This window comes from Mesobacillus sp. S13 (genome assembly GCF_020422885.1).
In the GTDB taxonomy this organism is placed as follows: Bacteria; Bacillota; Bacilli; order Bacillales; family Cytobacillaceae; genus Mesobacillus; species Mesobacillus selenatarsenatis_A.
In genome coordinates this window covers 4,180,801-4,238,471 of the sequence record NZ_CP084622.1, presented here as the reverse complement: position 1 = coordinate 4,238,471, position 57,671 = coordinate 4,180,801, and the positions used below count along the sequence as shown (strand labels likewise).

Sequence of the window (57,671 nt, the reverse complement as noted above, 5' to 3'; positions counted from 1 at the left end):
TTGGATGCAACGCTCGGCTGGGAACCTGCATATGTGCAGTGGGCATTTAATATACCTTTGTTCATCGCAGGGGTTGTTTTACTGGGGCGTCAATATGGGTATAAAACTCTTGCAGGGACCATTTTTCTTCCATTTATAGTCTTCCTGACTAATGATGTGAAGCCATGGACTCTTGATCCTTTGCTCGGATCGTTGTTCGGCGGTATTGGTGTCGGTCTGGGCCTTGGCATTGTTTTCAGAGGAAATGCATCGACTGGTGGAACCGATTTGGCTGCGCAGATCATCCATAAGTATACGGGGCTCTCACTTGGCACCTGTGTGGCGCTCATTGATGGACTGATTGTATTATCTGCAGCGATTGTATTCGATATTGAACGCGGTCTTTACGCTTTGATTGGGCTATATGTCACTAGTAAAACCATCGACCTTGTGCAGGTCGGTATCGGGCGCTCAAAGATGGCAATGGTCATTACGAACCGCCAGGATGAAGTTCGTGAAGCCATTTTGAATAAAATAGACCGCGGAGTGACAAAACTATCAGCATACGGCGGCTATACCGACCAAGAACGGCCAATTATCATGTGTGTTGTGGATCAAACGGAGTTCACAAAATTGAAACAATTGGTCCAATCCATTGACCCTGCTGCATTTGTCATTGTCATGGATGCTTCAGAGGTATTGGGCGAGGGTTTTAAAAGAGCTTGATATTGGTATAAAATAGTCGTGTATGCAAAATTTTCTTAGGGGGAGTTAAGTTGAAGAAGAAATTATTAGCTCTATTAATGGGAACCTCCTTGGCACTGGCAGCTTGCGGTGGCGGCGGCGATGAAGCTGGCGGCGGAGACACAGCTGGTGCGGATCCGGAAAAGCTTTTTAACCAGAAATGTTCAAGTTGCCATGGCGGCAATCTTGAAGGCGGCGTAGGACCGAAATTAAGTGATGTGGGTTCTCGTTTATCTCAAGATGAAATTGAAAGTGTAATTGCGAACGGCCAGGGTTCAATGCCTCCGAAACTGCTTGAAGGCGACGATGCATCAGCAGTAGCTGAATGGCTGGCAAACAAAAAATAATACTTATAAGGAAACGCCCTGAATCTCAGGGCGTTTTTTTGTCCCTTTTTTTCCAATATAACTTCAGTAGAATTGCTGTCTTTATGCATTTCTGTAAAATCGCCAAATTATTTAGCAATTCAGCAAGCTTCACAATTTGTACATACAAGTTATGTCAAACTCTTGTTACACCACAGTAATAAAACTAAAAATTCTACTAAATGAAAAACAAGATAATATCAGGATTTTCCTTGGTAAATAGCTAGCTTGGAATGTTATCACACATTCGAATATCTTGATAGAATACCCTCTTAAGGAAATTAGTGGAATAAAAATTTGCATTTGAAAAGAAACTGTAATATATAAAAGGGTTTTTTTGATAGATTGAGATGCTATAATAGGTTTGTTACAAATTGTCGAAGTTTAGCCATGTGTTTTAAGACAAACTATCTAAGGTGATACAAAAATGATAGATATGCAAGATGTGTATAAGACCTATTCCAATGGCATCGTAGCTGCTAATGGGATTAATGTTCATATAGATGCAGGTGAATTTTTATACGTAGTAGGGCCTAGCGGCGCTGGAAAATCTACTTTTATCAAAATGATGTACCGTGAAGTAAAACCTTCTCAAGGTTCAATCATTATAAATGGTGTTAATCTGGCAAAGCTAAAGGACAGCAAAGTACCATTGCTGCGTCGAAATATTGGCGTAGTGTTCCAGGACTTCAAATTGCTGAACACTCTTTCAGTCTATGAAAATGTTGCTTTTGCAATGGAAGTTATCGAGGAATCGCCTCAATATATCAAAAAGCGAGTCATGGAAACCCTGGAACTGGTAGGGCTGAAACACAAAGCAAGAGCACTTCCTACTGAGCTGTCAGGCGGGGAGCAGCAACGTGTTGCCATCGCTCGTTCAATCGTGAACGCACCAAAAGTGGTGATTGCTGATGAGCCAACTGGTAACCTTGATCCGGATACTTCATGGGAAATCATGAACATATTTGAAGAAATCAATATGAGGGGAACCACAATCGTCATGGCCACCCATAACAAAGAAATCGTCAACACAATCAAGCATCGCGTCATCGCGATCGAGAACGGCAGAATTGCCCGTGACGAAATGAAAGGTGAATACGGATATGAAAGCTAGAACATTCCGCCGCCACGTTCGTGAGAGCTTTAAAAGCTTGGGCCGAAACGGCTGGATGACATTCGCATCCGTAAGCGCCGTTACAGTTACCTTGCTTTTGGTCGGTGTCTTTTTCGTCATTATGATGAATTTAAATAAAGTTGCAACCACAATCGAGGAGGATGTAGAAATCCGAGTCCATGTGGATGTAGCTGCGAACGACAAAGATAAAGAGGTATTGGAGCAGCAAATAAACCAGGTTTCCAGGATCAAAAGTGTGACCTATTCTTCCAAGGAACAGGAGCTTAAGAACTTGATAGAAAGCCTGGGAGATGAAGGGGAAGCCTTTCAATTGTTTGAGCAAGACAATCCTTTGAACGATGTGTTCGTCGTAAAGACGAAAAATCCTACTGACACAATGAGAGTTGCCAAGCAAATTGAGAAATTTAATTTTGTCACTTCTGTAAAGTATGGACAAGGCAAGGTTGAAAAATTATTCAGTTTTATAAAAGTAAGCCGTAATGTCGGGCTCGTCTTGATTGTCGGATTGCTTTTCACCGCCATGTTCTTAATCTCTAATACAATAAAAATCACGATCATGGCACGCAGACGGGAAATTGAGATTATGAGACTTGTAGGTGCTACGAACGGTTTCATCAGATGGCCATTTTTCCTTGAAGGCCTCTGGCTTGGAATCCTTGGGGCAGTGGTGCCGATCGGAGTAGTTTCCGCAGCCTATTATTATGCTTACGACTTTATTAACGATAAGTTGAAAGACCATTTTATCAAACTTCTTGAATTTAATCCGTTTGTTTACCAGTTATCAGCAATCCTGATCATAATGGGAGCAGCAATTGGAATCTGGGGAAGTCTCATGTCCGTCCGTAAATTCTTGAAAGTGTAAGGAAGATTGCAGTTCTTCCTTAACACTACATAGCCAATAGACGATAGATAGAAAGACAAAGTTACGAAACTATCATGAGTAAGAGAGGGGAACAGATCTAGTGAAAAAGCAGATACTCTCACTAGCAGTAGTCAGTACTTTAAGCCTGGGTTCTTTGCTTAGCCCATTATCAATAAACCAAGCAACAGCAGCAAGCATTTCGGAAATGCAAAAACAGAAAAATGAACTGAAAAATCAACGTTCTGGAATTAATGCTGAAATAAATGAGAAAAAGTCTCAAATCGGCGAGCTGCAGAACGAGCAGCAGGCACTGAATGACCAAATCAAGAAGCTTGATTTTGCCGTTAATGATGCCGAAGAGAAAATCGCAGCAAAGAATGCTGAAATTGCGCAGACAACTGAAGAAATTGAGCTACTAAAGGGCGAAATTGCTGAATTGGTAAAGCGTATTGATCAACGTAATGAACTGTTAAAGGACAAGGCACGCTCCCTTCAGGAAAATGGAAGTACAGTAAACTATATTGACGTATTGCTCGGAGCAAATAGCTTCAGTGACTTCATTGACCGGGTGAGCGCTGTCACGACAATTGTACAAGCTGACAAGGGCATTCTTGAACAGCATGCAAGGGATAAAGAAGAACTTGAAACGAAGCAACAAGAAGTAGAAACCAAGCTTAATAACCTTAAAGAAATGAAAAAAGATCTTGAGGCTTTGACGGTTAAGCTGAATGCACAAATCAAGCAAAAGAATGAGCTTATGAGCACTCTTAAGCATGAAGAAGAGCAGATGCATGCGGAAGCAATGGAGATGGAAGAAGAAGCAAAGCTTCTAAAAGAACAGGAAGCTGCAATGGTTCAGGCTATTGAGTTGGAGAAAAAGCGTCAAGCTGAAAAAGCAAGACAAGCAGAACTTGAAAGACAAAGGAAAGCAGCAGCAGCAGCGGCAGCTAAGAGCAGTGGAGGAAGCAGTTCAACTCCAGATCCAGAACCAGTTGTATCAGAACCACCGTCTTCAGGCGGGATGATTATCATGCCGGCAAGCGGTCGCGTCACTTCTGGAATTGGCCAGCGCTGGGGTACTTTCCATGCGGGAGTCGATATTGCCAACCGAGGAGCTAATGTACCTATTTATGCAGCGGCAGACGGAGTTGTCATTCGTTCTTATTACTCTTCCAGCTATGGAAATGCTATATTTGTCGCGCACTCAATCAATGGACAAACATGGACGACTGTATATGCACATATGAGCAATCGTCAAGTAAGCAATGGGCAAGTAGTATCAAGAGGTCAGCGTATAGGAACAATGGGTAACACAGGACAATCATACGGCCAGCACTTGCACTTCGAGCTTCATAAAGGCTCTTGGAATGCGTCTAAATCAAACGCTGTTAATCCAGCTGCATACTGGTAATGCACTAAGGAAGAGACCCACGTCTCTTCCTTTTTCTTTTTCCCGATTAAAACTCTCAGAAACTTGTAAAATATAACCAGAGTGTCCATGCCTCCAAAATTAATCCTTCATACCCTGTCCCTCTTCGTCATATAATGGGAATCATAGAAATTTTTACGGCAGAGGAGCAGTTGATGCGGTAAACGGGGAGGAGTTTGGCAATGGAACGTAAGTGGATTCCCATTTTGATGGCGGGCTCGCTGCTGACTGGAGCGGGGAGTACATACGCCGGCATGCAATGGTATGAAAGCAAGGCGGGGGTTCTGGAACGCCAAATCGTGCCTCTGAAAAATCAGGTGGGTGCACATGCTGGCGATGCTAGCAGTCTCGAAAAAGTCGAGCAGGCATACAGTTTAATTTTTAACAGTTACGTTGAAAAGGTGGAAGAAGATGAGCTGATAGAAGGCGCAATCCAGGGCATGCTTTCAAAGCTGGAGGATCCTTATTCTGTCTATATGGACAAGGAGACGGCCAAACAATTCAACGAGACGCTGGAGTCGTCTTTTGAAGGGATTGGTGCAGAGGTCAGTACGGTCGATGGAAAAATTGTGATCGTTTCTCCTTTTAAAAATTCACCCGCAGAGAAGGCGGGGCTGAAGCCGAATGATCAAATTTTAAAGGTCGATGGCGAGAGTATAGAGGGATTGGATTTATATGAAGCGACGTTGAAGATTCGTGGTAAAAAAGGGACTCCTGTTATGCTGGAAATTGAGCGTAAAGGCTTGAAAGATCCGCTTCAGGTGAAAGTGATTCGCGACGAAATCCCGCAGATTACCGTCCATGCCGACATGAAAAAGGTGAATGGCGAGAAGATTGGCTATATGGAGATTACCTCTTTTTCGGAGGATACATCCAAGGAATTCAATAAGGAACTTAAGGCCTTTGAAAAAGAAGGAATGGATGCGCTGCTGATCGATGTGCGCGGCAATCCTGGGGGGCTGCTCTCCAGTGTCGAAGAAATTCTGCGTGAGCTTATTCCTAAAACGAAACCACTTTACCAAATCGAGGAACGCAGCGGGGATAAGACTCGTTATTTCTCCAATCTGGAAAAAGCGAAACAATATCGTGTTGCGGTGTTAACAGACGATGGCAGTGCATCTGCATCGGAAATTCTGGCTGGGGCATTGAAGGAAGCAGGCGGCTATCCAGTCATTGGCGAAAAGACCTTCGGCAAAGGGACAGTCCAGCAGGCTGTGCCGATGGGGGATGGCAGCAATATCAAGCTGACGCTGTTCAAATGGCTGACGCCGGATGGCAATTGGATCCATAAAAAAGGCATCGAGCCAACTGTCGAGGTCAATCAGCCGGCACTGTATGATACCCATCCCATCCAGGCTGAAAAGCCGCTCAAGCTCGATATGAATAACGAGCAGGTCAAAAACGCCCAGGAAATCCTCGCTGGTCTCGGATTTGAGCCGGGCCGTACTGATGGCTACTACAGCGGCATGACCGAAATGGCCGTCAAAGCATTCCAGCGGAAAAATGACATGACCGTAACAGGTGTCATTGATGCAAAAACAGCCACCTCACTCGAGGATGCAGCGAGAGAAGCGATGAAACAAGAAGAAAACGACTTACAGCTGCAGACCGCATTGAGGCTGCTGGCGAAATGAGCAAAAGAAGCTGTACTCGAGATTATATCGGGTGCAGCTTTTCCTTATTTTGGATGAAGGTGCAATTAATGAAGGTGAAGCCGCAATTACGGTTAGTGAACGCGCAATTATCAGTCGTCTCTGTGCAATTATTAATGATGAGCGTGCAATTATCGGGTTGAACGAACAGAAAAATTTTTCCAGTGCATCTTTAAACCCAAATAACACCCTAATCTGATGAGTTTTCGTGAAATCAATGCACTCAAATAAGCGAATTAGACCGAATCTACACCAACAGAACCTGAATCTACAGCAAAATCACCCGCAATAGATCCACAAGAAAAAAATCCCATCAATATTCCTCAACTATTGATAGGTTTTGCCACCTAGATTTGATAGAATAAGCTTAATATCATGTAATTTTTGAAGGCTGGTGACATAGGGGTGGCACAGGATTGGTTCATTGAACTTTTGAAAGGGACGGGCAGGCTTCTGCTTCACCCTGTGTTCTATTATTCTTTTATTATAGCGGCGGTCCTTGGTGTTTCGCGTGTGAGGCGGGAACGGAAGAACTTCACGGTGCGGGCGCAGGATGCTTATTTTGAACTCAGGCAGCTGGTTTCGTTGGGATTGCTGGTGGGTCTCGTTATCTCCATCATTGTCATAGCGGCGGGAATTGCAATTCCATTTGCGGCCATTGTTTTGGTTGCCACAGCAACACTCCTGTTGAGTCTGCTAACAAAAGTCAGGCTGCTTACACCTGCCTATACGATCGGAGCGGCGTTTTTCGCATTAATCTTCCTATCAGGAAAGGAAATCGACCTTCCATTAGCAGGCGACTTATTCTCAACCCTTGATGAAAAAATCTATCCATCGATTGCAATTTTATTAGCATTATTGACGATTGGCGAAGGGTTCCTTATTTTACGAAATGGGAAAAAGGGGACTTCACCTAAATTGAAGAAGAGCAAGCGCGGCCAAACGGTTGGTGTTCATGAGGTTAAACGCCTGTGGGTGGTTCCGGCATTCATGCTTGTGCCGGGCAGTGTGCTGACGCTGCCATTCGAGTGGTGGCCAGTGTTCGCCCTTGGAGACAATACATATTCATTGATTCTTGTGCCGTTTGCGATCGGTATGCATCAGCAAGTCCAGGGGATGCTGCCTAAAGAAGCGGTCCAACAGCTGGGCAGCCGTGTAACAGGCCTCGGAATCCTGATTACACTGATAGCGGCAGCGGGTTACTGGTATCCAATCGCTTCCGTGGCTGCTGTGTCGCTCGCCATCATCGGGCGAGAAGCCCTGACTTTGACCCAGCGAATGCAAGAAGAGGGCAGGCCGTTCTATTTTTCGAAAAAGAACCATGGTGTGATGATTCTCGGTATCCTGCCAGAATCTCCTGCCGATAAAATGGCTCTTGGTGTAGGCGAGCTTGTCACAAAGGTCAATGGCACGAATGTTCATGATGAACAATCATTTTACGAGGTTTTGTCTCGGAATAGGGCGCATTGCAAGCTGGAAGTCCTCGATACGAACGGGCAGATTCGCTTCGTGCAAAGAGCGTTGTATGAAGGCGACCATCACGAATTAGGCATCCTTTTTGTACAGGATGAAAAGAAGTGGGACAGTGAAGTCGTGTAAAGCGGGAGACCTATTAAAGGCCTCCCGCTTTTGCTTTGCCTGAATATTCTACTCCACTACCCCGGTCCTAACAATCTCCAAATCAATCTTCACATTGACTTTGCTTTCGGGATACATCTCGTGCCATTTCTCGGCCGTCATGTTTGAATCTCTGACGCTTTTACGATAAATTTCTCCAAAGCCGAAGGGGTCTGTACCGAGTTCTCTTGTTTTTGCGATGAATTTTCCTAAATCATCTTCCATTTTTTTGCTCAGTTCTTTATCGATTTGCTTCAGATTGGCTGGATTCTTGAGGTCCACCGCCTGGTTGATTTCCATTAGCCTTGTGTTCAGCTTTATTTTTAAATCAAATTCAAGCTTTTCTTTGTTAATGAGATTGATATGGCTGTTGCTTCTTATCGTGTCTAAAACAACGACTAACTTATCAGTTCCTTCCGGTTGCTGAAGATATTTTATTCCCTCATTGCTGATTGACATTTCAATCGAACCAGCAGTATAGCGGTCGTTGATCAATTTTAAATAAAATGAATCTTCGATGCCGATTTTACCGACCATCTTGTCTCTTTTAATCAAGGCCATGCCGGTGATTTGAATTTCCCCATTGCTCACTTTTAAGATCGGCATAGATGGATCGATACCATCAGAATAGTAATCATGCATGACTTCCTGCAGTGTTGCTGAAGGAATGGTTTCGCCTTTGATGTTTTGGTCCAATTCTTTATAAATCAGCTGGCTTATATCTGAAAACTTCTTATTTTCCATATTTAGCATTTTATTCACATTTCCTTCAACAACAGCTAAATAAGTAAGATCACTGATGGCAGGATCCCTTGCAAGGGTGTCAGCCAGAGTGACAAGTCCTTTCTTGACGATTTCATCACTGAAAAGGGCAACCCGCAGCTGGCCGGATTGCAACTTTTTTGGGCTCTTCAGGTCAGCCTTGATTCTTGCCCCTTTGGTGGTATCCGCTTTCGTGGTAAGGACAGCAAAATTTTGTGGAGCTTCGGGATCGATCTGGAGCAACACCATTGTAGTTAGGATTTTCCCATCCTCCGTAAGGTCATAACCAATGGTTGTAATCAATCCCATTCGCTCAAGTGTCTTTGGATCAGCACAACCGATGAGCAAAATGGGCACTAGCAGCAAAATTGTAAGTCTAGTGATGGTTTTCTGCATTGGCTCCACCCTTTTTTCTTAAAAATTTCTTCTTGATTAAAACAGCAGCATAAAGGAGAAATGGATAACCAAAGATGAGATAAAATGCTCCTTTGGCAAAATAATCATTCATCATGTTGATTTGGGTCCTGTTCAATGGATATACCAGGGTTAAATAGATAATGGCCAGCAGTATCCAGCCGACCTTCTTCTCCTTTTTATTCAGCATTCTTGACACTCCGCGTGTTGCTGCCCACAAATACAGCATGAGGTTAGGGAGAACCAGCAAGATCCAGAAGGTGATCGCAACATACTCGAATCGTTCAATAAAAGGAAATCGGACGATTTTAAAAAGTGAAAGTGTGCCCCATATCGTCCTTTCCAGCTGGCCTCCGCTGAAATAAGCCAGGGAGACGACCATCAGCGCAAGATATAAAACGGTGGTGAATAGTAAGCCCAGCTGCATATGTTTATGGACCTTCTCCTTTTCTTTTAAAAAAGGAAAAATCACCAGGATAATCTCAAAACCGATTGCCGTAAAGGTCATTTGTTTTGCTCCCATTGCGATTTCTGTCAGGCTGGATTCCAGTATCGGAAATAAATAATTCCAATTGGCAAACTGAAATGGATAGGCGAGCATGAGGATCAGCCATAAAGATAAAACCACGCTGAAGAAACTGACGCCAACAATTGTCCGCAGCCCGCCGTTCAGGCCGTAGTACACAAGGTAGACAAGTGTAAGGGCCAGAAGCCAGTTAGGTACCTCTGGAAAAATCCATGCCTGTATCACTTCGATATAGTTGCGGACGATAATATGGAAGGCGCCAAGAAAGTACAGGACGAAAAGGAAATTCAGGAAATTGCCAATCCATCTCCCCATTACATCGTATTGAATCCCAAAAAGGTCTGAGGATTCATAGGCATCCATCGTTTTCACCATGACAAAGCCGACTATGGCAGTGGCGATTCCGCCGAGGATAACGGAGATCCAGGCGTCATGCTTTGCTTCCAGATAGATGATTCGCTGGTAGCCTTGAATGCCTACACCTATCTGCATGGAATGGACAATAAAAAACAGCAGGAAAGTATTGACCATTGTATGAGGTTTTGGCTCGATTAACACCTTCATCTGTAACACCACAACTTTACTTTTTCTCAGATTTGCGAGCATTGTATTTCAGTTTGTCCTGTGGCCTCGATTGTGCTGGTCTTGTATTTGTCCATCCTATTGGCATGCGGATGATGCTATCCCGCCAATCGGCAAGCCGGGGCGGATAAAATGGTGCGAGAAATGGACTGCCTAAGCTTGATTGCCTGATTAAGTGGATCAGAAGGAAGCAGAAGCCGACCATAAGGCCATAAAAGCCCCAAAATCCTGCAAGGATAATCAATGGGAATCGTAATACCCTGATGACATTGCCCATCATATAACTTGGAGTCGTAAAGGATGCAAGCGCACTAACGGCTATGATGATAATCAGAATATTACTCGTGAATCCAGCGTCCACGGCAGCTGTACCAACAACGATACCACCTACGATACCCATTGTCTGGCCGACTTTTGTCGGCAAGCGGGCTCCAGCTTCCCTCAAGAGCTCAATCATCGTTTCCAGCAGTAATGCCTCGATTATAGGCGGGAAAGGAACCTTGGACCTTGATTCACCCAGAGGGATGAGCAGGGTCTGAGGGATGATTTCGTAATGGAACGTCAATGAAGCTACATAAATTGGCGTGAAGAAAATGGACACAACCATCGAAAAAATCCTTAATCCTCGAAGGAAAGTAGCGATTTGCCACCGTACACTTTGATCTTCCATGCTTTGGAAAAATTCAATGAAAGTATGCGGCGCACCGATTACCTGTACGCTTCCGTCTACAAGGACAACCAATTTTCCGTTAAGCAGCCATGCACAGGCACGGTCAGGCCTTTCTGTCATCAGCATTTGCGGAAAAATGGCCAATGAATTATCCTCTATCAATTGAACCAGGATCGAACTATCAAGAATGCTGTCAATTTGAATGTTTTTGATTCTTTCTCGCATCCTGTCAACCATCTCTTCATCAGCAATTCCTTTCATATAAAGGAGCGAAACTCCTGACCTCGTTTGCTTTCCTATAGTAAAGCTTTCATTGCAAATATTGGGGTTGGTGAGATACCTGCGGATAAGGGAAATATTCGTTGCCATGCTCTCATTAAAGGCTATTTGAGATCCCAATACCTGTGACTCATTCTCCGGTCGGGTCAATGAACGGTTTTCCTGTGTGCCCACCATTGCGGTGATGATGACGGGGTGTCCTGGCGAATGGACGGCTACTGCTCCGTGTAAAATCGAATCAATCACATCTTCGATATATTTCAGTTTAGAAGTGCTGGAAACGGTAATATGCTTGATCGCATCGTTTGGTGAAGCTTGTGCATTCTCGAGACGAGCGAGTACATCTTCATTCATCATCTTCTTATCTGTTAAAGTATCGAAAAAAATTAAAGTAAATCCATTTGGGAGTTCCTTAACATTTAAATCCGCACTATCATGAAAGTGCTCCTTCATCTTTTGGGTGAATTCAGCCCCATTTACAGGGATTAATTCCTTGTCTTCGAGGTTTTTTTGATTCATGCTGGTGCTGGCTTCGGCTTTCTTTTTCTTGAAGAACATCAAAAATCCCTCCGGTGCAGTCATCTACTCAAAAGCTTTTGCCTTAATGGGAAAAATTATACTTCTGCTAGTTTGAATGGCTGCTTGAAGAAAACGTGAACAACACAAGGTGTTCAGATGGAGGTAGACCCAAATCCAAAATGAAAAAAGAAGCTGACGTTTTGTCAGCTTCCTATTTTAATACTCCTAATGAATCAAGGAATACGATGATGATCACCACAGGCACGATGAATCTCATCACATTGTACCAAAGGTTGAAAAGCAGACTGCCTCCTTTTGAATCTTTTAGCAGCTCCTGCCGCAATACTTCTTTTTTGATTTTCAGCGGTACGAAAATCGAAATCAACAAGACTCCTAGTGGCATCAGGATGTTGCTTACAAGGAAGTCGGCCGTGTCAAAGATGTTTTTCTCGAAAATGGTTGCTTCCGCCAAGGTCCCGAATGACAGGGCTGAAGGAATGCCAAGCAGGAAAATCAAGCCGCCGGCAATCCAGGCAAATCTGGTGCGCTGCTTCGGGTCGCCTTTCGCAAGGGTGGCGACGACAATTTCCAGCATCGAAAATGCCGAAGTGAGGGTCGCGAACAGGAATAAGGCCAAGAACAGCAGCAGGAAAAGTTCACCTAGGAACATTTTTTCAAAAACAGCTGGAAGGACGACGAATAGCAATCCAGGTCCTTCTGCTGGTTCAAATCCGAGTGAGAAAACCGCAGGGAAGATTGCCAGCCCGGCAAGCAGTGCAATAAACAGGTTCATCCCGACAACTGACAGTGCAGGCTGTACAATGCTGCCTTTCTTAGGCAGGTATGAGCTATAGGTGACCATGACCGATACGCCGACACTCAGGGAGAAAAATGATTGTCCCATCGCGAACAGGATGCTTTCCGACGTGATGCTTGAAAAATCTGGCGCAAGGAAAAATTTCACGCCTTGAAGCGCGTTTTCCAGCGTCAGTGAGCGGATGATCAAGATGATGAAAAGCAGGAACAACGCCGGCATCAGGATTTTGCTTGCTTTTTCAATTCCGGATTGAATTCCTTTGGCGACGACAATAATCGTAATCAATAAGAAGGCAGCCTGGGCAGCGAGCACGCTCCATGGACTGCTGATCGTCTGTCCGAACAAGTCCCCATAATTTGTTCCATCTTCAACCACTTTGCCAGCCAGTCCTTTTATGAAATAAAGGCTGATCCAGCCGCCGACTACGCTATAGAAGCTAAGCAGCACGAAGCTGGTGACGACACCGAGTATCCCAATCAAATACCATTGGCTTTTCGGCGCGATTTCCAGGTAGGCACGGATCGCTTCCTTCCCAGTGCTGCGGCCGATGACAAACTCCGCAAGCAATAATGGCAACCCGATGAATAATGAAAATAAGATAAACATCAGGAAAAACGCTCCGCCGCCGCTTACTCCCGTTACATAGGGCAGCTTCCAGATCGCTCCGATGCCAATTGCTGACCCTGCTGCGGCCAGAATGAACCCGATTTTCGATGACCATTGTTCTTTCTCCATGTGTATTCTCCCTTTTTCTCTCTATTTCAGCTGATGATGATAGAGGATCAGGCAAAATAAAAAGCCACGCCTCTATCCATCAATCTGGATAGGGACGTGGCTGAACACGCGGTACCACCCTATTTGGAAGCATGCTGCTTCCCGCTCAAGTTACTGGATAACGGCCAAAACCGTTCCTTTTTTAATGCTCTTTTCACCGATGCGAAAACAGCTATTTTTAAAAGGAAAAGCTCCAAGAACGAAATTCACCAGGACTTTGTATCAGTTTCCACCAACCACTGATTCTCTATTAACAGGGAGACCGGCTTAATAGACTCTCTTCAACGCTTCAACTTATTAAAATATATTACTAGAAATTATAGTGTGATAATGAAGGGGTGTCAAGAATAGTTTTTTTTCTTTATGCTATCCAACAAAAAGAATGCCTGGTCCTATAGGAAGTAACTGAAAAATGCCCAGGCCATGGCCGTGAATAAACCTATGAATCCGGACGTGTAACCAAGCATCTTCAGGGACGTTTGTTTTTTTTCAAGAAGGTACTGTCTGTAACTCAGGTCTCCATTAGCAAATTGAAGGCCCAATTCATCGGGCTCCACAGTGAATTGTTGTCCAGCTTTTGTTTGTAAAATAACCTCCTTGATCAATGGGATATTCTCAACTTCTTGAATCTTGGTTCTTAAGGAGGTCTTCAGGTCACTTTCAATAAAAGTGCCGCCGACAAAATCGACGCGCACAACTTTGTATGTGGGGCAATCCAGGATCTTTTTGAAAAAATGGTAGGCCTGAAGTTCAATTGCATTATTTGATACACACATAATATCCGTCTCCTCACCTTCGCCTTGCTGTTCATTATATGCTAAAAGTGTTGTGATGCTGCTGTTCCAATTCCTCCATTCCTTTCTGGGTGATCATGGTTCCGCTTCTGCCTCGGCGGACGGTGACCAAGCCTTGTTGTTCGAGTTCTTTTAAGCGCAGCCGAATTTGCTGTTGAGTAAGCGGGCTGCTCGTGTTCGACATCATAAGGCTCAGCTGCGGCCTCCCAGCGCTTTTTCCAGCCGAGTTCAATTCTTTTATGAACTGAAGAAGTGTTTTGTATTCTTCGTCTTTCTTATAACCGGTGAGTCCTGTCTCGCCAGTCGTGTTCTTTTTCTGCTGATCGACAGGGAGGTCTTCTATAGAGATGATGTCGCCTTCGGACACAGCGAGCATGTAGAGCAAAGTATTTTTCAGTTCGCGGATATTGCCCTTCCATTCCAATCCTGTCAATCTTAAAATGGCATCTCTTTCGATTTGCGCCTTAGGCTTATGGCTTTCATAGATGAAATGCTGAACCAATAATGGAATGTCTTCCTTTCGTTCCCGGAGAGGAGGCAGGCTGAGTGACAAAACCTTCAAGCGGTGATAGAGGTCCTCACGGAATTCACCTTTCTCGATCATTTCCTTGAGGTTCTTGTTCGTGGCTGCGATGATCCGTACATCGACAGGGATGTTCCTGGTGCCGCCTATCCGCCGAATCTCTTGTTCTTGCAGAACACGCAAAAGCCTCGCTTGAAGCTTCATGCTGATATCCCCAATTTCATCAAGAAACAGGGTGCCGCCATCCGCCTGTTCGAATACGCCTTTTTTGCCTCCTTTTCTTGCGCCTGTAAAAGAGCCTTCTTCGTACCCGAACAGTTCGCTTTCCAGCAGGTCTTCCGGCAGTGCATTGCAGTTGATCGCCAGGTATGGTGCGTCCCTGCGGCTCGATACCATATGGATGGCGCTTGCGAAAAGCTCTTTCCCTGTCCCGCTTTCTCCCTGGATGAGGATTGGCAGGTGGGTCCTGGCCAGCTTGCGGGCAATCTTCTTCGTCTCTTTGATGGTTTTGCTTTTACCAAGGATATTTTCAAAAGTATGCTTCGCTACATATCCCTTCTTCTGTAACTCTAACCTGACCGCTTTCTCCATTTCGATTGTTTCATCCATATTCTTGAATGTGGCCACAACCGTCTTTTCCTGATGAATAGGCATCCGGTGGACCATGACATTCGTTTTTCGTACGAGGAATGGATAGGGTACCTCTTCACCTGCTTCTTTTAGGAGGAAATGCAGCAGTTCAGGATTATGGAAAACTTCATTCACCTTCCTGTTCAGGGCCCTTTCCTTTGGGATGCCCGTGATTTTTTCCAGAACATCATTGAAGACCGTAATGCTGCCTGTGGAATCCAGGGCCATAATGCCATCATTGACACCATCGACAACATGTTTCAAGTATTGATTCAACTTAACGGCTTCCTCTTTAAGGAAAGACAGTTTTTGGCTTAGTTCAATGATCCTCCTCGTATACCTGTCAGCAACCTGAATCCCGAGGGCCTCAGGCAAGTCGAGGCGGTCAACGATTTTCATGATCGTATGGATATCGATCAGCCGGACGCCGAGATTGATTTTAGTTGTGATTGAATCGGGAATCAGCTCCATTTCTCCGGGAGTGACGGCAATATCGATGGTTTGGGGGTATTTTATTCCTGGAAAAAAGGGATGGTAATGTAAGTGATCGATACCTAGTGCTTTTAAGGTGTGAATGGAGTCATTCACGCTCTCAGGAAAGTCATTCACATAGAGGACATTTGTACCGGCGGGGAGGCTGAACAGCCTGTCGATATATTGATGGTTAATGGTCCTGTTCGCGATAATCACCTCACAGCCTTCACCAATGACATGCTTGACTTCTTCCTCAATCAGATAGGATGAATAGATGACAATTTTCTCAGAAATCCTTTCCGGCAATGCTTCCTCTGAAGAATGACTCATGATTGATACATAATTTCCTAGTATGCTTTCTAGTTGGTCATGTAGCGCCAATCTTGTTTCTCTTGTTCCGGCTAAAAGAATAACTTGTTTTTTCATTTAATTGGTTCCTTTTGGTTGTGTCTTGGATTCATTATATCATTTAAACAACCATATAGAACCAATTTAAGTTGAGTTGTCAGCAAGGATATGTGATTTTTCAAAGGTGTAGGGGATTTTTAAACATTGGCATGAAAATTGCAAAAACTTATAATGAGCATTTTTTTATTATTTCAAGGGGGTTTTAAGTTTGGATAATAAAGTATGGAAGGTACCGCACACATTTGTCATAGTGTTTTTCGTCGTGCTTCTGGCAGCAATCGTGACGTATTTCGTGCCGGTTGGCCAGTTCGAAACGAAAGAAATCACTTATAGCGACAATGGAGAAGAAAAAACAAAGACAGTATTGGATCCTGAGAGTTTTCAGATTGTAAAAGATGAACAGGGAAATCCTGTCCACAAAGGAACTGACTTGTTTGAAGCAGGCGGAGAAGCAGGCTTCCTGAACTTTGTGTTTGAAGGGTTGGTTTCTGGAGATAAATGGGGCTCTGCTGTCGGAGTTGTCGCCTTTATTTTAATCATTGGCGGGGCTTTTGGCATCATCATGAGAACGAGGGCAATCGAGGAAGGCATCCTGAATGTCATAGATAAGACAAAGGGCAGGGAAATCCTCATCATCCCGATCATGTTCTTCTTATTCTCGCTTGGCGGAGCTGTTTTTGGAATGGGGGAGGAAGCGATCGCCTTCGCGATGATCCTGGTACCTCTCATGGTAGCACTTGGATATGATGCCATTACAGGAGTGATGATCACGTATGTGGCAACGCAGATAGGATTCGCGACATCTTGGATGAATCCTTTCGGTGTCGCAATCGCACAGGGGATTTCTGGTGTGCCTGTTTTGTCACAGTCTCCATTCCGCATGGCGATGTGGGCGGTGTTAACACTGCTGGGAATCGTCTACACATGGCGTTATGCAGCAAGCATCAAGAAGGACCCGGTGAAATCCCTGTCATACGGCAGCGACGACCATTTCCGCAAGGATATGAGTAATCATGATTTGAATGTGAAGTTCACTCTCGGGCACAGCCTCGTGATATTGACAATTGCTGCTGGCATCGCCTGGATTGTCTGGGGAGTCATTGAGCATGCATACTATATTCCGGAGATTGCTTCACAGTTCTTCACCATCGGGCTTGTTGCCGGAATCATTGGGGTCGTTTTCAAACTGAACAATATGAAAGTGAATGATATTGCAGATGGGTTCATTGACGGAGCGAAGGACTTATTGCCAGCTGCCTTAGTCGTCGGCATGGCGAAAGGGATTGTCATCATCCTTGGCGGCGACAGCCCTGATGCACCGTCCGTGCTTAACACGATGCTCTATGGTGCAGGCCAGGCGATTGGTGACCTGCCGGCATCGGTTTCGGCGGTGTTTATGTACTTATTCCAGTCTATTTTCAACTTTTTCGTCGTTTCGGGATCGGGCCAGGCAGCATTGACGATGCCATTAATGGCTCCGCTCGCCGATATCGCCGGAGTTTCACGCCAGGTTGCTGTCCTTGCCTTCCAGCTTGGTGATGGTCTGACAAACATCATCGTTCCGACTTCAGCTGCACTAATCGGTACGCTGGGGGCAGCTCGAATTGACTGGGGAGTATGGGCAAAATTCATCGGCAAGTTCATGCTTCTGTTAATAGCAGTATCCATCATATTTATTATCATTGCTGTATCCATTGGTTTATAATGGGAAAAAGAATTGCAGGAGGGGACCCTAGTGCTGACGTTAATCAAAAATGGAGACATTTACGCACCAGATTACCTGGGAAAGAAAGATATATTGCTTGTGGATCGAAAAATCGGCTTTATCGAGGATGAAATTGAAGTCCCGGAAAACTTCGTTGATATGAAGGTGATCGACGCAACTGGCAAAAAGATTGTTCCGGGATTCATCGATTCCCATGTTCACCTGATTGGCGGGGGCGGTGAAGGCGGGTTCCGGACGAGGACGCCGGAGATCCAGCTGACACAGGCAACAACTGCCGGAATCACGACGCTCGTCGGTGTGCTAGGCACCGACGGGACGACACGGACGATGTCAAACCTGATTGCCAAAGCCCGTGGTCTTGAGGAAGAAGGGATTACCACCTATGTTCAAACAGGTTCCTACCAGGTCCCGGTGAAGACACTTACCGGAAAAATCGAGGACGATATCATTTTAATCGATAAAATAATCGGAGCAGGGGAGATTGCGATTGCTGACCATCGCTCATCACAGCCGACAGCCGAAGAATTGGCGAAGATCGCATCGGCAGCTCGCATTGGCGGGATGCTTTCAGGCAAGAGCGGCATTGTCAATGTCCATGTTGGTGACAGCTATGACCATTTACAGCTGATTGAGGAGGTTGTGGAAAATACCGATATCCCAATCAGGCAGTTTTATCCTACCCATATCAACCGCAACCCGCATCTGTTCGAGGCAGGTATAGAGTATGCAAAAAAAGGCGGCTGGGTTGATTTTACAACAAGTTCGATTCCGAAGTTTTTAGAGGAGGGCGAGGTAAAATGCAGCATTGCGCTGAAACGCATGCTGGATGCCGGAGTAGGAATCAGCCAAATCACCTTCACATCTGACGGCCAGGCCAGCCTGCCGGATTTTGATGAAAATGGTGAATTGGTCGGCCTGCAGATTGGACAGGTTTCTTCTTTGTATGAAGCAGTAAAGGATGCTGTCTTATCAGAGGGAATTCCGCTTGAAGTGGCTATCCGCGTCATTACCACGAACCCGGCGACGGTTCTAAAGCTTTCGCAAAAAGGCAGGATTGAGGCTGGACGAGATGCAGACCTCGTATTGCTGGATGAGAAGCTTGAAATTGACACTGTCATTGCGATGGGGAAGGTCATGGTGGAAAACGCTGTACCAGTTGTAAAGGGAACATTTGAATAAATTAGAAGAACCTTGACCGCGGTCAAGGTTCTTTTTTACTCTATGCAAGTGTTGTTTGATTCTCTTGGTCGATATATTCGGAAATGTGGTCGATATATTTGAGTATCCGCTGATATATTTAAAAATGTGGTCGATATATTCGAAAATCCGCTGATATTTTTAAATATATGGTCGAAAAAACCTTATTCGCTCAGTAAACCGAAGATTTTAAGCGGTAATGATCATGCTAATCCAATAAAACTATGTCATTCAACCAAAACTGTCCGCATTTTTTAAAAAATCATATACAGAATCCACCCGCCAACAGCCCCGGTCACAACGACAATCCACGGTGCAAGCTTCCAGTAGACGAGCATGCTGAACAGCACTGCCGCGAACACAAAATCAATTGGCTCGAGGATGGAACTTGTCCAGATTGGGTGGTAAAACGCCGCAATCAGGATGCCGACGACCGCTGCGTTGACGCCCATCAATGCACGGCTAATCTTGCTGTTTCGTCTTAATGTGTCCCAGAATGGCAGAGTTCCTAGAATCAGCAGGAAGGCAGGCAAAAAGATTGCCACAGTAGCGAGCAATCCGCCCTGCCAGCCGTCAATGATCGCCCCGATATAGGCAGCGAATGTGAATAATGGACCAGGAACTGCCTGGGCAGCACCATAACCTGCAAGGAAGGCTTCCTCGCTCAGCCAGCCTGTCGGCACGAATTCACGTTCAAGCAATGGCAGGACAACGTGGCCGCCGCCAAACACGAGCGAGCCTGAACGGTAAAAGCTGTCAAACATTGCAATCCAGTTCAATGAAGTCGCTTCACGTAATATCGGCAGGAGGATCAATAAGCCGAAAAACAATACTAGGCTGACATAGCCGACAGTTTTGGAAATTGAAAAAGTCATTCTTTTATCATCTGTTGCAGTGTGAGATTTGAATAATACATATCCTAAAACACCAGCGACGATAATGACACCGATTTGCGTGAACGCGGTCTGCCATAACAGCGTTGCAGCAAGCGCAAATAAAGCAATCGTTTTCCGTGGCAAATCGGGAGTCAGTTTCTGCGCCATTCCCAAGATCGCATGGGCAACGACGGCGACGGCGACAATTTTCAGTCCGTGAATCCAGCCGGCATCCCCAACATCAAATCCCTGCAAAATGATGGCGAAAATGATCAGCGCCAAAACCGAAGGCAGTGTGAATCCCAGAAAGGCGAACAGCCCCCCGAGCAATCCGCCGCGCATCAAACCAACACCAATTCCAACCTGGCTGCTAGCTGGACCAGGCAGGAATTGGCATAATGCCACCAAGTCTGCATAAGTTTTTTCGTCCATCCACTTTCTGCGACGGACATATTCTTCATGGAAGTAGCCGAGGTGGGCAACAGGCCCCCCGAACGACGTCAGCCCAAGCCTGGTCGAAACCATTAAAATTTCCAGCAGAGACTGGAGAGATACACTTTTTTTCTCTGTCATTTCTTTTTCTCCTTCATAACTAATTGTAATCGTTCATTGAAAAAGGATTTATAGGCCAGCTGCAAATAGAGAATCACCGTCAGTGATACGCTCCCCACAATCCCTAGCATGATCGCGATCTGGTATTCCACCGCCAGGATTGGTGACGTTCCGGACAGTATTTGCCCTGTCATCATCCCGGGCAGGAAAATGATCCCCATACCGACCATCGAGTTGATTGTAGGCAGCATAGCGGCATCAAAGGCCTGGTTGACCACTTTCTTTGCTGCCTGCTTGGGAGTAGCCCCGAGCATAAGAGCACCCTCGATTTGAGCTTTGTTCGCTGCGAAGCCTGAAATCAGATTGTTCACGCCTAGGGACACGCCTGTCATCGAGTTCCCGATGATCATTCCGGCAATCGGGATGAAATAACGCGGCTCGTACCACGGAGTAACGTTAAGGACGACGAGAATGAAGAAGAACAGACTCGTCAAGATACCGATTGCCATTGCAAAGGCAATATGCTTTTTCATCGCCGAGCCGAGCGGGTGCTTTGTCCTTTTGTAGACATTATAAATCGCAAAAATCTGCATGATGGCAATGATCAACAGGGTATAAAACGGACTCGGGTTATCAAACAGGTAGACAAGTAAATAACCGACTAGTATAAGCTGCAAAGACATCCGGGCAGTCGCCAGCAGGATTTCTTTTTCACGGGGAATCCCACGGACCCTGACAATAACGATCAAAATCAGGATGAAAATATACGCAGCGGAGAGCTGCCAAAACGCCAGGTCCATTACGTTTTCCATCAGCATTGCCTCCCTTCAGAGTAGGAATACTTCCTTGCAATCAGAAGACGGTCAATCCGCACTGCCCCCCACTGAATAGCGCGACATATCTATCATATTCTCGGCAGCCAGCTCAGCAAGCTCTTGCGAATGGGTGATCATGATGACTGTCTTGGATTTCTCCCTGACATAGTCGCGGAACCTCAATAACACGGTTCTTGCGGTCTCCTCATCAAGCGCAGAGGTCGGCTCGTCCAGCAAAAAGACTTCAGGATCAAGCAGCATCGCCCTTGCCCAGGAAAGCCGCTGCTTTTCTCCGCCAGAAAGGTGCTCAGCTTCTTCGTCCAGCAACTTACCAAGCGAGAACAGCTCAAGCAAATAGTTCATGTCCTCTTCGCTGGCCGGCTCCTTCTCTGAAAAAGTACGACCAATCTGCAGGTTGTCTTCAATGGTCCCGTCAAAAATGACCGGTGCCTGCGAAACCATCACGACGGATCTTCTTAGTTGAAGGGGATCCATGCTGCTAATGGACTTGTTTTTAAAAAGGATCTCTCCATGGTCCGGGCTCGACAAGCTATTCAATAATCTCAATAAAGTTGATTTCCCACTGCCGCTCGGGCCAACAATGCAGGTGATCTGATTGGCTGGAATGCTCAACTCATCGATATGAAGTATCCCGTCCACTTTGACATTCATAAGTTGGAACAAGCTGATTTCCTCCCCTCAATCCTGACTTAATCCTTGATTTCCCTGAACAATTCGAAGGCCTTTTTCCGGGCTTCCTCAAGCACATTATTGCCTTTATCTGTTGTCCGATAGTATTTCCGGATTTTCCCTTCAACATTTCTTTCTTCTTTTAAAAGAAGACCGTCCGATTCCATACTGTGGAGAATCGGGTATAGTGTGCCTGCACTAATGTAATAGCCATGCTCCTTAAGCTCCTCTAGCATCCACAGCCCAAAAATAGGTTCTTCCTTTGCATGATGCAAAATATGAATCTGGATGAAGCCGAGAAATAGTTTCCTGAGGACTTTATCCTCCATAAAAAATTCCTTCTTTCATTGATATCGAAATTCAATAACGAAACTCGATATCATTCTAACGTATCTGAGAGATTAGTCAACTATTTAACTTTATCCTTGCTCTCTGCAAAAAAAAAAATAAATTCTACTTCAGAAATTTGCAGATTTTATCGATTTCATAAAGTTGTTAAACCTTCCATCGAAAAACTATAGTTTGTGATGAAGTTAACATTTTTAGTGGGATTTAGCGAATTATCATAACGGTAGATTTCGATAAAGGAGGGCTCATGATGAGTCGTTTAAATGTAAAAATGATTAGTATCCTTGCATCTGTTGGAATAGTTCTGGCAGGGTGTGGATCGGATACTGCTACTAGGGTTGAGGAGAAACCGGCAGTAAAAGCGGCCAAACAGGAACAAATCCTCGATAGATATTTTTTTACCGCAAATGAGGGCGGGACCATCAGTAAGGTCAGTGTAAAAGACAATAAAGTGGCTGAAACCATCCAGGCTGACGGTGTCGTTCACAATATCCAGCTGTCGCCTGACGGCAAAGTGGTTGCGGCCACTCTGGTTCCGCCCACGGAGGGTGGTCATGGCGGGCATAGCGATCATGGAGAAGGTACACCTGGAAAGGTTTTATTCTATGATGCCTATACAAATGACCTTTTAAAAGAAGTGGAAGTAGGGAATCACCCTGCACATGTCGTCTATTCAGGGGATGGGAAATACGTTTTAGTAACAAACAATGAAGATAACACAGTTTCGGTCATTGACCCTGAAACATATGAAGTTGTCAGAACCATTCTAACAGGCAATGGTCCCCACGGATTCAGGATTTCAGCGGACAGCAAATTTGCCTATATCGCCAATATGGGTGAGGATACCATAAGTGTAATCAATCTGGAGACATTTGAAGAGGAAAGAATGAAAGCAGGCAATACACCTGTTACCACAGGAGTGACCAAGGACGGAGAGACACTGGCGGTTACACTTTTCTCTGAAAACGCACTGGCGATTGTTGATCTGAAAACGAAGCAAGTGGTCAAGGTAGAAGTTGGAATAGGTCCAGCACAGCTCTATATAGGGCCTGAGGGCAAATTTGCGTATGTCGCCAATCAGGGAACCGAGGAATCACCGTCCAATTCAATGACAATAGTAGATCTTGAGACGAAGACGGTTGTCGATGAAATCAAAACAGGGAATGGGGCGCACGGTGTAACTGTGAGCAAAGACGGAAAGTTCGCCTATGTAACCAATATGTTTGACAACACCGTCAGCATTATTGACCTTGAAAGCAAGAAGATAGAAACGATTGACGTTGGTGAAATTCCTAATGGAATCACGATAATGGACTGACGAAATCGATTTTCTCTCAAAAAATCCATACATTCTCCACTTTTTCACGGTATGATAGAATTAATTTTCAGAAAATGAGGTGGAAGGGGGAGAATATAATTGGAAGCAACTGAAAAAAACATCAAGCTGGCTGTTAACGGCGGGATAGATTTCGGCTCCAAACTGAATGCCAAACAACTAATCATCCTGGCAAAATATCTGGAAGAAGATCAGGAGCTGGAGCTGACAACGTTTCAACAGCTGTATATCGAAATTCCGGAAAGCAGGAAAGAGGAGGCGATAGCAGAGTTTGCCCAGGCGGGACTTAGCTGCTATCCAGTTGGTAGTTTCGTGAAAAGCCTCCGTACATGCAATTTCTGCAAAGGAGCAGAGGAGGAAGGGATGCCCGTTGCAATTGAACTGAACAAAAGGATTGCCGGCAAGCCTGTTCCTTTTACCCTGAAACCAGCCTATACCGGTTGCCCGGTCGGCTGCGGTGAACCGCTCATCAACGATATTGGCATCATGAAAGTGAAAGACGGGTATAGCCTGTATGCTGGGGGAAAATCAAAGGGGCAGGATGCTAGACCGGGAACACTGTTATATGAACAGCTTACTCAGGATGAGCTTTATCAAAAAGTTGACATTCTCATAGACATATATAATGAGAATGGGAAAAAGCGCGAGCCGGTTCATAAATTCATTGCCCGATTTGGCAAAAGTGAACTGTTGGAGATGATAAATGCAGTATTTCAGAGCAAAAACAAGATAATCTCTGATTCCGCTATCCGCGAATGAAGAATGGGACATTATTAGTATATGGATAAATCCAGTTTTCTGGAGGCTGGGTTTAAAAATAAGCATAAGGATCAAACAAGTGGGTTTGGTCCTTATGCTTATTCATTTTTCTAATAAAGAATGGGTTTTGGGGTATAGGATAAAATAGGATGACAAGGAGTGAAGCCGTGTGTCCAAAAATGCTTTGTCAAAATGGATCAAATTTGGTGGCTACATCGTAATTGCAATCTTTGCAGGATTATTTATCCTAGGCTTTATGACCGGTGAAACAGACTTGATGAGCGAGATTTTTGAAAAGGGCGGAACGATAGCTGAAATAGGGGCAATCACTGCGTTTGCCTTATGGATTGTAAGATTGTTGTTCTTGCAGCTGAAAAAACGGAACTTTGTTTTTGTGAATTGGATTCAGCTAGCTTTCAAGCTGTTAAGGGAGCACCATACACTGATAGGCTGGGCTGCATTTTCTGCCGCACTCGCCCATGGGTCTTACTTTTTTCTGCAGACAAATGAAGAATGGGAAAGCATCTACAGCGGATTAGCAACATTGATAGGGTTTGCTTTCCTCGTAATCTTTGGCTTGACCCTGGACAAGTGGGCTAAGGGGAAGAAGTATCTCACCTATAAAAAAATCCACCAGGCAATCGCGATCGTATTTGGGCTTGCCTTAGGGGTTCATCTCCTGTTCGGCTAAGGGTGCTTTAAAAAAAGACTCCAGGAATGGCCGGAGTCTTACTCTTCTACCGTAAACTGTCCCATCATCCCGGCATCTTCATGCTCAAGGATATGGCAGTGGTACATGAATAAACCTTTATGGTCGAACGTTGCGATTGCTCTCACTTTTTCACCCGGCTCGACTAATATTGTATCCTTCCATCCGCGCTCATTCGGCGGCGGCGGATTGCCGTCTCGGTCGAGAATCAGGAATTGGGTGCCGTGTCCGTGGAAGGGGTGGGCCATGCCCATGTTATTGCCCATCATTCCCATTCCCTCATTTGAAATCTCCCAGATCTCTGTGTCATGGAGTTTCAGCTGCTCGTCAATCCTGTCCATGTCCATCTGTTTGCCGTTGATCGTAACGTTCCGGCCCATCCCTGACATGACAAACTCCCTTGTTCTTACAGCCATCGATTCATTTACTACTGGTATGTCTACTAGTTGGGAAGGGATTTCTTTCGGTCCTAGCTCCTCGCCGCTGACGACAAATTTCATGAATGCCATTCCCTGGTCGGTCAGTTCAACGGTTTCTCCCTCTTCATAGCCAGAAAAATCGACGATCAATTCGGCCCGCTCCGCCGAACTCAACATCAGGCTATTCATCTTTACGGGTTCTTCTAACAGCCCGCCGTCTGTCCCAATCTGGTGAAATTCCTGTCCATTGCTTAAAGCGAATTGATAGATCCGCGCATTTGACCCATTCAGCAGCCGGAAGCGAACCTTGCCTTTTGGAACCTCAACATAGGGGTTGATAGCTCCATTGACCATGATCGTGTCACCTTGGAGGCCCATCATCACATCATGCATACTCAAATCATATTCAAACTGTCCGTTTTCATCGAGCTGCTTATCCTGGACTATGAGCGGAATATCATTCACACCATATTCGTCAGGCAGATCAAGCTTCTCACTTTCCTCATCATCAATTAAAAATAAACCAGCAAGTCCTTTATAAACATGTTCGCCGGTTTCATGGAGAAGATGGGGATGGTACCATAATGTTGCCGCGTGTTGTTCGATCGTAAACTCCGGATTCCAAGTGGTACCCGGCTGGATTCCGGAATGCGGACCGCCATCATCCTCGCCATCTACTTCGAGCCCATGCCAGTGAAGTGTCGTAGCTTCGTCCAACTCATTTTTCACCTTGACGGAGACATTGTCACCCTTCTTTACGCGGATGACTGGTCCTAAATAGTTCCCATTGTAACCAAACGTATCGGTTGCTTTACCTTCTAAAAATTCCATAGATCCTTGTTTGGCAACAAGGGTGTATTCTGCTTTTCCAGGGTCGGGGTTCTCATCTTCAAGGATTGGCGGGATCGGCAGAGGTTTATCTGCCTCTCCCAAAGAGTCATTGCGCATATCCTCCCCAGAACCCGAACCGCCGCCCATCATGCCTCCATCACCCATGCCCATGCCGCCGTTCATCATGCCGCCGCCCTGGCCCGGCATATTGCCGCCTGCGCCACCCATGCTTCTCATGAAAAACCAGCCGCCGGCTATGACTAATACAAGAATGATCATTGCTGCTATGAGTACCTTTTTCACTTTTACGCCTCCTTAGTAGTCCTCGTGTCCTTGTGATGTTTCATAATTTATATACCTCATGAAGTATTTTATAAGCGCTGAATTTCTATTGCAAACATAATAGACCCTATCAGCTAAATATGCATTTTCTGTGGAGTTTAGGCTTCCCTGAAAGTGGTAGTTGTTATTTGAGACAACCAAAATAAGGAGGAAATTCTTATGTTACTTCCAGCATCAGATTTAGGTTTGATTACAACTCACTTACCCGCCCATGACGGCATGATCATGAAGGTGAAGCTTTTGGCAAAAGAAGCAAAGGATGAAAAATTACTTGAGTTACTTAATAAGAAAGTAGGAATTATGAGAAGTCATGTGCGCATCATGTTGGACATGCTTGATCCAGATAAGAGCGATTTCGAGGAGTTGCCGAACTTTGATGAGATCCCAGAGGACCAATTAGAAACAACAACGAGAGGAACGCAGAAGATGGACAGGCATATCGCAATGGAAATTAAAGCTTCAACAGAGGCGATGGCCAAAGACAATTTTGTTTCAGCTTTGAAAATGAAGGATCCAAAAGTAAAGCAAACGCATATTGAAATGGCACTACAGCAAGTGCAGCTCCTCAATATGGTTACAGAGTACCTTAAAGAAAACGAAGCGGATGTAACGCCTCTTGGTACATCGGATGAACAAAAGAAAGTGGTGAATCATTTCAGCCATATGATGGAAGAATAAATTTTAAAATGGAGGCAGAGAAAATGAAACGTGAAGAGGAACACGAAAGTGGCATACACCACGGCTCCTTACATCAGGACGGTTTAACGGGAGAAAGCAGACCGGCTGATGGCACCTCACAAGACAGCCATGCCTCCCACCAGGATCGTAACCTGCATGATGCCCATGCCCCCGAACAGGAGGATCATGACATGCAAGGTAACCATGCCCCCGAACAGGAGGATCATGACATGCAAGGTAACCATGCCCCCAAACAGGAGGATCATGACATGCAAGGTAACCATGCAGCCAAGCAGGATCATGGCATGCATGATTCTCATGCCGGGCATCACGGACATGGTCAGCTTTCAGGCGAGCAGAATGCAGCAAAAGTCCAGGTGGAGTGGAAGTCAAATCCTGAACCAATTGAAAGTAATCGGGAAACGGAGATATTCCTTGATATCAAGGATGCATCGGGAAAGGCTTTCGAAGCGTTTACCACTGTCCATGAGAAAGAGATGCATCTCCTGGCTATTAAAAAAGATTTATCTGTATTCCAGCATCTTCACCCTGATTACCTGGGAAAAGGAAGATTCCAGATTAAAACGACATTCCCACAGGCTGGCAGGTATAAACTGTATGCTGATTTCCTGCCGGAAGGTGCGAATCAACAGCTGGCCACACACGAGCTTGTGGTCACTGGACAGGAAGCCAATGTTGATATCGAAGCAGATCAGGTCCTGAGGAAAACAGTCGACGACCTTGAATTCGAGCTGACCCTTCCTGTAGCCAAGGTGGATGAACCGGTAAAGCTGGTTTTCGAACTTAGCGATCAGGCGGGAGACCCTGTCACTGATTTGGAGCCCTATCTTGGTTCTGCCGGGCATGTCGTGATTGTCAGCGAGGACATGAATGAATTCCTCCATGTCCATCCAGCCGACGAAAAAACGAAAGGTCCAAAAGTTGAGTATATGACGAGCTTCCCAAAAGAAGGATTTTTCAAGATATGGGGACAGTTTAAACATAAAAGCAAACTCTATACCGTTTCATTTGTGATTGCAGTAGAGTAGGCTGTACAAATCATTAGCACACTATGATGGTGTGCTAATCGTTTGAATTTCTCTGTAAAGGAGGCAGGATATTTGAAGGATGAAGTCATTGAAGGGAAAGTCAGCATGCCGCAAACGAATAAAGGGCGGCTGAAAATCATTACTGTGCTCGCCGTTCCGGCGGTCATTGAAAATTTTTTCCAGACAATCCTCGGCTTTGTTGATACGTACTTTGTCTCGAAAATTGGCCTGGCCGAAGTTTCAGCCGTAGGGGTGACCAATGCTGTCCTGGCTATTTATTTTGCTTTGTTCATGGCAATCGGTGTAGCAGCCAATGTGCGGATTGCGAACTTCCTTGGTGCAAATCTCCCTGAAAAAGCAAGGCATATTTCCCAGCAATCCATCGTTCTCGCAGCCATCTTTGGAATCTTAACGGGCGTCATAACCTTGATTTTTGCAGAACCGCTCCTGAAGCTGATGGGCATAGAAGCGGAAGTACTCGAGGCAGGAGCCCTCTATTTCAGGATTGTTGGAATTCCGTCCATTGTAATGAGCTTTATGTTTGTTTTAAGCGCAATCCTGCGCGGGGCAGGCGACACAAAATCTCCGATGAAGGTAAGTATTGTCATCAATATTATCAATGCTGTTCTGGATTACGTTCTCATCTTCGGGTTCTTGTTCATACCGGAAATGGGAATTGTCGGAGCTGGGTTGGCAACGGTGTTCTCACGGCTGATTGGCAGCATTGCATTATTTTACTATGTGAATCGCACCGAAACCCTTACCTTTCGCAAGGATTATTGGAGCATTGACAAGACACATTTAAAGGAGCTTACGACGCTTGGTGCTCCTGCAGCAGGCGAGAGACTGGTCATGCGCGCGGGCCAAATCGTTTACTTTGGTTTCGTCGTTGCTCTCGGAACCAATGCATTTGCGGCACATCAGATTGCCGGGAATGTGGAGGTATTTTCTTATATGATTGGCTACGGCTTCGCCACTGCGGCAACCATCCTCGTCGGACAGCAAATTGGCGCGGGGAATCTAGAAGAGGCCAAGCATTATGCCAGATTATCGACCTATCTCACAGTTGGTTCAATGACCGTGCTCGGAGCCTTGCTTTTCTTCCTCGGCGACTGGGCAGGAAGCTTTTTTACAGAAGATCAACAGGTTGTTGACAACATCGGCACAGCATTGAAAATCTCGGGAGTTTTCCAGCCATTCCTTGCAGTATTGATGGTGCTGACTGGCGCATTTCAGGGCGCGAACAACACCAAGTTCCCAATGTACCTTACCGGTTTCGGAATGTGGGCTGTTCGGACGGTGCTGGTCTATCTCCTCGGAATCAAGCTTGGCTGGGGCCTTGCCGGTGTTTGGATCGCGATTGGCGCTGATATTGCTTTCCGTGCAATTGTCTTGGCGATCCAGTTCAAGCGCGGAAAATGGATGGCACTCGAAAAAGCCCCGGACCCGGAATCGCACTGCCACCCGCAAACGACAAAGGAAAACATGTCCGCCTGCGCGAACAATTATTGACCACAAGCGTACAGTTCCTGCTGTATGCTTTCTTAAATTTAAATGGTTAGGAAGCATGAAGATGGACAAAGTAAGGATTAAGAAATGAATTTTTCTATAAGGATGTTACTATGGCTCTCTCGATTTATTTCACTATAACCATATTGCTGCTCCATTTCGCTTATCATGTGCAAAAACCGCTGAACTTCTTGCAGAATGCGCTGATCTTCATGATGATTGCCATCATAACGCGCCAATGTGTGACGCTTTTGGCGCTGGAATGGCACTATTTAAAAATGACCGAGAATCATTGGCTGTTCATTTGTTTGCTTCTATGCAGGGATATCCTGACACCGATGGTCACCGTGCTTTTTGCGAATTATTATGTGCGAGCCAATACGCCTTTTTATAAAATGGCAGCTTTTTTGATTGCATTGGGAGTCCTGCTTGCCGCACATAAGCTGGCAGTGCATTTTCATATCCTGACCTATCTCAAGTGGAATTTTTTCTATACGACTTTATTAAATGCTGGTTTCCTGCTTGCCACGCTAGGTGTCTTAAAGCTGGCAACATTTTTACAAACATTGGAGAGTCGCCAAAATGAAAGTTTATGATACTGCGTTCAATGCAAATGAATGGTTCGTGATCATCAGTATGATCGTCATGAATCTGGCAATATGGTTTGCACCGAAATTGTTCAGCAAGCTGGAGAGCGTTGGTTATTATATTTTCGGCATTTATATCGGCTTATTTTATGATCATACCCTCTCAATCAAGCCCTGGGACTATTATGACGTCAACGATAACTCGTCTTATCAGTTCATCGATTTCATGAGCTATATCATGTATGGCCCATACGGCTACTTCTTTCTTTATTTTTACGTAAAATGGAACATCAGAAAGCTCAGGATCATTCCCTACATCCTGTTATGGTCTGCGTTCTCGATGCTGCTGGAGTGGATCGGCCTGAAGGTAGGCCTGTTCCATTTCGACAAAGGCTATAAAATGTACTGGTCGTTCCCAATCTATTTGCTTTCCCAGACGATGACAATTTTCTTCTACCACTTAAGCACCAGATATGAAAAAACTGGAAATAAAAAGAGAAGTGAATTATAATTTGAGGGACTAATGATAGAGGGGATTTTTCATGGTTAAAAGCAGTACGATGCGTTTCATAAGACTTGTTTTGCAATACATAGCAGGGGTATTTTTGTTTATTGTCATTGGAAGCCTGCCCGTCCTCTTACGGAATTTGACATTTGATATGGAGGGCTATTTTAACAGTGTGAAAGATTTGACCGTTAAAGTTTTCACATTAAGCAATTTGACATACGATGGACAACACGAAATGCTGCCGGCGGTGCTGGGCCGTTTTTTCTATTCGATGAAGACATTGGGCATGGGTCTGTTTGCAGCGACAGTGATGGCATTCCTGCTATCCTATGTAATTGTCCTCTTTTTTGAAAAGAAGAAAGACTATATTCTAAGCTTCATAGAAATCATCCGATCCATTCCAGATGTACTGTGGATGTTCCTGCTGCAGGCCGGGGTGGTTTGGATTTTTAAGACCTTTGGAGTGAAATTTATCCAGACGACCTCGCTCGGCAGTGATCACCAGGCCGTTCTGCTGCCGCTCATCAGCCTGAGCCTGCCGATTTTTCTGTTTTTGACGCAGATTATCGTCCTTAAAATCTTTGAAGAGCTGGATAAGCCATATATTTTATTGGCGAAAGCTAAAGGACTTTCCTATTTTTACATGCTGAATATCCACGTGGTCCGCAATATCAGCCAGGATTTAAAGGAACACTTCAAGACGATTGTCTGGATGATGCTTTCGACGCTGGTCATGGTGGAATACATCTTTAACTTGAATGGGTTGATGCTGTTCAATATCAGATATGTTTCAGTCGAACTGTTCGTGTTCAGCTGCATCCTGTTCTTTACGCCATTTTTCCTGATTTACAGACTACTAGATTTTAGAAGGTTATCGCTATGATTAGATTGCTGAAAACAAAAAAATTCCTATTTGGGATGGGATTCCTGATCATCCTGCTGACACTGAGCATTTTGAACACCGTGGTGAACGATGGGAAAATCAGGCAGGTTCCATTCATCTACAATGAAGATGGGACTTTGGAAAAAGCGCCGCCATATCCGCCTTTTGATGTTTTTCTGTTTGGCTCCGATATGTACGGGTATGATATGCTCCATACCATAATCGAGGGGGCGAAATACTCCATTGGCATCGTGCTGATTGTCGCCTTGCTAAGGATGCTCTTATCGATTGTATTCAGTTATTTTCTATTCCGGGTCCATGATCGCATCTTCAAAGGGATAAAAGCGATCTCTGAACCGTTATCCTTTTTTCCACAGACGCTGATTGCCTACTTCCTGCTGGTCACAGTCGTCATGTATACGATCCACGGCTTCCATCACTCGCTATGGGTAAGAGCTTTGTATGAATTCATCATTTTGGTAGTAATCGCACTTCCGTCTCTAACGGTCCAGCTGATTGAGCAGAAGCGCCGTGTTTGGAAGGAAGAATTCATTGAATCGGCGGTTACGCTCGGCGGAAGCAAGCGCCATATCTACTTTAAGCATGTCCTGCCGCAGCTGTACGAAGAATGGGTGTTGATGTTCGGCCAGCAGTTTTTGCAGGTCCTGACGCTGCTAGTGCATCTTGGCGTCATGCTCATCCTGTTTGGAGGGACGATTACCGGGGAGGGTCCACCTTCATCGGTAACACATGAATGGTCAGGACTGATTGGCCTCAACAAACGTTTTATGCTTGCTTATGAATGGATTGTCTATGTGCCGATCCTGTTTTTCGCCATGACTGCCCTGAGCGTGGCGATGATCAACAAAGCTTTGAGCGACTTTTTCAAGCATAAGGACATGGTGAGGAAGAATCGGGAGGTATAACACTTTCGTACTATAAAAATACCCCGTTTGATGAATAGTCTGAGCGCAAAAATTTTGCCATAATAGTTTTCAACAAAACTCTTTATGAGTTTGGCCCATTCATTGGCTAGTGGTATCCCCATTTGGCCAGTGAGTGGGTTTTATTTGTCTTTTATGGGCATGAGCGATAAAATTAATTAACTGAAAATTCTAAACTCAAGGGAGGTGCTGTGCTTGGACATGAAGCTTTCACAAAGAAGGGAAAGATACGCAAAGCTTTTAATGAACTCAGTTTCCCTAACTGGATGGATGCTCATCCTTTTTTCCTTTGTAAAAATAGAAGCGCCTGCTGAACCGGTTGTTTTGGCGCTATTATTCTTATTCCTGCTTATAAGCGAGTACTATCCCATGCCGGTTTGGAGAGGTCAGACGGCCATCACATTCCCGGTAGTCTACGTGTTATTTTTACTCTATGGATTTTCGTACACTGCGATTGCCTATGCAGGCGCCGTCCTGATTGTTAACCTCATCCATAGAAGGCCGCTGCGGACGGTATTGTTCAACCCTGCTCAGCTGGTGCTTAGCTTTTACGCTGCCGCCATGCTGCTCCCTTTAATGGAACCTCTTCTGGAGAAGCTTGCACTCACACCGATGATTCAGGGCATATTAGGTTATCTTTTCCTGCTGGCTGTCTATGTTCTGGTCAATAACTTGATTGTCGACCTCGTACTTTATATCAGGCCACAACACTATTCTTTTAAAATGTGGAAGCAAAAGACGCTTACAGAATTGAACAGTGCGGCAATTTCCTTGATTTATGGAATTACCCTGTATGTCGTTGGCAGCCAAAATCGCGGTGAAATCGACGTATTTGCTTACTTCTTCTTTTTCTCGCCGCTTGTCGGGATATCCCTGCTGAGTGCGACGATTGCCAGGTTGAAAAGAGAGAAGAATCGTCTGAAGCTGCTTTTCTCGATCACTACAGAATTGAACCAGATGCTTCCTTCACAGGACTGGCTTTCAGCTTTAAGAGGAAGCTTCAATGAATTGATCGGTGCAGAGGCAAGTTTATTATGGATCAAAAGAGATGGCGAGTGGGAGCTTAGCTTCAAGGATGGCAGTACAAAATCGGACTTTAAGCTGCCAGACGAGGCATTTGCTGAATTTGATGGCATGCGCAGTCCTGTGGTCTTTAATGACCGCAAAAAGGATGGCGGTGTCGCAACTGCATGCTTTGAAGAAGACGTAAAGGCATTCGTCTACTCGCCGCTTGTCATCGAGAACGAAACCATCGGGATGTTCATCATTGCCAGGAGCCGGACGAAAAGCTTCGAGGACCACGATGTCCAATCCATTGCGACGCTTGCCAACCAGCTCGCGGTCATCATCAAGACAAGGATGCTTTTTACTGAGAAAGAAAAGGTAATTGTCCTTGAGGAAAGAAACCGGATTGCCCGCGATATTCATGATGGTGTCGCCCAAACACTTGCAGGGGCTGTCATGAAGCTGGATACGGCAGGAAAGAAGTTCAATAAAAATCCTGAAGAAACACGGAAGCTTCTGGATGAAAGCGTCAGTGGCCTCAGGGAAAGCCTGAAGGAAGTGCGCGAGTCGATCTATGCGCTGCGTCCATACCCAACTCAAAAAGCAACACTCGCGGAAGCGATTCTTAGAAAAATTGAAGCTGTCCAGAAGGAATACCAGCAGGATATCGAATTCGAAATCCGGGGGCAGGAGCAGGAGCTTAGCCCGATGGTCGAAAAGGTTCTTTTTGACACTTTCCAGGAAAGTCTGCACAATGCCATCAAGCATTCGCAGGCTATGAAGATAGAAGTTCTTTTAAGCTACCAAACTGAGCATATTCTTTTAAAGGTCAAGGATGAAGGGAAAGGATTCTCGCTGTTCCAGGCGATGCTCAAGGCGAGAAACCAGCCGCATTTCGGCATTTTGCAAATGAATGATGCAGCCGAAAAAATCAACGCCTCCCTGCAGATTGACAGCAAGGAGGGTTCAGGAACGGAAGTCAGCATCACCGTTCCTAGAATGGGAATCGAGGGGGAAACCACGAATGATCAGGCTCATGCTAGTGGATGACCATGCCGTGCTCCGCGACGGGCTGCGGAATATCATATCTGTTGAAGAAGATATCGAAGTCGTCGGTGAAGCCGTTTCTGGCGACGATGCCCTGCTGCAAGTGGAAAAATGCAAGCCGGATATGATTCTGATGGATATCAATATGCCGATGAAAAATGGCGTCGAAGTCACAGGCATTCTAAAAAAGAAATACCCGCATATCAAAGTCCTTGTGCTGACGATGCACAGCCATGAGGAGTATTTCATGTCGGCGATCCGCGAAGGAGCGGACGGCTATTTATTGAAGGACGCACCATCCGACCAGGTCGTCGAGGCCATCCGTACCGTCGCACGCGGAGAATCGGTCATCCATCCATCGATGACGAGAAAGCTGCTCGCCTTCCACCAGCAAAAACAAACACAGCAGGAGGACACAACACTGACCGAGCGGGAAAAAGAGGTGCTGCTTTGCCTGGTCGAAGGGCTAAGCAACAAGGAAATTGCCGACCGCCTGTTCATCAGCGACAAAACCGTCAAAATCCACGTCAGCAAGATTTTCAAAAAGCTGAACGTCAAAAGCCGCTCGCAGGTCGTCATCCATGCCGTCCAGCACCAGCTAGTACCAATTCCGCCGACATCGAGCGGGGTATAGATTTATAGTTGAGAGTCCCTGGGTGTAGGGGACTCTTTTTGTTTTCTGGTTTCTGCTAAAACTGAACATAGTTCGAAAAATAAACGGAAGAATTCCGCTTATATTGGAAACTACCCTTATTTCCTTAAAAATAGGGGTGGTTTTTCCGTTTATTTAATACAAATCGGTGGATTTTCTCTTGGTTAGGGCACTTAACCGGAAAACCTCCGCTTAATTTTGCTTCATAGGTGTCCTATAGAGACAATAGCCGGAAAATTTCCGCTTATGAATTCTCATACCTACATCAACTATGAATGAAAACAGAGTCAATTTTTAAAAAGAATGGAGCATCCGCGCAAACCGGAAAAAGTTACGGATTCATAAAGAATACTACTTTAGTAGTAACCAAGTTTAGTACAGAGGTTATTATTTTTTAATTCCAATGCAGAATAGTTTCAATGTAAAAACTGTGGGAATATTAAGAAAAATAATGAAGGAGCTGAAAAATTGAATGAAGTTTAAAGCTGCATTTTTATCTTTTATCCTGATGGCCGCAACGGTCTTTGCCTCGCTCGTTCCCGGGACGATGACAAAGGCAGTGGAGCCTGTCAAAGCGGTGGTTGACGCCGAGTTGACGAAAAAGCTTTTAACAGCCATCGCCCCGGTCGAAGCAATCGTTACTTTTAAAAGTGACGAGGGAGTCTTGCCGGAGCATGTAAACCTTCTAAAGACACTTGGCATCTCGAAAGGGCTGACGCTGAATGAACTGCCGATCGCAGGGGTATTGGCGACAAAATCACAGATTGATCAGCTTGCACAAAGTGATCAGGTCGTTTCCATCTATTTGAACAAGAAGCTGGAATATGAGAATGCGGAAGCAACGGACATCACCGGAGTGGATCAGGTCCGGACGGATGACACAATGAGAAAATTGAATGGCGGCTTGCCAGTGAGCGGAAAGGGAATTGGCGTCGTCATCAATGACAGCGGGGTTGACGGTACGCACCGCGACCTTGATTTTGGCAGCCATCTTGTCCAAAATGTGTTGGGTTCGACAAACCTTAATGCACTCAGCACCCTATTACCTGTGTCTTATGTTGAAAATGTCCCGAACACCGATTCCAGCTCAGGGCATGGCACGCACGTAGCAGGTATTGTTGGTGCAACTGGCGAAATGTCAGGCGGAAAGTATGAGGGAGTGGCCCCTGGCGCAAACCTGATTGGCTATGGATCGGGTGCGGCGGTCGCCATGCTTGATACTATTGGCGGTTTTGATTATGCGCTGACCCATCAGCAGGAATACAACATTCGCGTAATTACGAATTCATGGGGAGATACAGGTGATGCAGGTACAGACTTCGATCCATACAACCCTATTAATATCGCAACTAAGAAACTCTATGACCGCGGAATCGTGACGGTTTTCTCGGCAGGGAATTCAGGTCCTGATGCAAAAACGATCTCTGGTAATTATAAAAAAGCTCCGTGGGTAGTAACCGTTGCTGCTGGGGATAAAACTGGAAAGCTCGCCGACTTTTCATCACGCGGCGAAGAGGGACGTGGCGGAACGGTAACAGTCGATGGGCAAACATGGAAATGGACTGACCAGCCAACAGTGACATCACCTGGTGTCGACATCATTTCAACAAGAGTCATCAGCCCGCTCGTGGCGCTTGGTGCAACGGCTGATGCTGAATATATTGAGCCGGCATATTTGCCTTACTACACGACAATGAGCGGAACATCCATGGCCGCGCCGCATGTCGCCGGCATCATCGCCCTGATGCTTGAAGCGAATCCATTGCTTTCTCCTGCAGAGGTAAAATCAATCCTTGAAAACACCGCGACTTCCATGCAGGATTACACGGAATGGGAAGTCGGCGCTGGCTATGTGAATGCATATCATGCCGTAGAAGCAGCTTTTAAAAAGAAAAAATAACAATTAGTTGATCTCCCTTGCTTCGGCAAGGGAGATTTTTACTCCGCCGCGCAGGATTTTTGCCATGCTGAAGTGAAAAACGAGCGAATTAAGCGGGAAGCAGGTCTTTTTATGGGAAATTGACTCTGTATAAGATAGAAATGGACCTAGAATACTGCTCCTTACCTGACTGGAAAATTTATTCTCTTGCTCAGTGGAGCTAATTGCACGGAACTTTATTGGAATCGCGCGATTAAGGACGCTAATTGCAGCATCTTTGTCATTAATTGCACGAAGAAACCTGATAATTGCACCGTCATCCAAATTATGGAAAAACAAATCAAAAAAACGGAAATTCTAAATCCAAAAAAACATCAGCACTACCCATCTATAACTTTTGTACGATGCCAGAATAGATATTCCGGAATCCGATTTTATAACCTTTGAAGAATAGTTTTCCAGCGATGAATTCCAGATAATTAAGATAGGAATATTTAAAATTTTTATAGAATGAGAGGAGAATAACATGAAACGTTTTATGTATTTGCTGTTTGCTTTATTGCTCATTTTTCCGGTATTTGCTGCACCACAGGGAAAGGCGAGCAGCCTGGCTGTTATCGACCCGCTTGTCAGCAAGGCGCTTGATACGGCAAGTTCGCTGGAAGTCATCGTTACGTTTAAAGGAAACAGCGCTCCAACCAGTTCGCAATTATCACTGTTAAAAACGCTCGGCATCGAAACAGGGATCAGCATGAAATCATTGCCGATTGCCGGAGTGATCGCGACAAAGGCGCAAATCGAAAAGCTTGCGGCCAATCCGGAAGTCCAATCGATCTACATGAACAGAAAACTTACTTACTTCAATGCGGATGCCACCGCCATCACTGGCGTCGATAAAGCAAGGACAGATGACAGTTTCCGTAAAGCGAACGGCGGCCTGCCTGTTTCAGGAAAAGGAGTCGGTGTCGTCGTCAATGATAGTGGCGTTGACGGTACACATAAGGACCATGAACTTGGCAAAAACCTTGTCCAGAATGTCATGGGTTCCACCAACCTGAATGCACTTGCACCAGGCTTGCTGCCAATCACTTACCAGGAAAACGTACCGAACACAGATACAAATTCAGGCCATGGCACGCATGTAGCCGGCACAGTCGGCGGGACTGGCGCAATGTCAGGCGGCAAATATGAAGGAGCTGCCCCGGGTGCAGATTTGATTGGCTACGGTTCAGGAGCGGCATTGTTCGTCCTTGATGGCATCGGCGGTTTTGACTATGCGATTACACATCAGTCACAGTACAATATCCGCGTCATCACGAACTCATGGGGTTCTTCAGGAGACTTTGACCCGAACGACCCAATCAATATTGCCAGCAAAAAAGCGCACGACCGCGGAATTACCGTTCTTTTTGCAGCAGGGAATGAAGGTCCTGGGGAAAACACGCATAACCCTTACGCAAAAGCTCCATGGGTCATTTCAGTCGCTGCTGGAGTCAAGGATGGAACGCTGGCAGATTTCTCATCAAGAGGCACGAAGGGTGTAGGCGGTACTTTTACAATGGATGGAAAAGAATGGACGTGGAAGGATGAACCGACCGTTACGGCTCCAGGTGTAGATATCGTTTCAACTCGGGTACTTGCACCAGTATCAAGCCTGTCTGCCGACCAGGATGCGCAAACAATCGAAACGGCGTACCTGCCATACTATACAACGATGAGCGGTACATCGATGGCAACTCCGCATGTGGCAGGAATCGTAGCGTTAATGCTTGAGGCAAACCCGCTGTTGTCGCCGGCTGAAATCAAGTCGATTCTTGAACAGACAGCTACGAATATGCCAGGCTATGAAACATGGGAAGTGGGCGCTGGCTATGTGAATGCCTATGCTGCTATTGATAAAGTATTCAATGACACGGCTTATGAATCTACGCTGAATTCGACCCAGACATTCTACAGCAATGTTGAATCATCAACAGAACGCAAGGAATTTTCGGTTGACTACAACCCGCTGACATTCATTTCTGATAATCAATACACATTCACAGTCGAAGAAGGGATGTCCAGCCTTGTGGCAAAAGTGGACGGCGCGGGGCTAATCGAACAGACCGGAAATCCAATAAGCCTTGTGCTGATCGCTCCGGATGGCACAGAGTACAGCTCTGGCGTCAGCCTGCTGTTCCCGCTTTATTATGATCGCACCGTATCGGTGACCTCTCCGGCACCGGGAGCATGGAAGGCTGAAATCCGCGGGCTTCGCGGCGCTGATACCAATCCGCTGGGCGTGGCTTTGCCGGAAACAGTAAAAGGGGAAATGGCCTTCACCAAGGTAAGTGGTTTCTCCGGGTTGAACGACATTGCCGGCCACCCGGCAGCAGATGCGATTAAAATGGGTGTGAGTGAACGATTATTTGACGGCTTCTCCAACGGAGCCTTCAAGCCGGATGCACTTTTAACAAGAGCAGAGCTAGCAAAATACCTGGTGATGGGCGCTGAAATCAAGCAATCATTGCCTGCATCGCAAAGTTTCTCAGATGTTTCAAGCTCTGACCTTCCATTCGTTGAGGCAGCAACTGCAAAAGGAGCTTCCTTCCGCGACCAACAGCATATTCAGAAGGGTGTCATCCTGCCAAGAGCTAACGGTAAATTCTCTCCGAAGGATGGCGTGACCCGCGCAGAATTGGCCTATTCATTGGTTCAATCACTAGGTCTGCAAAAAGAGGCAGAGGAATTCGAAGGTCAGCTGACGGTCCAGTATAATGGCGAAAGAATCGCGATTTCAGATGCACCAGAAGTTCCTGAACATCTGAAAGGCTATGTCCAGGTGGCTCTCGACCTGAATATCCTCAATACAAAATTCGCTGTCACGCAGGGTCCATATGATTTGAAACCAAAGGTAACAGCGAGCTTCAACCCATCTGTAAAAAATACACGTGGTGACTTCGCGGTTGCCATGACGCGGTACTATAACGCTTTTCTAAAATAAGGTAAAATGAGAACAGGCTGAGCTGGCCTGTTCTTTTTCCATAAAGGGGGAGTTTGTATGAGGAAAATAAATGCAATATTTTTCGACCTTGATGGTACCTTGCTGGACCGCGATGCCTCTCTCAAAAATTTTATTAATGATCAGTACGACCGTTTTAAAAGCGAACTACACTTGATAGATAAACGTCATTACATGAATAGATTCATAGAACTGGACGCCCGTGGTTATGTATGGAAGGACAAAGTATACAGCCAGCTTTTACAAGAGTTGAACATAACTGCCCTGACATGGGAAGAGCTGCTAGAAGACTATATAACGAATTTCAAGCATTCATGCACAGGCTTTCAAAACCTGCATGAAGTTCTCGGGAAACTAAAGCAATCAGATATCAAACTGGGCATCATTTCGAATGGCAAAACCCACTTCCAGATGGACAATATAAAAGCTTTGGGAATCGAGGATTACTTTGATACCATCCTGGTCTCGGAGGAAGTGGAATTGAGGAAGCCTGATTCCCGCATCTTCCAGATGGGGATGAAGAATCTTGCTGTATCAGCTCCTCACAGTATATTTGTAGGCGACCATCCTGAAAATGATGTAGCAGCGTCCAAAATGGCCGGAATGATTGGGATATGGAAGCGAGATGACTATTGGCACAGTGCGGCAGCAGATTTTATCATCGAGGAACTGGAAGAATTGTTCGCTATTATTGAAATAGGAGCTGAAGAGCATGAATGATTTTAATATCTCCTTTAATCCCCCAAGACCTTCAGAATATATCGATCTACGTCTTGAAGCAGGTATGAGCGGGAAATCGCAGGAGGCAGCACGAATCGGACTGAAGAATTCATTGTTTGCTGTCACGGTTTATGATGAATCGACCATCGTGGCAATGGGCCGGATCATAGGGGATGGCGGATCCTTTTTTCAAGTAGTAGACATCGCCGTTAAGCCTTCCTATCAAGGGAAGGGACTTGGGAAACTGGTGATGGGGGAGCTTATGGAATACCTTGATAAACATACATATGACGGTTCTTTTGTCAGCCTGATTGCGGATGCCCCGGCAAACAAGCTGTATGAACAATTTGGTTTTGACTATACTTATCCGAACTCTCATGGTATGTATCGAAAGTATTAAACAGCCAATTAAGGTTGCTTTTTTATAAGTGAGTTTTTACAGTGCCTGAACAAGAAGACGTATGTTCTATATTAAGAAGTGAAACTCCTAAGAAATTATACCTAGGAAAATGCATTGCATTATATTTATATCTAAATGCCTATTTAAATTATCATGATATTTGAGAAAGGGAGCAGCAGATCAGTATTCTCTGCTCCCCTTTTTTATTGCAAAAAGCGTTTGGGTAATAATGTGTTATTTGTAACTTTATTGGAATAAAATCAAATTTACACACCAGGGTATTATTATCAGAGCTAAAATATGCTTTAATTAGCTAAAGAAAAATGTAAAGCAATTCTAGATTGAAGGGTTGAGATCCAGATGAAATACTCACCTAAAGATATACAACTGATCAAAGACCAGGTTGGCAGCCAATCATTAACTTCCATTGCCCGAAAGCTGAATCGAAGTATTACGGCCCTTGAAGTGAAAATCACCAGAATGGGGCTTTCCCACACGAAATCCTGCACAGGAATGCTGACCGCCGGCGAACTCGCTAAAACCCTCAAGGTTGACCGAAACACCGTTATGCAGTGGATTCATAACCATGAATTGGGCTATCATCAGCGAATTACCCGGAATAAAAAGAGATTTACGTTTATCAACATAGATGAATTTTGGATATGGGCAGAAAAAAACAGGCATAAAATCAACTTTTCCAAGCTCGAGCCTGATGAACTGCCGCCTGAACCAGGATGGGTTACAAAAGAACGCACCATTGCACGGCAAACCACGAATTATAAAGCATGGACCACGCACGAAGAAAAGCAGGTCCTCGAATGGTACTGCTGCGGAAAAACACTTTCCGAAATCTCTGAGATGGTTGGACGGACACGAGAGTCCATCCGCAAGAAAATTAAACGCCTCACAGAATAAACTTCTATGTAAAAAAGCCTGCAATTTATGGTAATTACTATTTGCTATTGTAATACTTGTAAAATAATAGTATATTTTTCCTACAATAGTATTGTTTAATATTTACAGATTGTTCTATGTCCCCAGGAGGATTGTATATGGATATTTATGTTGCCAGGCAGCCTATATTCGATATGAACGAGAAGACTGTTGCTTATGAATTATTATATAGGAACAGCTCGGTCAATAATTATCAGCATACTGATGGGGATCAGGCCACAACAGATGTGATTGTGAATAGTTTCTTGAATATTGGTGTCAAAGACTTATCAAACGGCAAGCCTTGTTTTATTAATTTTACTGAAAAATTATTGAAACTGGGTGTTCCATCCTATTTCAATCCATTATCCATCGTGGTGGAGATTCTCGAGACAGTAGAACTGAATGAAGATATCCTCGGGATCTGCAAAGAGTTGAAGGCACATGGATATACCATAGCGCTTGACGATTTTTTTGTTTCGCAGTGGAACGAATTGACGGTCCAGCTATTGGATTATATTGATATCATCAAGATCGATTTCCGTTCGACGAAACGAGTCGACAGGCAGGAAATGATTCGGTTTATCAATGGCAGGGACATTAAGTTCCTGGCCGAAAAAGTCGAAACGATTGAAGAATATATAGAGGCGAAAGAAGACGGCTTCGTCTACTTCCAGGGATTTTATTTCAGTAAACCTGTCATCCTGAACAGTTATGATATTCCATCATATTATCATTCGTATTTTCAGATTCTAAAAGAAATCGAGAATCCTGAGCCTGATCTTGAGAAGATTAAGGATGTAATCGAAAAGGATATATCCCTATCTTATAAACTGCTGAGACTCATCAATAATCCGGTTTTCAGGCCAAGGAATGAGGTTTCTTCCATCAAGCAAGCCATCATATTGCTAGGTTTGAATGAAATCAAAAAATGGATTTATGTTCTGGCGATCCGGGGAGCAGACAAAGGCTCAGGCGGTTCTAAGGAACGGGAAATCATTGAACTGTCACTTAAGCGCGGGAAGCTGGGCGAATTGATTGGCAGGAAGGTCGGCAGAGAAGTGCTGGCCTCAAAATACTTCCTTCTCGGAATGTTTTCTTTGATGGATTCCTTATTGCATCATCCGATGGAGGAACTTCTTGAAGATCTGCCATTAAGCAATGAGCTGAAGGCGGCCTTATCAGGTGAAAAGAACGACGAATACATGATGCTAGAATTTTTAAAAGAAATCGAACTCGCTTTCCATGAAGATCTCGAGCTGACGTTCAACCCTACCAAAATGACAATGGAGGAACTGTTCAGGCTCTATAGTGAAGCGAGCGACTGGGCTACAAAGGTCTTAAGTGAAGTGAATCCTTAACATGGAGCATGCCGGCGCATGCTTTTTCTTTTTGGAGCTATAAGGGTTGGATAAAACAGAAGGGCAGCTGCTGATATAATATAAGTGCGATAAGCTTTATATGAGGAAGATTCTTGTAACCAGCCGCCAAACAAGTTATATTTTTAATAGGTTATTTAAAATTTCGTTATTTCTCTGAATGAGGTGTTTAATCCATTGGTGCTGAAATATTTGTCCGCACTGTTGCTGCCTGGTTTCATGGTTGTTTTTTTTACCAGGGTTGCCTATAATCACATCCTTGCGCTTGTGTTAACGGTCACTTTGATTGCGGCTTCTGTTTATAAAGGGTACACAGATTCTTTTCTGCTGATTGTCGTCGATGCTTTTTCTTTGACGTTAGGCTTTTTTCTGGCGAACCAGATGATGAAGCGCAACAAAAAGCAGTCATAAATTTAAAGTAAGCCTGTCGAATTCTGTTCGGCAGGTTTTTCTTGTTTTACTAGGGGTGAACCCGATTCAATCAAACGTTTGATTAGCAACCATTCGACTTCCTATTACAATCATATTAAAAACAAAGATATAAATTCGAATGTTTGTTCGCTTTTTGTTGGTTTGTTTTACCCTCTTTGTGGTAGAATGAGGATATGACTTTTGACAGCTATGTAAGGCTTTTATAGATGAAGCTCTTTTCGATATAGTTACTGATTCAATGAATCTGAATTGTTTACGAAAAGAGCCTAGAAATTTCAAATTACAGGAGGCTTTTCTGTGAAGGACCAATTTGAATTAGTCTCGAAGTATTCTCCGCAGGGAGACCAGCCTGCCGCCATTAAAGAACTGGTGCAGGGAATCCGCGATAACAAGAAGCACCAGACGTTGCTTGGCGCGACAGGAACGGGCAAGACATTCACGATTTCCAATGTGATCAAGGAAGTGAACAAGCCGACGCTTGTCATTGCCCACAACAAGACATTGGCCGGGCAGCTATACAGCGAGTTCAAGGAATTTTTCCCGAACAATGCGGTTGAGTATTTCGTCAGTTACTATGATTATTATCAGCCAGAGGCATATGTGCCCCAGACGGATACATTCATTGAGAAGGATGCGAGCATCAATGATGAGATTGACAAGCTGCGTCACTCTGCTACATCTTCTTTATTTGAGCGTAAAGATGTCATCATCATTGCCAGTGTATCCTGTATATACGGCCTCGGTAATCCAGATGAATACCGTGACATGGTCGTGTCACTCCGGACAGGGATGGAAATTGAGCGGAACAAGCTGCTCCACAAGCTGGTCGATATCCAGTATGAACGCAATGACATTGACTTCAAGCGCGGGACGTTCCGAGTCCGTGGCGATGTTGTCGAGATCTTTCCGGCATCCCGTGATGAACACTGCATGAGGGTCGAGTTTTTTGGGGATGAGATTGACCGGATTCGCGAGGTCGATGCGCTGACTGGCGAGATCATTGGTGAACGTGATCATGTAGCGATTTTCCCGGCGTCCCACTTCGTTACACGTGAAGAAAAAATGCGGGTTGCGATTGAGAATATCGAAAAGGAATTGGAAGAACGCCTGGAGGTACTTCGTGCCGAGGAAAAACTTCTTGAGGCGCAAAGGCTCGAGCAGCGGACAAGATATGATCTTGAGATGATGCGTGAGATGGGCTTCTGCTCCGGCATCGAAAACTATTCACGCCACCTGACGTTGAGACCGGCCGGTGCGACTCCATATACTTTACTAGATTACTTCCCGGACGATTTTATGATCGTTGTTGATGAGTCACATGTTACATTGCCGCAAATACGGGGAATGTTTAATGGTGACCAGGCACGTAAACAGGTGCTGGTTGACCACGGTTTCCGCCTGCCGTCAGCGATGGATAACCGCCCGCTGACATTTGCAGAATTCGAGAAACATGTCAAACAGGCCGTGTTCGTATCGGCGACTCCAGGTCCGTATGAACTGGAGCATACTCCAGAGATGGTCCAGCAGATCATCCGCCCGACAGGATTGCTTGACCCGACAATCGATGTAAGGCCGATTGAGGGCCAAATAGATGACCTGATCGGCGAAATCCAGGAGCGGACGAAACGGAATGAGCGTGTCCTCGTAACGACGTTGACGAAAAAGATGTCCGAAGACCTGACGGATTACCTGAAGGAAATCGGTATCAAGGTCCAGTACCTGCACTCTGAGGTCAAGACGCTCGAGCGGATCGAGATCATCCGTGAGCTCCGTCTTGGGAAATATGATGTGCTTATCGGGATTAACCTTTTAAGGGAAGGGCTGGATATTCCGGAGGTATCCCTTGTTACCATTCTCGATGCTGATAAGGAAGGGTTCCTACGTTCCGAAAGGTCGCTGATCCAGACGATTGGCCGTGCGGCGAGGAATTCAAATGGTCATGTCATCATGTATGCAGACAAAATGACCGATTCGATGGAAAAGGCGATCAGCGAGACGAAGCGCCGCCGTGCCATCCAGGAAGAATATAATGAAAAGCATGGCATTACGCCGCAGACGATCCAAAAGGCTATCCGCGATGTGATCCGCGCGACGATTGCTGCTGAGGAGCAGGAAGAGTACAGCCCGGCAGAAGGCCTGAAGAAATTGACGAAGAAAGATCGCGAACAAGTGATTTTAAATATGGAAAAAGAAATGAAGGAAGCGGCAAAGGCTCTCAATTTCGAGCGGGCAGCCGAGCTGCGTGACCTCATTCTTGAGTTAAAAGCGGAAGGATGACGATAATATGGCTATGGATAAACTGATTGTCAAAGGCGCCAGGGCCCATAATTTGAAAAATATAGATGTCACCATTCCGAGAGACAAGCTTGTTGTACTGACAGGACTTTCCGGTTCAGGAAAGTCCTCGCTTGCATTCGATACCATCTATGCTGAAGGACAGCGCCGCTATGTGGAATCTTTGTCTGCCTACGCGCGCCAGTTCCTGGGCCAAATGGACAAGCCGGATGTTGACTCGATCGAAGGATTATCCCCCGCGATTTCCATCGACCAGAAAACAACAAGCCGTAATCCGCGTTCGACAGTTGGAACGGTCACAGAGATATATGATTATTTACGATTGTTATTTGCAAGGGTGGGAAGACCAACCTGTCCTGTGCATAATATAGAAATCTCTTCCCAAACTATCGAGCAGATGGTCGACCGTGTGCTTGAATATCCGGAGAGAACGAAGCTGCAAATCCTGGCTCCGCTTGTTTCCGGGAGGAAGGGCACACACGCCAAAGTTCTTGAGGATGTGAAAAAACAAGGCTATGTCCGTGTCAGGATTGACGGAGAGATGCATGATTTGGGCGATGAAATCGAACTGGAGAAAAACAAGAAACATTCGATTGAAGTCGTCATCGACCGGATTGTCGTCAAGGAAGGCATTGCTGCACGTCTGGCGGACTCTATGGAAGCTGCGCTTAAGCTAGGCGAAGGAAATGTTCTCATCGACGTAATCGGAGAAGAAGAGCTGATGTTCAGCGAGAACCATGCCTGTCCGATCTGCGGATTTTCAATCGGCGAGCTGGAGCCACGCATGTTCTCATTCAACAGTCCGTTTGGCGCCTGTCCTGAATGTGACGGTCTTGGTGCAAAACTCGAAGTCGACGTTGATTTGGTCGTCCCAAACAAGGAGCTAACATTGAAGCAGCATGCGATCGCTCCGTGGGAACCAACAAGTTCTCAGTATTATCCGCAGCTGCTTGAAGCAGTCTGCAATCATTATGGCATTGATATGGATGTACCAGTGAAAGACCTGCCTGACCATGAGATGGACAAGATTCTTTATGGCTCAGATAAGGATCGTATCTATTTCCGCTATGAAAATGACTGGGGCCAGGTCCGTGAGAACTATATTGTTTTTGAAGGCGTGTTGAAAAATATCGAGCGCCGCTATAAGGAAACAGGCTCTGATTATATCCGTGAACAGATGGAAAAGTATATGGGCGAGCATGCCTGCCCGACTTGTAAAGGGTACAGGCTGAAGCGTGAAACGCTGGCTGTTCTTGTGGACGGCCGCCATATCGGTGAAGTAACCGCGTTATCGGTTGAAGATGCCCATCAATTTTTCCAGAACCTTGAGCTTTCAGAAAAAGAAATGAAGATTGCTAATATGATTTTTCGCGAGATTACGGAACGTCTTGGCTTCCTGATCAATGTCGGATTGGATTACCTCACAATGAGCCGTTCTGCTGGGACTCTTTCAGGAGGGGAAGCCCAGCGTATCAGACTTGCAACCCAGATTGGCTCTCGTCTCACAGGTGTCCTGTATATTCTTGATGAGCCTTCCATCGGTTTGCATCAGCGCGACAATGACAGACTGATCGATACGCTGAAAAACATGCGCGATATCGGCAATACGCTGATTGTCGTCGAGCACGATGAAGACACGATGCTCGCAGCGGACCATCTGATCGATATCGGTCCTGGAGCGGGTGTCCATGGCGGTGAAATCATTTCGCAGGGAACGCCTGCAGAAGTCATGGATGATCCAAGTTCACTGACAGGGAAGTACCTTTCTGGTAAAAAGTTCATCCCGCTGCCGATTGAGCGCCGTAAACCAGATGGCCGCTATATCGAAATCAAGGGTGCAAAGGAAAACAACCTGAAAAACGTCAGCGTGAAGTTCCCGCTTGGAACCTTCATGGCCGTGACAGGCGTTTCCGGTTCCGGTAAAAGTACGCTAATCAATGAAATCCTGCACAAATCGCTGGCAATGCAGCTGCACCGAGCAAAAAGCAAACCAGGCGAATTCAGGGAAATCAAAGGTGTTGAGCATCTCGATAAGGTCATCGATATTGACCAATCGCCAATCGGCCGGACACCAAGGTCGAACCCGGCTACCTACACCGGCGTGTTCGATGATATCCGTGATGTGTTTGCAACAACGAATGAAGCGAAGGTCCGCGGCTATAAAAAAGGCCGTTTCAGCTTCAATGTAAAAGGCGGACGCTGTGAAGCCTGCCGAGGCGATGGCATCATCAAGATCGAAATGCACTTCCTTCCAGACGTTTACGTGCCATGTGAAGTCTGCCACGGCAAACGATACAACCGCGAGACATTGGAAGTGAAGTATAAAGGGAAGAATATTTCCGATATCCTTGATATGACCGTTGAAGCAGCGGTTGAATTCTTCGCGAACATTCCGAAGATCGCCCGCAAACTGCAGACGATATATGATGTCGGACTAGGCTATATCACTCTCGGCCAGCCGGCGACGACTCTTTCCGGAGGGGAAGCGCAGCGCGTCAAGTTGGCTTCTGAGCTTCATCGCCGTTCCACCGGCCGTTCGCTGTATATCCTGGATGAGCCAACAACAGGCTTGCATGTCGATGACATTTCCCGCCTGCTTGTTGTCCTCCAGCGTCTTGTCGAAAATGGCGACACGGTGCTTGTGATCGAGCACAACCTCGATGTCATTAAAGCTGCGGACTATATTGTCGACCTCGGACCTGAAGGAGGAGACCGCGGCGGTACAATCCTTGCCACCGGAACACCAGAAAAGATTGCCGAAGTGGAAGAATCCTATACCGGCAGATACCTCAAACCTATTCTGGAACGCGACAGGCTGAGGATGAAAGAGCAAATTGAGGAAAAAGAAAAAAGCACAAGCAATGCATAATAGAATTTTTCGCCCTTCTCTTAGAGGAAGGGTTTTTTCTTTTATAAAAAGACTTAAATTTTCCAAAATTAGGATGATGGTGCAATTATGCATGATTTCCGTGCAATTATGGCCTGTAAGCGCGCAATTATCACCGATCACCGTGCAATTACGATGAGTATCCGCGCAATTAAGCATGTCGAGTAAGAGAATAATTTTTCCAGTTAAAGAAATCAGCGAAATATCCTGTAAAAAACTACTCAAGTAGCACGAAATCTACAAGGAAATCCCCTATAAAAGGCATTCACACAACTTTCACGAGTCGATATGCATCTAAAACAAGGGATAAATCACAATTTGTCGAACTATTTTCATAAAGATATGAAACTTCCAGGATTCCAGAGCGTATTAATTTCTAAGGAGATGAAGAGGATGGATACGAAAAGGATTCTGTCTGCTTTGTGCTATTTCAGTGTTATGTTTGCCGGGATATTGTTTCCGCTCGTTGCTTATTTGGCATCCGAGGATGAGGATGTAAAGTTTCATGCGAAGAAGGCATTGCTATCGCATCTCATTCCATTGATCCCGCTGCCGCTTATTGTGGTAGCAGCCTTAATCGATTTTACAGGAGGGACAGGGGAATTCCCTGTGTTCATGTTCAGCAGCGCTATTTTAATGGTCATACTGGGTCTGATCGTGTTGATCTGGAATCTGGTCAAAGGGATAAAAGTGCTTAATATAAATTGAGGAGGATGGAAATGATGAAGGAAGAACGTAAACGGATTCTCAAGTTAGTTGAGGAAGGGAAAATGACAGTTGAGGAAGCTTTATTCCTGATTGAGCAAATGGAACAGGGGAACGCACAAAGCCAATCAACGGCACTATCTACCAATGTAAAGGTTGATGAAAGCAAGAAGGATGAGTTCAAGAAGGAAGACTACACTACTTATAAATTCAATACGGTGAAAGACAAAGTGCTCGACTTTGTCGATTCAGCATTCAAAAAAATAAAAGACTTCGATTTGGATCTTAATTTCGGCCAGTCTATCGATATCACGCATATTTTTCAGCAGGGCGATGCCTATCTGAATCAGGTGGATATTGATATGGCAAATGGATCTGTAAAGGTTGTGCCATGGGAGCAAAAAGATGTGCGCATCGAGTGCAGCGCAAAAGTGTACCGAGTGGAAAACCAGGATGAGGCGCGCAGGAAGTTTTTAGAGGACGCGATTTTCACGATTGAAAACCAGAAGCTCCGTTTCTCGGTCCAGCAGAAGTGGATGAAGGTTGATGCAGTCGTCCATATCCCAAAAGAAGAGTATGAAACTGTTCGAATTCGTTTGTTTAATGGATCCATCGAAGGTGAAAACTTAGCAATAAAGGATTTTCGCGCAAAAACTGCGAACGGAAAAGTTTTGCTTGGCAATCTTGAGTGCGGCAAGCTCGAGACAGAGACAGCAAATGGACAAATCAACGTATCCAGAAGCGCAATTAAAGAGCTTGAAGCTGAAACGATCAATGGCGCGATCAAGGCAGATGGCTTTTTTGACCAAGTTGATCTTCAATCTTTCAATGGCAATGTCACATGTACGGTGAAAAACCAGGATTGCGAAAGCGTGGAAGTGAAGGCGACTACCGGAAGCATCGATGTATTCTTGCCAGAGAAAACGCCAGCCAGCGGGGAGTTGAAATCAAATCTTGGCGGTTTTACAATTGAACTCGACGGCATTCAAGTCGTTGAGGAGAAAAGCGATATGGTCCAGAAGAACCTGCGTTTCAAGCCTGCCGACAGTGGACAGAAAGCTGTCAGGCTCTATGCGGATACAAAAACCGGCTCCATCGCAGTGAAGAAATTAATTCAATAGTTTTTTGTGAACAGGAAGGGTGAACGAAATGAAATTAACCCGCTCACGGAAAAATCGAATGCTGGCAGGGGTGCTCGGAGGCATGGCTGAGTCCTTTGGGATGAGTGCGGCACTCATACGGATATTATTTGTAATCTTGACATTCAGTACTGCGTTTTTTCCAATGGCTATGATCTATCTTGTGCTAGTGTTCGTATTGCCAAACAAGGAAGGTTATTAAAAGATGAGATGGCTGTTAGGAATTGTCATTAACGCTGTTCTCTTTATGGCTCTTGCTGGCTACTTCGAGGATGCCATTTATCTTTCAGGATTTGGTGCCGCTTTGGGAGCAAGCTTCATTCTATCGATCCTGAATGTACTTGTTAAGCCAATCTTGATTCTGCTGACGCTCCCTGTGACAGTGCTCAGCCTAGGGCTTTTCTTGTTTGTCATCAATGCCATCACGCTGATGCTGACGGATAGTTTGATGGGAAGCTCCTTCGAAATTTCCAGCTTTGGCATGGCGCTGCTCACGGCCATAATTATGTCGATTGCAAACCTGATTATCCAGAATACGTTCTTAAGTAAATCAAAAGAGTAGAGAAAAGGCCGGCACCAATGTGTCGGCCTTTTAGTTATTCTTTGTCGATATAGACATCAAAGCCCGCTTTTCTTAATCGCTCAGCAAGCTCTTTGGCATTTTGTTCATTATCGAATGCGCCTGCCTGTACTTTGAACAGCCCGTCTTTCTTGGCAGGGGCATTGGCTTTTGTGGGAGGCGAAGCTGGCACTGGTGTAGGAGCATTGGCTTTGCGCTGCAGCTTGAACTGCTCAGCCAATGCCTTCACGATGCCTTCTGCAATCGTTCTGCGGTATGTTTCCGAACGCAGTAATTGTATTTCATTGCGGTTTGTCATGAAGCCGCACTCCACTAGCACGGCGTCCATTTCTGTTTCCCTCAGGACATGGAAGTCGGCTGTTTTTACACCGCGGTTTTCGAGACCCGTCGAGACCACAAGGATACGTTGAATTTTTTGGGCCAGTTGATAAGCCACAGGCGGCCTTGTTGGATAGATAAATGTTTCGATTCCGCCAACATTGCTCCAGCCGCCGGTGCCAAAAGCATTGGCATGTATTGAAACAAAAATATCTACATTCAAGTTGTTTGCCTTATCTGTCCTAGCCTTCAATGATACATCCTGCTGATCAGAATGAGAAAAATACACGGTGACATTCTTATAGTCTGCCAGCAGCTGTCTGGCGTAATTCGCCACAGCTCTGTTGAACTCGTATTCTCTCATGCCATCAGGACTTCGCTTACCCGGGGTGTTGTAGCCATGCCCAGCATCAAGCATGATTTTCAAAATGATCACACCTTCCGATAAAAGATTTCCTCATCAGTATATATATGACCAAAGGATGAAAAAGGACATAGTGACACAGGATAAAACTGGACTCAAAGTGAATGTGGCTCTTTTAGTCTCGTCCGGAGGCTTGCAACTTCCTCATAACAGTCACTATTTATTCAATTCAAAAATGTCCTCAACCCTCTGTGAGATAAATTCATGGGCGTCCTGGATTCCGATGTTATAAAAGTGGGGGGCAAGCTTATCGGCAACGAACTCTAGGATCAGCAAGGCAGCCAAATCGCCTAGTTCCTCTCCGCGTTCTTCTAGGAAATATCTCTTGATTTCGTCCGTCATCTGGGTCTTCGCGTGATCATCGACCTTGAAATTCTTCAACATATTATCTACTCCTTGTTTTATGTATTACCCTAATTGTAAGCGAGTCAGACAAATATTTCGACAGAAGGGTTCGATTATTTCCGTGGAAATAAGCATTCTTTTTTCGACATTCTATAAAAATAAGCTTTCGTTAAAATATAAGGCTGTTTTCGTAAACTCTGCTGTCCTGGATGAAAAGCAGGTTTAATTTCCAAAAAGACTTATAGAGGGCAGCCTTTTGAAAGAGTAAAAAATATAAGGGGAAGTTTTCCGGTTATTTTTAAAATAGAGCTATTTTAAGCTGAAATAAGCGGAGTTTTCCGTCTATTCAATTAAAAGTCCTCAATTTCTGTTGTTTAAAATCCAATAGGCGGAATTTCTCCGTCTATTCCCGCTAATTTTTAACTAGTTTCCTAAATAGGCGGAATTCCTCCGGCTATTTGTTCAGAACAAATCTTTAAAAGGTAGAAATAAATAACAGTGCCTCAGGAAAGAGTCAAATAAAAAGAGACCCAAATTGGATCTCTGAATATCACCCACGCTGCATGGTGTGGACGAATTTATATCGGTCGGCACGATAGGCAGACTTAACGAATTCGAATGGTGTGCCATCTTTCAAATGTGAAGTCCTGAGGATCAGCAGGACAGGGGAGCCTTTTTCGATTTCGAGGAGGCGCAGTTCCTGTTCCTTCGCGATCGAGGCTTCTATCTGCTGTGTGGCTTCGTGGATGGTCAGTGATAGTTTTTCTTCGATATGCTGGTAAAGCGACTGGTTGATAATGTCCTCTGTCAATCCTTTGACCAGATTGGCCGGCAGATAGGTGGTCTCAAGGGCCATTGGTACATTGTCTGCTAGCCTGACACGTTTGATTTCATATACAGGAGTGTTTTCACTTACCTTGAGGCGCTCAGCAATTTCCCGTCCGGATGGAATGATTTCAAACGAAACGAGTTTGCTTCCCGGAGTGAAGCCTCGTTCTTTCATGTCTTCCGTGAAACTTGTCAATCCCTGCAGGCGTTGTTCGACCTTCTTTTTATTCACGAATGTGCCTTTGCCTTTTTGTCGGTATAAATATCCGTCATTTACAAGATTCGTCAACGCCTGCCTGATGGTCATCCTGCTGATTTGGAACATATCTGCATAAACCCGTTCAGAAGGAATCGTTTCATCTGGCTGGAGTTCGCCGCTGTCAATCTGGGCTTTGATATATTCCTCTAACTGGTGGTAAATAGGTATGGGTGAACTTTTATCAATCATAAGTCATTCTCCTGACTGCTTGCATTTTTCCGGCTTCTTTTTCCGGAATAATCGCCTATCTTCAGAGGCTATTTCTGCTTTGATTGCATTTTTTAGACGCTGTTCCTGTTTGTCTTTTTTTAACATACTTCTATAAGCGACGCTGCTCATTTCGAACGAAGGGTCACGGCTATGAAAAGTGCTTTCTTTTAAAAAAGCTTTAAAGCAATGCTGTCGCTTCTTTATCGGCGAATATCGTGACATTAGGATGATTTTGAAGCACCGAAGCAGGGAATTGCTCGCTAACATCGCCATTCATCAAACGGGCGAGCGCTTTTGCCTTGGAGGAACCCGACACAAGCAGGAAGATTTCTTTGCTATCCATGATCGAATCAATTCCCATCGTGATCGCTTGCTTAGGGACGTCCTCCAATGATTCAAAGAATCTTGAGTTTGCTTTGCGCGTGCTTTCTGATAGATCAATGATATGCGTCCTGCTATCAAAGGGAGTTCCAGGTTCGTTAAAACCAATATGGCCGTTCTGCCCGATTCCAAGGATCTGCAGGTCAATGCCGCCATGCTCTTCAATGAACTGTTCATAGCGCCTGCATTCCTCATTGAGATCCATCGCTGTACCATCCGGGATATGAGTTTGATCCAGCGGGATATCGATGTGCTCAAATAAATGTTCACACATAAAGTAGTGATAGCTGTTACGATCTTTCTTCGGAATGCCCATGTACTCGTCCAGATTGAATGTATTGATTTCCTTGTAGGAAGTCTGGTTCTGCTTATGATCTTTGATGAGCTCCTGATAAAGACCAGTTGGCGTACTCCCGGTAGCAAGTCCAAGGTTCAGCGATGGGTTTCTCTGGATTCGTGAGATGATTTCCCCTGCAGCTTTCTGGCTAAGCTCCTCGTAATTTGAAGTTGTAATCAGTTTCAATGTCATCACCTCTTTCATAGCTGTTTTAACGAGTGTAGCTGGCGACTCCACGACAAAATGTCATGGCGACCTCATGGTTATTGTCCAGGACGACAAGATCGGCGTCCTTGCCTGGAGCAATGCTGCCTTTCCGGTCAAAAATATTCAGCTGCCTGGCAGGGTTTTCGCTTGCAAGCTTGACGGCTTCTTCGAGGCTGATCCCGGTGAATTGCATCATGTTTTGCAATGAATCTTTCATTTTTAAAATACTGCCAGCAAGTGTGCCATCCGCTAGTAGTGCTTTTCCGTCGGCGACGTTAACTTCCTGTCCGCCAAGGTCATAACTGCCGTTTTTGAGGCATTTCGCTCTCATTGAATCGGTGATTAGGATGACTCCATCCGTACCTTTGGCGCGAATCGATAGATCGAGCATTTCGGGAACGACATGGATGCCGTCTGCAATCATTTCAATCTTTAACTCTTCAAAAAGAAGGGCAGCACCTGCAACACCTGGATCCCGGTGGTGCATGCCGCGCATGCCGTTGAACAAGTGTGTCACGTGCGTAGCTCCAGCTTTCACGGCTTCCGCCATCTGTGCGTAGGTGGCATCCGAATGGCCAACCGATGCTATGACACCATTTTCAGCCAGATAGGCAATAAGAAGATTGCCGTTTTCTTTTTCGGGAGCGAGTGTCACAAGCCTGATATTGTTTCCGGAAGCCTCCTGCATTTTCGCGAATAGCTCGATATCCGGTGTGATGATATGCTGTGAAGGCTGTGCTCCTTTCCGAGCTTCATTGATGAAAGGTCCTTCCAGATGAAGCCCAAGCACCTCCGCTTTACCTGGATGGTTATGATGGCTGATATATTCAGCGGCATTTTCCAATGCTTTCATAATGGCGTTTTGATCCTGGGTGATGGTCGTCGCCAGGAAGCTGGTTGTGCCTTCCTCAGGCAAAACCGATGCCATCGTCGTGATTGCTTCGTGGGTTCCATCCATCGTATCGGCTCCGCCAGCACCGTGGATGTGCACATCGATGAACCCCGGTACAATCGTGCTGTCCTCAGGAAGTTCGATGACCTCGGCTTGATGTTGGGGGAGGGAGGTTATCGGGCCTGTATCGGCAATCTTTCCGTCCTTTATAGAAATGAATCCTTTTTCAATCACGCCATCTTGTGTCAGCACAGAGGCATTGATAAGCAATAAATCTTTCATTTTATATCACCTGAGAGTTATGTCCTGTTCTTCTTTCCTTACCCTTTGTCACTCTTATTATACAAATATACGCTAGTGGTTGTCTATACCACGTTATAGTTATAGTGAAAAAATAATAGTGGTATAGACAAGTCTATCTATCACTGTTTTTATAAAAATCGCTGATGGCGTTCCTCAGGTAGCCTTCATGCTTTTCCAAAAGTTCTTTCGCTTCCGTGCCACGAAGCCCAGTCGTGACTTGGAGGATGGCCGCTTTCGTATGATAGTTTTGCTCCTTGATAGCCACTCTTGCTTCTTCATCAGAAGCACCTGTTGCCATTTTCACGATATTGACAGCGCGGTTATGTAGTTTTTCATTCGTCATCTGGACATCGACCATCAGGTTGCCATAAACTTTGCCCAGTTTGATCATCGAAGCGGTTGAGAGCATGTTCAAAACCAGTTTTTGGGCAGTACCTGCTTTCATCCTCGTGGAACCTGTGATCACTTCCGGTCCGACAACTGCGGCTATCGTGTGGTCGGAGATTCTCTCCATTTCGGAATCCTTGCTGCATACGACAGATACTGTAGTTGCGCCAATCTCTTTAGCGTATTCCAAAGCTCCAATCGTATAAGGTGTGCGTCCACTGGCAGCAATCCCGACAACAATATCATCAGGTGTCAGGTTGATGCTTACCAAATCAGCTTTGCCCTGGTCTTTGTCATCCTCGACACCTTCGAGCGCTTCAGTCATTGCTTCCTTGCCGCCGGCGATGATTCCGATGACAAGTCCCGAGTCCGTTCCGAAAGTCGGAGGGCATTCGGAAGCATCGATGATTCCGAGTCGTCCGGAAGTCCCGGCACCAATATAGATCAGTCGGCCACCGTTTTTAAAGGCAACGACAATTTTGTCGACGACTTCCGAAATGTTCGGAACCTGCCTTGCGAGCACATTCGGAACGAGTGTGTCCTCCTGGTTAATGACGGTGATGATTTCCTCTGTTGACATCAAGTCGATATTCATTGTTTTCGGGTTCTGCTGTTCTGTATTAAGCTTTGCGATTTCCATGTCCATCCCTCACAATAAATTGAAATTTGTGACCTGCCTTGATCTCATCAAGCAAGGAGAGGTCTTCATGTATTACTTTACCAATGCAATTCACTTTTTCATCCTGTGGCAGGTCATTGATGGCGATTTGCAATTCGCCTGCATACCGGTCGTAAAGCTCATTATCGATGGTGATCGTTCCGCGAGGCCTTTCGAGCTGATTTGAAGGTGGAATCAGTTTTTCTCCTATTGAGGCAAAGGAGCGTGATTCAACCGCCCTGATGACATCGCGGGCAGGATCCATACGGTTCGTCAGCGGCTTGCTCAATAGTTCGGAATGATCCTGACTTCCGCTATCAATCCTGAGCGGAATGATTTTTTTATCCAGGAGTGTC

The 57,671-nt window shown here is 45.3% G+C and carries 52 protein-coding genes and 1 other annotated feature (2 of these 53 only partly in view); of the genes, 34 read left to right on the top strand and 18 right to left on the bottom strand.

What is annotated here, in order from left to right; genetic code table 11:
• The 7 genes from LGO15_RS21725 to LGO15_RS21695 all read left to right on the top strand — a co-directional run.
• Nucleotides 1-705 carry the 3' portion of a YitT family protein gene (locus LGO15_RS21725; RefSeq protein ID WP_226085894.1) on the top strand. Its footprint begins 159 nt before the window's first position, so only the last 705 of its 864 coding nucleotides appear in the window; its start codon lies beyond the left edge, outside the window; its stop codon occupies nt 703-705.
• Between the two features lie 50 nt (nt 706-755).
• Complete coding sequence (gene cccB, locus LGO15_RS21720; protein WP_167833192.1) at nt 756-1,070, top strand: cytochrome c551; 315 nt, start codon at nt 756-758, stop codon at nt 1,068-1,070.
• A gap of 445 nt (nt 1,071-1,515) precedes the next feature.
• Nucleotides 1,516-2,202 (top strand): cell division ATP-binding protein FtsE, encoded by a 687-nt coding sequence (gene ftsE, locus LGO15_RS21715; protein ID WP_226085893.1) that lies wholly within the window; start codon nt 1,516-1,518, stop codon nt 2,200-2,202.
• Nucleotides 2,192-3,085 (top strand): permease-like cell division protein FtsX, encoded by an 894-nt coding sequence (gene ftsX / locus LGO15_RS21710; protein ID WP_167833190.1) that lies wholly within the window; start codon nt 2,192-2,194, stop codon nt 3,083-3,085. Before ftsE ends, ftsX begins: the two co-directional genes overlap by 11 nt.
• A 100-nt stretch (nt 3,086-3,185) precedes the next feature.
• Nucleotides 3,186-4,496, top strand: a complete 1,311-nt coding sequence (locus LGO15_RS21705; protein ID WP_167833189.1) for a murein hydrolase activator EnvC family protein — start codon at nt 3,186-3,188, stop codon at nt 4,494-4,496.
• 200 nt (nt 4,497-4,696) lie between these two features.
• The gene (locus LGO15_RS21700) at nt 4,697-6,148 is read left to right on the top strand and encodes a S41 family peptidase (RefSeq protein ID WP_226085892.1); all 1,452 of its coding nucleotides are present in this window, start codon (nt 4,697-4,699) and stop codon (nt 6,146-6,148) included.
• Between the two features lie 423 nt (nt 6,149-6,571).
• Nucleotides 6,572-7,765, top strand: a complete 1,194-nt coding sequence (locus LGO15_RS21695; protein WP_226085891.1) for a PDZ domain-containing protein — start codon at nt 6,572-6,574, stop codon at nt 7,763-7,765.
• A 48-nt stretch (nt 7,766-7,813) separates the two neighbouring features.
• On the opposite strand, the gene LGO15_RS21690 is transcribed toward LGO15_RS21695, so the two are convergent.
• The 6 genes from LGO15_RS21690 to LGO15_RS21665 all read right to left on the bottom strand — a co-directional run bounded on the left by LGO15_RS21690 (nt 7,814) and on the right by LGO15_RS21665 (nt 15,973).
• Nucleotides 7,814-8,941, bottom strand: a complete 1,128-nt coding sequence (locus tag LGO15_RS21690; RefSeq protein ID WP_226085890.1) for a Ger(x)C family spore germination protein — start codon at nt 8,939-8,941, stop codon at nt 7,814-7,816.
• On the bottom strand, nt 8,922-10,049 hold the full coding sequence (locus tag LGO15_RS21685; RefSeq protein ID WP_226085889.1) for a GerAB/ArcD/ProY family transporter: 1,128 nt from the start codon (nt 10,047-10,049) through the stop codon (nt 8,922-8,924). The genes LGO15_RS21690 and LGO15_RS21685 overlap by 20 nt, the downstream gene beginning before the upstream one ends.
• 16 nt (nt 10,050-10,065) lie before the next feature.
• Nucleotides 10,066-11,574, bottom strand: a complete 1,509-nt coding sequence (locus tag LGO15_RS21680; protein ID WP_226085888.1) for a spore germination protein — start codon at nt 11,572-11,574, stop codon at nt 10,066-10,068.
• 172 nt (nt 11,575-11,746) lie between these two features.
• Nucleotides 11,747-13,087 carry a sodium-dependent transporter gene (locus LGO15_RS21675; RefSeq protein WP_226085887.1) on the bottom strand — a complete coding sequence of 447 codons (1,341 nt, stop codon included), beginning with the start codon at nt 13,085-13,087 and terminating at the stop codon, nt 11,747-11,749.
• An 87-nt stretch (nt 13,088-13,174) separates the two neighbouring features.
• Nucleotides 13,175-13,420, bottom strand: a binding site (T-box leader).
• A 98-nt stretch (nt 13,421-13,518) separates the two neighbouring features.
• The gene (locus tag LGO15_RS21670) at nt 13,519-13,902 is read right to left on the bottom strand and encodes a hypothetical protein (protein WP_226085886.1); all 384 of its coding nucleotides are present in this window, start codon (nt 13,900-13,902) and stop codon (nt 13,519-13,521) included.
• Nucleotides 13,903-13,936: 34 nt separating this feature from the next.
• Nucleotides 13,937-15,973, bottom strand: coding sequence for a sigma 54-interacting transcriptional regulator (locus LGO15_RS21665; RefSeq protein WP_226085885.1), 2,037 nt, complete (start codon nt 15,971-15,973; stop codon nt 13,937-13,939).
• Nucleotides 15,974-16,163: 190 nt separating this feature from the next.
• Here LGO15_RS21665 and yfcC point away from each other — a divergent pair, with 190 nt between their 5' ends.
• A complete protein-coding gene (yfcC, locus tag LGO15_RS21660; RefSeq protein ID WP_226085884.1) occupies nt 16,164-17,660 on the top strand; it encodes a putative basic amino acid antiporter YfcC in 1,497 nt (498 codons plus the stop codon).
• Nucleotides 17,661-17,690: 30 nt separating this feature from the next.
• Nucleotides 17,691-18,860, top strand: a complete 1,170-nt coding sequence (gene iadA, locus LGO15_RS21655) for a beta-aspartyl-peptidase (protein ID WP_226085883.1) — start codon at nt 17,691-17,693, stop codon at nt 18,858-18,860.
• Nucleotides 18,861-19,132: 272 nt separating this feature from the next.
• Here iadA and chrA read toward each other — a convergent pair whose 3' ends face one another.
• Genes chrA through LGO15_RS21635 form a run of 4 tightly spaced genes read right to left on the bottom strand, consistent with a single transcriptional unit; the run spans nt 19,133 to nt 22,139 of the window.
• Nucleotides 19,133-20,326 (bottom strand): chromate efflux transporter, encoded by a 1,194-nt coding sequence (gene chrA, locus LGO15_RS21650; protein ID WP_226085882.1) that lies wholly within the window; start codon nt 20,324-20,326, stop codon nt 19,133-19,135.
• Nucleotides 20,323-21,117 carry an ABC transporter permease gene (locus LGO15_RS21645; protein WP_226085881.1) on the bottom strand — a complete coding sequence of 265 codons (795 nt, stop codon included), beginning with the start codon at nt 21,115-21,117 and terminating at the stop codon, nt 20,323-20,325. Before LGO15_RS21645 ends, chrA begins: the two co-directional genes overlap by 4 nt.
• A 51-nt stretch (nt 21,118-21,168) precedes the next feature.
• Nucleotides 21,169-21,804 carry an ABC transporter ATP-binding protein gene (locus LGO15_RS21640; RefSeq protein ID WP_413231361.1) on the bottom strand — a complete coding sequence of 212 codons (636 nt, stop codon included), beginning with the start codon at nt 21,802-21,804 and terminating at the stop codon, nt 21,169-21,171.
• Nucleotides 21,805-21,830: 26 nt separating this feature from the next.
• Nucleotides 21,831-22,139: a PadR family transcriptional regulator gene (locus LGO15_RS21635; RefSeq protein ID WP_226085880.1), complete on the bottom strand. Its 309-nt coding sequence runs from the start codon at nt 22,137-22,139 to the stop codon at nt 21,831-21,833.
• Nucleotides 22,140-22,405: 266 nt separating this feature from the next.
• On the opposite strand from LGO15_RS21635, the gene LGO15_RS21630 reads away from it, so the two are divergent.
• The 3 genes from LGO15_RS21630 (at nt 22,406) to LGO15_RS21620 (ending at nt 24,944) form a co-directional block, all read left to right on the top strand.
• Entirely contained in the window at nt 22,406-23,476 is a 1,071-nt protein-coding gene (locus LGO15_RS21630; protein ID WP_226085879.1) for a YncE family protein, read from the top strand.
• Nucleotides 23,477-23,575: 99 nt separating this feature from the next.
• Nucleotides 23,576-24,253 carry an NAD(P)/FAD-dependent oxidoreductase gene (locus LGO15_RS21625; protein WP_226085878.1) on the top strand — a complete coding sequence of 226 codons (678 nt, stop codon included), beginning with the start codon at nt 23,576-23,578 and terminating at the stop codon, nt 24,251-24,253.
• A 169-nt stretch (nt 24,254-24,422) separates the two neighbouring features.
• Nucleotides 24,423-24,944, top strand: a complete 522-nt coding sequence (locus LGO15_RS21620; protein WP_226085877.1) for a hypothetical protein — start codon at nt 24,423-24,425, stop codon at nt 24,942-24,944.
• A 38-nt stretch (nt 24,945-24,982) separates the two neighbouring features.
• Here LGO15_RS21620 and LGO15_RS21615 read toward each other — a convergent pair whose 3' ends face one another.
• A complete protein-coding gene (locus tag LGO15_RS21615; protein WP_226085876.1) occupies nt 24,983-26,515 on the bottom strand; it encodes a multicopper oxidase family protein in 1,533 nt (510 codons plus the stop codon).
• 198 nt (nt 26,516-26,713) lie between these two features.
• On the opposite strand from LGO15_RS21615, the gene LGO15_RS21610 reads away from it, so the two are divergent.
• The 22 genes from LGO15_RS21610 (at nt 26,714) to LGO15_RS21505 (ending at nt 51,748) form a co-directional block, all read left to right on the top strand.
• On the top strand, nt 26,714-27,232 hold the full coding sequence (locus tag LGO15_RS21610; protein ID WP_226085875.1) for a hypothetical protein: 519 nt from the start codon (nt 26,714-26,716) through the stop codon (nt 27,230-27,232).
• A 23-nt stretch (nt 27,233-27,255) separates the two neighbouring features.
• Nucleotides 27,256-28,281 carry a hypothetical protein gene (locus LGO15_RS21605; RefSeq protein ID WP_226085874.1) on the top strand — a complete coding sequence of 342 codons (1,026 nt, stop codon included), beginning with the start codon at nt 27,256-27,258 and terminating at the stop codon, nt 28,279-28,281.
• A 72-nt stretch (nt 28,282-28,353) separates the two neighbouring features.
• Nucleotides 28,354-29,793, top strand: a complete 1,440-nt coding sequence (locus LGO15_RS21600; RefSeq protein WP_226085873.1) for an MATE family efflux transporter — start codon at nt 28,354-28,356, stop codon at nt 29,791-29,793.
• A 110-nt stretch (nt 29,794-29,903) separates the two neighbouring features.
• Nucleotides 29,904-30,386, top strand: coding sequence for a hypothetical protein (locus LGO15_RS21595; RefSeq protein WP_226085872.1), 483 nt, complete (start codon nt 29,904-29,906; stop codon nt 30,384-30,386).
• Nucleotides 30,373-30,888 (top strand): hypothetical protein, encoded by a 516-nt coding sequence (locus LGO15_RS21590; protein WP_226085871.1) that lies wholly within the window; start codon nt 30,373-30,375, stop codon nt 30,886-30,888. The genes LGO15_RS21595 and LGO15_RS21590 overlap by 14 nt, the downstream gene beginning before the upstream one ends.
• 31 nt (nt 30,889-30,919) lie before the next feature.
• Nucleotides 30,920-31,768, top strand: a complete 849-nt coding sequence (locus LGO15_RS21585) for an ABC transporter permease subunit (protein ID WP_226085870.1) — start codon at nt 30,920-30,922, stop codon at nt 31,766-31,768.
• A complete protein-coding gene (locus LGO15_RS21580; RefSeq protein ID WP_226085869.1) occupies nt 31,765-32,694 on the top strand; it encodes a peptide ABC transporter permease in 930 nt (309 codons plus the stop codon). Before LGO15_RS21585 ends, LGO15_RS21580 begins: the two co-directional genes overlap by 4 nt.
• A 219-nt stretch (nt 32,695-32,913) precedes the next feature.
• Nucleotides 32,914-34,767: a GAF domain-containing sensor histidine kinase gene (locus LGO15_RS21575; RefSeq protein WP_226087956.1), complete on the top strand. Its 1,854-nt coding sequence runs from the start codon at nt 32,914-32,916 to the stop codon at nt 34,765-34,767.
• Nucleotides 34,742-35,398, top strand: a complete 657-nt coding sequence (locus LGO15_RS21570; RefSeq protein WP_226085868.1) for a response regulator — start codon at nt 34,742-34,744, stop codon at nt 35,396-35,398. The genes LGO15_RS21575 and LGO15_RS21570 overlap by 26 nt, the downstream gene beginning before the upstream one ends.
• A gap of 490 nt (nt 35,399-35,888) precedes the next feature.
• A complete protein-coding gene (locus tag LGO15_RS21565; RefSeq protein WP_226085867.1) occupies nt 35,889-37,316 on the top strand; it encodes a S8 family serine peptidase in 1,428 nt (475 codons plus the stop codon).
• Nucleotides 37,317-37,821: 505 nt separating this feature from the next.
• A complete protein-coding gene (locus tag LGO15_RS21560; protein WP_226085866.1) occupies nt 37,822-40,278 on the top strand; it encodes a S8 family serine peptidase in 2,457 nt (818 codons plus the stop codon).
• Between the two features lie 57 nt (nt 40,279-40,335).
• On the top strand, nt 40,336-41,016 hold the full coding sequence (locus LGO15_RS21555; protein WP_226085865.1) for an HAD family hydrolase: 681 nt from the start codon (nt 40,336-40,338) through the stop codon (nt 41,014-41,016).
• Entirely contained in the window at nt 41,009-41,416 is a 408-nt protein-coding gene (locus LGO15_RS21550; RefSeq protein ID WP_226085864.1) for a GNAT family N-acetyltransferase, read from the top strand. Before LGO15_RS21555 ends, LGO15_RS21550 begins: the two co-directional genes overlap by 8 nt.
• A 360-nt stretch (nt 41,417-41,776) precedes the next feature.
• Nucleotides 41,777-42,331, top strand: coding sequence for a helix-turn-helix domain-containing protein (locus tag LGO15_RS21545; protein ID WP_226085863.1), 555 nt, complete (start codon nt 41,777-41,779; stop codon nt 42,329-42,331).
• Between the two features lie 137 nt (nt 42,332-42,468).
• Nucleotides 42,469-43,710 carry an EAL and HDOD domain-containing protein gene (locus LGO15_RS21540; protein WP_226085862.1) on the top strand — a complete coding sequence of 414 codons (1,242 nt, stop codon included), beginning with the start codon at nt 42,469-42,471 and terminating at the stop codon, nt 43,708-43,710.
• Nucleotides 43,711-43,905: 195 nt separating this feature from the next.
• Nucleotides 43,906-44,139: a CsbA family protein gene (locus LGO15_RS21535; protein ID WP_226085861.1), complete on the top strand. Its 234-nt coding sequence runs from the start codon at nt 43,906-43,908 to the stop codon at nt 44,137-44,139.
• Between the two features lie 318 nt (nt 44,140-44,457).
• Nucleotides 44,458-46,437, top strand: coding sequence for an excinuclease ABC subunit UvrB (gene uvrB, locus LGO15_RS21530; RefSeq protein ID WP_167833158.1), 1,980 nt, complete (start codon nt 44,458-44,460; stop codon nt 46,435-46,437).
• A gap of 7 nt (nt 46,438-46,444) precedes the next feature.
• Nucleotides 46,445-49,324 (top strand): excinuclease ABC subunit UvrA, encoded by a 2,880-nt coding sequence (uvrA, locus tag LGO15_RS21525; RefSeq protein WP_226085860.1) that lies wholly within the window; start codon nt 46,445-46,447, stop codon nt 49,322-49,324.
• A gap of 411 nt (nt 49,325-49,735) precedes the next feature.
• A complete protein-coding gene (locus LGO15_RS21520; RefSeq protein WP_167833156.1) occupies nt 49,736-50,050 on the top strand; it encodes a magnetosome magnetite crystal formation protein family in 315 nt (104 codons plus the stop codon).
• An 11-nt stretch (nt 50,051-50,061) separates the two neighbouring features.
• The gene (locus tag LGO15_RS21515) at nt 50,062-51,168 is read left to right on the top strand and encodes a DUF4097 family beta strand repeat-containing protein (RefSeq protein ID WP_318999804.1); all 1,107 of its coding nucleotides are present in this window, start codon (nt 50,062-50,064) and stop codon (nt 51,166-51,168) included.
• A gap of 28 nt (nt 51,169-51,196) precedes the next feature.
• On the top strand, nt 51,197-51,388 hold the full coding sequence (locus tag LGO15_RS21510) for a PspC domain-containing protein (protein WP_226085859.1): 192 nt from the start codon (nt 51,197-51,199) through the stop codon (nt 51,386-51,388).
• Between the two features lie 3 nt (nt 51,389-51,391).
• Complete coding sequence (locus LGO15_RS21505) at nt 51,392-51,748, top strand: phage holin family protein (protein ID WP_226085858.1); 357 nt, start codon at nt 51,392-51,394, stop codon at nt 51,746-51,748.
• Nucleotides 51,749-51,782: 34 nt separating this feature from the next.
• Here LGO15_RS21505 and LGO15_RS21500 read toward each other — a convergent pair whose 3' ends face one another.
• The 7 genes from LGO15_RS21500 to LGO15_RS21470 form a co-directional block, all read right to left on the bottom strand.
• Nucleotides 51,783-52,502: an N-acetylmuramoyl-L-alanine amidase gene (locus tag LGO15_RS21500; RefSeq protein ID WP_318999844.1), complete on the bottom strand. Its 720-nt coding sequence runs from the start codon at nt 52,500-52,502 to the stop codon at nt 51,783-51,785.
• Nucleotides 52,503-52,664: 162 nt separating this feature from the next.
• Nucleotides 52,665-52,892: a DUF2164 domain-containing protein gene (locus LGO15_RS21495; RefSeq protein WP_167833152.1), complete on the bottom strand. Its 228-nt coding sequence runs from the start codon at nt 52,890-52,892 to the stop codon at nt 52,665-52,667.
• Nucleotides 52,893-53,403: 511 nt separating this feature from the next.
• Nucleotides 53,404-54,129, bottom strand: a complete 726-nt coding sequence (locus tag LGO15_RS21490; RefSeq protein ID WP_167833151.1) for a GntR family transcriptional regulator — start codon at nt 54,127-54,129, stop codon at nt 53,404-53,406.
• 199 nt (nt 54,130-54,328) lie between these two features.
• Entirely contained in the window at nt 54,329-55,054 is a 726-nt protein-coding gene (nagB, locus tag LGO15_RS21485) for a glucosamine-6-phosphate deaminase (RefSeq protein WP_413231360.1), read from the bottom strand.
• 25 nt (nt 55,055-55,079) lie between these two features.
• A complete protein-coding gene (gene nagA / locus LGO15_RS21480) occupies nt 55,080-56,249 on the bottom strand; it encodes an N-acetylglucosamine-6-phosphate deacetylase (RefSeq protein WP_167833149.1) in 1,170 nt (389 codons plus the stop codon).
• Nucleotides 56,250-56,382: 133 nt separating this feature from the next.
• The gene (gene murQ, locus LGO15_RS21475; protein WP_167833148.1) at nt 56,383-57,297 is read right to left on the bottom strand and encodes an N-acetylmuramic acid 6-phosphate etherase; all 915 of its coding nucleotides are present in this window, start codon (nt 57,295-57,297) and stop codon (nt 56,383-56,385) included.
• Nucleotides 57,278-57,671: the 3' end of a DUF871 domain-containing protein gene (locus LGO15_RS21470; protein WP_226085856.1), read on the bottom strand. The gene runs 692 nt beyond the window's last position; only the last 394 of its 1,086 coding nucleotides appear in the window; its start codon lies beyond the right edge, outside the window; its stop codon occupies nt 57,278-57,280. The genes murQ and LGO15_RS21470 overlap by 20 nt, the downstream gene beginning before the upstream one ends.

Bases quoted from the DNA above. Each gene is read 5' to 3' on its own strand.
- LGO15_RS21590 (WP_226085871.1), top strand. From the start codon at position 30,373: ATGAAAGTTTATGATACTGCGTTCAATGCAAATGAATGGTTCGTGATC.
- LGO15_RS21635 (WP_226085880.1), bottom strand. From the start codon at position 22,139: ATGGAGGATAAAGTCCTCAGGAAACTATTTCTCGGCTTCATCCAGATT.
- LGO15_RS21510 (WP_226085859.1), top strand. From the start codon at position 51,197: ATGAAATTAACCCGCTCACGGAAAAATCGAATGCTGGCAGGGGTGCTC.
- LGO15_RS21585 (WP_226085870.1), top strand. From the start codon at position 30,920: ATGGTTAAAAGCAGTACGATGCGTTTCATAAGACTTGTTTTGCAATAC.
- uvrA (WP_226085860.1), top strand. From the start codon at position 46,445: ATGGCTATGGATAAACTGATTGTCAAAGGCGCCAGGGCCCATAATTTG.
- nagA (WP_167833149.1), bottom strand. From the start codon at position 56,249: ATGAAAGATTTATTGCTTATCAATGCCTCTGTGCTGACACAAGATGGC.
- LGO15_RS21610 (WP_226085875.1), top strand. From the start codon at position 26,714: ATGTTACTTCCAGCATCAGATTTAGGTTTGATTACAACTCACTTACCC.
- LGO15_RS21595 (WP_226085872.1), top strand. From the start codon at position 29,904: ATGGCTCTCTCGATTTATTTCACTATAACCATATTGCTGCTCCATTTC.
- LGO15_RS21570 (WP_226085868.1), top strand. From the start codon at position 34,742: ATGATCAGGCTCATGCTAGTGGATGACCATGCCGTGCTCCGCGACGGG.
- LGO15_RS21555 (WP_226085865.1), top strand. From the start codon at position 40,336: ATGAGGAAAATAAATGCAATATTTTTCGACCTTGATGGTACCTTGCTG.
- LGO15_RS21685 (WP_226085889.1), bottom strand. From the start codon at position 10,049: ATGAAGGTGTTAATCGAGCCAAAACCTCATACAATGGTCAATACTTTC.
- murQ (WP_167833148.1), bottom strand. From the start codon at position 57,297: ATGGAAATCGCAAAGCTTAATACAGAACAGCAGAACCCGAAAACAATG.
- LGO15_RS21490 (WP_167833151.1), bottom strand. From the start codon at position 54,129: ATGATTGATAAAAGTTCACCCATACCTATTTACCACCAGTTAGAGGAA.
- LGO15_RS21550 (WP_226085864.1), top strand. From the start codon at position 41,009: ATGAATGATTTTAATATCTCCTTTAATCCCCCAAGACCTTCAGAATAT.
- ftsE (WP_226085893.1), top strand. From the start codon at position 1,516: ATGATAGATATGCAAGATGTGTATAAGACCTATTCCAATGGCATCGTA.
- LGO15_RS21560 (WP_226085866.1), top strand. From the start codon at position 37,822: ATGAAACGTTTTATGTATTTGCTGTTTGCTTTATTGCTCATTTTTCCG.
- LGO15_RS21540 (WP_226085862.1), top strand. From the start codon at position 42,469: ATGGATATTTATGTTGCCAGGCAGCCTATATTCGATATGAACGAGAAG.
- LGO15_RS21645 (WP_226085881.1), bottom strand. From the start codon at position 21,117: ATGGAAAACGTAATGGACCTGGCGTTTTGGCAGCTCTCCGCTGCGTAT.
- LGO15_RS21515 (WP_318999804.1), top strand. From the start codon at position 50,062: ATGATGAAGGAAGAACGTAAACGGATTCTCAAGTTAGTTGAGGAAGGG.
- LGO15_RS21700 (WP_226085892.1), top strand. From the start codon at position 4,697: ATGGAACGTAAGTGGATTCCCATTTTGATGGCGGGCTCGCTGCTGACT.
- LGO15_RS21575 (WP_226087956.1), top strand. From the start codon at position 32,914: ATGAAGCTTTCACAAAGAAGGGAAAGATACGCAAAGCTTTTAATGAAC.
- ftsX (WP_167833190.1), top strand. From the start codon at position 2,192: ATGAAAGCTAGAACATTCCGCCGCCACGTTCGTGAGAGCTTTAAAAGC.
- LGO15_RS21675 (WP_226085887.1), bottom strand. From the start codon at position 13,087: ATGGAGAAAGAACAATGGTCATCGAAAATCGGGTTCATTCTGGCCGCA.
- LGO15_RS21670 (WP_226085886.1), bottom strand. From the start codon at position 13,902: ATGTGTGTATCAAATAATGCAATTGAACTTCAGGCCTACCATTTTTTC.
- LGO15_RS21495 (WP_167833152.1), bottom strand. From the start codon at position 52,892: ATGTTGAAGAATTTCAAGGTCGATGATCACGCGAAGACCCAGATGACG.
- LGO15_RS21630 (WP_226085879.1), top strand. From the start codon at position 22,406: ATGATGAGTCGTTTAAATGTAAAAATGATTAGTATCCTTGCATCTGTT.
- LGO15_RS21605 (WP_226085874.1), top strand. From the start codon at position 27,256: ATGAAACGTGAAGAGGAACACGAAAGTGGCATACACCACGGCTCCTTA.
- LGO15_RS21545 (WP_226085863.1), top strand. From the start codon at position 41,777: ATGAAATACTCACCTAAAGATATACAACTGATCAAAGACCAGGTTGGC.
- LGO15_RS21665 (WP_226085885.1), bottom strand. From the start codon at position 15,973: ATGAAAAAACAAGTTATTCTTTTAGCCGGAACAAGAGAAACAAGATTG.
- LGO15_RS21690 (WP_226085890.1), bottom strand. From the start codon at position 8,941: ATGCAGAAAACCATCACTAGACTTACAATTTTGCTGCTAGTGCCCATT.
- LGO15_RS21520 (WP_167833156.1), top strand. From the start codon at position 49,736: ATGGATACGAAAAGGATTCTGTCTGCTTTGTGCTATTTCAGTGTTATG.
- LGO15_RS21505 (WP_226085858.1), top strand. From the start codon at position 51,392: ATGAGATGGCTGTTAGGAATTGTCATTAACGCTGTTCTCTTTATGGCT.
- chrA (WP_226085882.1), bottom strand. From the start codon at position 20,326: ATGACAGAGAAAAAAAGTGTATCTCTCCAGTCTCTGCTGGAAATTTTA.
- LGO15_RS21680 (WP_226085888.1), bottom strand. From the start codon at position 11,574: ATGTTCTTCAAGAAAAAGAAAGCCGAAGCCAGCACCAGCATGAATCAA.
- LGO15_RS21580 (WP_226085869.1), top strand. From the start codon at position 31,765: ATGATTAGATTGCTGAAAACAAAAAAATTCCTATTTGGGATGGGATTC.
- LGO15_RS21500 (WP_318999844.1), bottom strand. From the start codon at position 52,502: ATGCTTGATGCTGGGCATGGCTACAACACCCCGGGTAAGCGAAGTCCT.
- LGO15_RS21565 (WP_226085867.1), top strand. From the start codon at position 35,889: ATGAAGTTTAAAGCTGCATTTTTATCTTTTATCCTGATGGCCGCAACG.